Genomic DNA, 57,154 nt, shown 5'->3' with positions numbered 1-57,154 from the left:
GGTGTCGCGCAATGCCTGTTCGATAAATCGGAAACGTCTTTCGAACTTGCCATTGGCGCCACGCAGTGCGGTTTCCGGATCGACCTTCAGATGCCGGGCCAGATTGACCACGGAAAACAGCAGGTCGCCGATCTCGTCGGCCACCGCTTGCGGGTCATTCTCGGACATGGCTTCGAGCACTTCATCGAGCTCTTCGCGCACCTTGTCCAGCACCGGCAACGCGTCCGGCCAGTCGAAACCGACCTGCCCGGCGCGCTTCTGCAACTTGGCTGAGCGGGACAATGCCGGCAACGCGGCGGGCACATCGTCGAGCAATGACAGTTGCTGCGGCGCGGGGGATTTCTCGGCGCGTTCTTCGGCCTTGATCTCCTCCCAGCGCTGCTTGACCTGTTCTTCGCTCAGGCGCGGCACGTCCAGTGGCGCATACAGATCACCGGTGGGAAACACGTGCGGATGACGACGGATCAGTTTGCGGGTGATGCTGTCGACCACACCGGCAAACTCGAACCGCCCTTCTTCCCGCGCCAGCTGGCTGTAATACACCACCTGAAACAGCAGATCGCCCAACTCGCCCTGCAAGTGATCGAAGTCGCCGCGCTCGATGGCGTCGGCGACTTCGTAGGCTTCCTCGAGGGTGTGCGGGACGATGGTCGCGTAAGTCTGCTTGATGTCCCACGGGCAACCGAACTGCGGGTCGCGCAGACGGTTCATCAGGTGCAACAGGTCTTCAAGGCTGTAGATCGATTTCATGGAGTCCGGTTACGCCGCGTCTCGATGATGTTCGGCAACTGGGAAATCCGCCCCAGCAACCGCCCCAGTGCGTCCAGCCCCGGAATCTCGATGGTCAGGGACATCAGCGCTGTGTTGTCCTCCTTGTTCGAGCGGGTGTTGACCGCCAGCACGTTGATCCGCTCGTTGAGCAGCACCTGCGAGACGTCACGCAGCAGACCGGAACGGTCGTAGGCGCGAATGACAATGTCCACCGGATAGGTGAGCACCGGCACCGGGCCCCAGCTGACCTGAATGATCCGCTCCGGCTCGCGCCCGGACAGTTGCAGCACCGAGGCGCAGTCCTGACGGTGAATGCTCACGCCGCGGCCCTGGGTGATGTAACCGACGATCGCATCGCCCGGCAACGGCTGGCAGCAGCCGGCCATCTGGGTCATCAGGTTGCCGACGCCCTGGATCTGAATGTCGCCGCGTTTGCCCGGCTTGTAGCCGGTGGCCTTGCGTGGAATCAGTTCCAGCTGTTCGTTGCCGCGTTCCGGCTCGACCAGTTGTTGCGCCAGGTTGACCAGTTGCGCCAGACGCAGGTCGCCGGCCCCGAGGGCGGCGAACATGTCTTCGGCGGTTTTCATGTTGGCCTTGTCGGCCAGCTTGTCGAAATCCACCGCCGGCAGACCGAGGCGATTGAGTTCGCGCTCGATCAGGGTCTTGCCGGCTGCGACGTTCTGATCGCGAGCCTGCAACTTGAACCAGTGAACGATCTTCGCCCGCGCCCGGGACGTGGTGACGTAACCGAGGTTCGAGTTCAGCCAGTCGCGGCTCGGCGTACCGTGCTTGCTGGTGATGATCTCGACCTGCTCGCCGGTCTGCAGGCTGTAGTTGAGCGGGACGATCCGCCCGTTGATCTTGGCGCCGCGGCAGTTGTGACCGATTTCAGTGTGCACGCGGTAAGCGAAGTCCAGCGGCGTCGCGCCCTTCGGCAAATCGATGGCGTGGCCGTCCGGGGTGAAGATGTAGACCCGGTCCGGTTCGATATCGACCCGCAACTGTTCGGCCAGACCACCGATGTCGCCCAGCTCTTCGTGCCACTCGAGCACCTGACGCAGCCAGGAGATTTTCTCTTCGTAGTGGTTCGAGCCGGACTTGACGTCGGTGCCCTTGTAGCGCCAGTGCGCGCAGACGCCGAGCTCGGCCTCTTCGTGCATCGAATGGGTACGGATCTGGACTTCCAGCACCTTGCCTTCCGGACCGATCACCGCGGTGTGCAGCGAGCGGTAGCCGTTCTCTTTCGGGTTGGCGATGTAGTCGTCGAACTCTTTCGGAATGTGCCGCCACAGGGTGTGGACGATGCCGAGCGCGGTGTAGCAGTCGCGCATTTCCGGCACCAGCACGCGCACCGCACGCACGTCGTAGATCTGGCTGAACTCCAGACCCTTGCGCTGCATTTTGCGCCAGATCGAATAGATGTGCTTGGCCCGGCCGCTGATGTCGGCGTCGACGCCGGTGGCCTGCAATTCGTCCTTGAGCTGCGTCATCACATCGGCGATGAAACGCTCGCGGTCGAGCCGCCGCTCATGCAGCAACTTGGCGATCTGTTTGTATTGGTCGGGTTCCAGGTAACGGAAGGACAAGTCCTCCAGTTCCCATTTGATATGACCGATGCCGAGTCGGTGGGCGAGCGGCGCATAGATGTCGAAGACTTCCCGGGCGACCCGGTTGCGCTTTTCGTCGTCGGCGGTTTTCACCGCGCGGATCGCACAGGTGCGTTCGGCAAGTTTGATCAGTGCGACGCGTACGTCGTCGACCATCGCCACCAGCATCTTGCGCAGGTTTTCCACCTGGCCCTGAGTGCCCATCACCATCGATTGGCGAGGACTGAGGCTGGCGCTGATCGCGGCCATGCGTTGCACGCCGTCAATCAGTTTGGCGACCACCGGACCGAAGCGCTGGCTGACCGCTGCCAGTTCGATCTGGCCTTCGCGCACGCCACGGTAAAGCACCGCCGCGACCAGCGAATCCTGATCCAGCTTGAGGTCGGCAAGAATCTCCGCGATTTCGAGGCCGGTGCTGAAACTGCCGCTGCCCTCGGTCCAGAGATTCTTCGCTGCGTTGGACTGTTGCTCGGCCTGTCGAGCGAACTCACAGGCCTCTTTCAAGGCTTCGCGATCCAGTGCCAGATCGACACTGACCGCATGATCGAGCCAAGCCTCGAGATTGATACTGCCGTCGGTGTTGATCGGCTGGTGTGCTCTCACCTGTACCATCTTGCTTTACCTTCCCTACGACGCAGATTCAATGCGTCAAATCACTGACCTGTATTGCCCGTTCGCACTCGCGGGGCTAAGACGAGCGCTGCACGGGCGGACCAGTCGGATCAGACGAGCCATCCTAGCTCGCTTCAAATAACGCCATGGCCTCGACATGTGCCGTCTGAGGAAACATATCGAGAATCCCGGCACGTTTTAACCGGTAGCCCTGCTTGATCAATTCGACCGTATCGCGCGCCAGAGTTGCAGGGTTGCACGACACATAAACCAACCGCTCGGCACCCAGGGTCGCGAGCTTGCGCACCACCTCGAAAGCACCGTCACGCGGTGGGTCCAAGAGTACCGCAGAAAAGCCGTTTCCGATCCACTCGGCATCGGTCAAAGGCTGGGATAAATCGGCCTGAAAAAACTTTGTGTTATGCAAATTGTTGCTAGCGGCATTCGCCGCGGCGCGATCGACCATGGTCTGCACGCCTTCGACCGCTACTACTTCGCGCACAGCTTTGGCCAGCGGCAAGGCAAAGTTGCCGAGACCGCAGAACAGGTCGAGCACGCGCTCATCGGCGGTCGGTTTCAACCACTCCAGTGCCTGGGCAACCATGGCTTCGTTGACCCCGGCATTGACCTGGATGAAATCTCCCGGCCGCCAGGCCAGTTCCAGATCCCACGGCTCCAGGCGATAGCCCAGCGACTGCGTGACATCGACCGGTTGCGGCCCGTCTTCGCCGTGCAGCCACAACTGCGCCTGATGGAATGCGCAGAAATCCTTGAGGATCGTCAGGTCAGCCTCGGACAGCGGCGCCATGTGACGCAGCAGAACGGCCAGGGACGAACCACTGAACAATTCCACATGACCCAGCGCCTGAGGTTTGCTCAGGCGACGGAGCATCTCCGGCAAACGGGTCATGATCGGTTGCAAGGGCTGTACCAGCACCGGGCATTCGCTGATCGCCACGATGTCCTGGCTGCCGGCGGCGCGGAAACCGACTTCGAGCGTTTTGGCCTTGCTGTCCCAGCGCACGGCGACCCGGGCGCGGCGTCGGTAGCCGAATTCCGGACCGGTCAACGGTGCAGCCCATTCTTCAGGCTCGACACCGGCGACCCGCGAAAGCTGTTCGGCGAGCATGCGCTGTTTCAGGGCAAGCTGTTCGCCGTGGGGCAAATGCTGAACGCTGCAACCGCCGCAGCGACCGGTGTGCTGACAAGCGGCCGGACGACGCAATTCGCTGGCCGTGAATACACGTTCGGTACGCGCCTCGACCACTTTGCCGTGGGCGCCCAGTACCCGCGCCTCGACCTCTTCACCCGCCAGGGCGCCGAGGACAAACCAGGTTTTACCTTCAAAAAACGCGATGCCGCGACCGTCATTGGCCAGGCGCTCGATCTTCAAGCGCTGCTTTTTGCCGGTCGGGATTTGCGGGGCCTTGCTGCCGCCGGTGGGCTGGAAGCGCAGGCCTCTCTCGTGCTTGGCCATCAGTTGGGCGCGTCGAAAATGCCGGTCGACAGGTATCGGTCGCCACGGTCACAGATGATCGCGACGATCACCGCGTTTTCAACTTCTTTGGACAGGCGCAGCATCGCTGCCACCGCACCGCCCGAGGACACGCCGCAGAAGATGCCTTCTTCGCGGGCCAGACGACGGGTGACGTCTTCGGCTTCGCTTTGCGCCATGTCGACAATGCGATCGACACGATCAGCCTGATAGATCTTCGGCAGGTATTCCTGCGGCCAGCGGCGAATGCCGGGAATGGCCGAGCCTTCCATCGGTTGCAGACCGATGATCTGCACGCTGTCGCTTTGCTCTTTGAGGTAGCGCGACACGCCCATGATGGTCCCGGTGGTCCCCATGGAACTGACGAAATGAGTAATGGTGCCCTGGGTCTGACGCCAGATTTCTGGGCCGGTGGTGGTGTAGTGCGCTTCGGGGTTGTCGCCGTTGGCGAACTGATCCAGCACCTTGCCACGACCTTCGGCTTCCATCCGCTGGGCGAGATCGCGAGCGCCTTCCATGCCCTCTTCCTGGCTGACCAGAATCAGCTCCGCACCATAAGCGGTCATCGCCGCCTTGCGTTCAGCGCTGGAGTTGTCCGGCATGATCAGGATCATCTTGTAACCCTTGATCGCGGCAGCCATTGCCAACGCGATCCCGGTGTTGCCCGAGGTCGCTTCGATCAGCGTATCGCCGGCGTGGATCTGCCCGCGCAACTCGGCACGGGTGATCATCGACAGCGCCGGACGATCCTTCACCGAACCCGCAGGGTTGTTCCCTTCGAGCTTGAGCAATAGGGTGTTGCTGGTGACACCGGGCAGGCGCTGCAAACGCACCAGCGGCGTGTTGCCGACGCAATCGGCGATGGTTGGGTACTGCAAGGTCATGGCGTTTTTCGCAATCCGGACAGCGGGGGCGCCTATCATACCGGCAAACCTGCGCGGCCCATATCACGCAAAGTGTGGTGCTTATGGTTTCTTGGAATAAGCAGTAAAAGTCTCACCAGTGGTGAGACTTTTGTGCCGCTCACACAATCTGCGGGCGACACACATCCACGATGGGAGCCGACTTGCCAGCAAAGGCGTCGGAATGGGCGGCGCTATCATCCGCCACCAACCGTAAATTCAATCGCAACCCTGACTCGCCGTTCTCAGCCCAAAGGCTCCCGCCCTGCCGCTGCACCGCATTCCTCGCAATGCTCAGCCCCAGACCAAATCCACCGTCCCCCGGCCGCGAGCCGTCGAGTCGGGTGAACGGCGAGAAGATCCGCTCCAGATCCGCCTCGGCCACACCGCCACCCTCGTCCTCCAGCCATAGATGCCAGTAATCCCCGTCACGCCGGCCATCCAGCCGCACGATGCCGCCCGCTGGCGAATGCCGGATCGCGTTGCGCAGGATGTTTTCCAGCGCCTGGGCCAGGGTATTGAGATTGCCGCGCACCCAGCACGATGCATCCACCGCACATTGCAACTGGCCCACCGGACAGCAACTTTCGTAACAGGCGTTTTCCGTGAGCATTTCCCACAACGCCTGGATCTGGATCGCCTCGTCCGGCAGCGGTGCGCGTTCGGTTTCGAGCCAGGCCAGTTGCAGGGTGTCTTCGACCAACCGCTGCATGCCATCGACTTCGCGGCCAATGCGTTCGCGCAACGGCAACAAACCCTGCTCGCTTTCGCTGGCCACCCGCAGGCGACTCAGGGGGGTGCGCAGTTCGTGGGACAGGTCGCGCAACAATTGCTGTTGCAGGGCGACGGTCGATTGCAGGCGTTCGGACATCGAGTCGAAAGCCCGGGCCAGTTCGCCGAGTTCGTCCGGGCGCTGGGTAATGCCGCTCGACAGGCGCACATTCAATTGATCGGCACGCCACGCGTTGGCCTGCTCGCGCAGGTTGTTCAGCGGCACCACCAGCAAGCGATACAGGCCCACGCACAGCAACAGGGTGAACAGGCCGGGAATCACGCCGTTGGTGATCACCCGCCAGAACACTCGGTATTTGCCCGGCAGGAATCGCTCAGGCAACTCGATGACCAGGCTGCCGGCGGAGGGTTCTGCGGGAAAGGGAACACGCAGCCACGGCCGGCCTTTCTTGTGAATCGGCCAGTCGAGCCCCCGCAGAAAGGTCAGGTGCTGGATTTCCTTTTCGTTCAATGGATCACGGCTCAGCGACTGCAAGTTGCCGTCGATCACACCGACCCAACCAGCTTCGCGCAATTCCATGCTCTGTAACCAGCGGTCGACGCCGTCACGCTGATCGCGCCGCCAAGCCGCTTCGGCTTCGGCGGCATAACGCGTGAGCGTGCCGCGAGCCTCGTCGGAGAGGAACTGATTGCGCTCCTCCATATAACGGCCCCAGGACCAGCTCAGCCAGATCATCAACAGACAGAACGCCACCAGCAGACAGGCCAGTTTCCAGAACAGCGAATGCCGACCCGGAAGTTCAGACACCCTCATCGACGGCGCTCAGAACGTAGCCCTTGCCCCACACCGTGCGCACTTCCCGCTCGGTGTAGCCGATCGATTTGAGTTTGCGGCGGATCTGGCTGATGTGCATGTCGAGGCTGCGGTCGTGGGCCGCGTAACCGCGCTGAAGTACATGCTGATAAAGGAAGGCCTTGCTCAATACCTCGTCGTCATTGCGATTGAGGGTTTCCAGCAAGCGGTATTCGCTGCGGGTCAGGCCGGCCGGTTGATTGCAGTAAGACACTTCGCACTGCTCGTCGTCGAAGTGCAGACCGCCCGCCGCCACCGGCTCAACGCTGACGGCCGGGCGCCGATCGAGAGCGACCCGACGCAAGATCGCTTCGATCCGCACGTGCAGCTCCGCCATGCTGAACGGCTTGGGCAGATAGTCGTCAGCCCCCAGGCGAAAACCGCTGATGCGATCGGCCTCGGCCCCCAGCGCCGACATCAGCAACACTGGCGTGGAATGACTCTGGCGCAGTTGCGTCAGCACATTCAGACCATCGAGGCCCGGCAACAGAATGTCCATCAACACCACATCGAATGGCTGGCGCCGGGCGATGCTCAGGCCCTCGCTGCCGTTCTGGCACCAGGTGACCTGGAAGCCGCTGCGCCCCAATTGCTCGTGAACATAGGCACCGAGCACGGGATCGTCCTCGATGGAAAGAATGCGTGGCTGGCCAACAGAGACAGGAGTCATGACTATCTGCAAATAATTCTCAGTTGGGCGATTATTCAAGATTGCCCGCCGCCCGGCAACCCAAGGTTGACCTGTCGGACAAATGACCGGTGCCGAAACGACGGATCGCGACATGATTTTTCCCGGGAATGCCCGCAAGCAAATCGCTACACTGCGCCCATGCCGCGTGCCGGAAGCACGCAAGAGTCAATGATCAGCGGGATGCAGGAGATAGGCGTGCTCAAGAAACTGGGAATCAAAGGTCGCGTGTTGTTGCTGACCCTGTTGCCGACCAGCCTGATGGCACTGGTGCTGGGCGGCTATTTCACCTGGACGCAGCAGTCCGACCTGCAGGCCCAATTGATGCAGCGCGGCGAAATGATCGCCGAGCAACTCGCGCCGTTGGTGGCACCGGCCATGGGTCACGGCGATTCCGATCTGCTCGAGCGCATCGCCACCCAGTCCCTCGAACAGCCGGACGTGCGCGCGGTGACCTTCCTCGCACCCGACCGCTCACCACTGGCCCACGCCGGCCCGACCATGCTCAACCAGGCCCCCAGCGGCGACAGCACACAACTGCTGCGGCGCAGCGGCAATGACGCCACCCGTTATCTGCTGCCGGTGTTCGGCAAGCATCGCAACCTCGCTGGCGAACTGATCCCTGAAGAATCTGACCGCCTGCTGGGCTGGGTCGAACTGGAACTCTCGCACAACGGCATGTTGCTGCGCGGTTACCGAAGCCTGTTCGCCAGTCTGCTGCTGATTGCGGCGGGACTGGCCGGCGCCGCACTGCTGGCCCTGCGCATGGGCCGCACGATCAATCGCCCGATCAGCCAGATAAAACAGGCGGTCGCGCAACTCAAGGACGGTCATCTGGAAACCCGCCTGCCGCCCCTCGGCAGTCAGGAACTGGATGAACTGGCGTCCGGCATCAACCGCATGGCCGGCACCCTGCAAAATGCCCGGGAAGAATTGCAGCACAGCGTCGATCAGGCCACCGAAGACGTGCGCCAGAACCTGGAGACCATCGAGATCCAGAACATCGAGCTGGACCTGGCCCGCAAGGAAGCGCTGGAAGCGAGCCGGATCAAGTCCGAGTTCCTCGCCAACATGAGCCACGAAATCCGCACACCGCTCAACGGCATTCTCGGTTTCACTCACCTGTTGCAGAAAAGCGAGCTGACCCCGCGCCAGCTCGACTATCTGGGCACCATCGAAAAGTCCGCCGACAGCCTGCTGGGGATCATCAACGAAATTCTCGACTTCTCGAAAATCGAGGCCGGCAAACTGGTGCTCGATCATATTCCGTTCAACCTGCGCGATCTGTTGCAGGACACCCTGACCATCCTCGCCCCCGCGGCCCACGCCAAGCAGCTGGAACTGGTGAGTCTGGTCTATCGCGACACGCCGCTGTCGCTGGTTGGCGATCCGCTGCGGCTCAAGCAGATCCTTACCAACCTTGTGAGCAACGCGATCAAGTTCACCCGCGAAGGCACCATCGTCGCCCGCGCGATGCTCGAAGAAGAACACGAAGACAGCGTGCAACTGCGCATCAGCATTCAGGACACCGGCATCGGCCTGTCGAACCAGGACGTGCGCGCCTTGTTCCAGGCCTTCAGCCAGGCTGACAACTCGCTGTCGCGTCAGCCCGGCGGCACCGGTCTGGGGCTGGTGATTTCCAAGCGTCTGATCGAACAGATGGGCGGCGAGATCGGCGTCGACAGCACCCCGGGCGAAGGCTCGGAGTTCTGGATCAGCCTGAGCCTGCCCAAGACCCGCGACGATGCCGAAGACCTGCCCGCCGCACCGCTGCTCGGCCGCCGGGTAGCGGTACTGGAAAACCACGAACTGGCGCGTCAGGCGTTGCAGCATCAACTGGAAGACTGCGGGCTCGACGTCACGCCGTTCAATACCCTGGAAAGCCTGACCAATGGCGTCACTGGCGCCCACCAGACCGATCAGGCCATCGACCTCGCCGTGCTCGGCATCACCAGCAACGACATGCCGCCGGAACGACTCAACCAGCACATCTGGGACCTCGAACACCTCGGCTGCCGGGTACTGGTGTTGTGCCCGACCACCGAACTGACGCTGTTCCATCTGTCGGTACCCAACCCGCACAGCCAGCTCCAGTCCAAACCGGCCTGCACGCGCAAACTGCGCCGGGCACTGTCGGACATGGTCAACCCGCGCCAGACGCGCAGCGAACCCGGCGAACCGCTGTCGAGCCGTGCACCGAAAGTGCTGTGTGTCGACGACAACCCGGCCAACCTGTTGCTGGTGCAGACCCTGCTCGAAGACATGGGCGCCAAGGTGCTGGCCGTCGAAAGCGGCTACGCGGCGGTCAAGGCCGTGCAGAGCGAAACCTTCGATCTGGTCTTGATGGACGTGCAGATGCCGGGCATGGACGGGCGCCAGAGCACGGAGACGATCCGTCAGTGGGAAAGCGAGCGCCATTGCACACCGCTGCCGATCGTCGCCCTCACCGCCCACGCCATGGCCAACGAAAAACGCGCACTGCTGCAAAGCGGCATGGACGACTACCTGACCAAACCGATCAGCGAACGGCAACTGGCCCAAGTGGTGCTGAAGTGGACAGGACTGGCACTGCGCAATCAGGCACCGGACCGCAACAGCGAAAGCCTGGCGGGCCATCAGGACCTGCCGGTACTCGACCAGGAAGAAGGCCTGCGCCTGGCCGCCGGCAAGGCGGATCTGGCGGCGGACATGCTGGCCATGTTACTGGCGTCCCTTGAGGCCGACCGCGAAGCGATCCGCAGCGCCCGCGACAGCCACGACCAGACTGGCCTGATCGAGCGGGTGCATCGCCTGCACGGCGCCACCCGCTACTGCGGCGTTCCGCAATTGCGCGCGGCCTGCCAGCGCAGCGAAACCCTGCTCAAACAGGAAGACCCCAAGGCTTCCAGCGCCCTGGATGAACTGGAGCGGGCGATCAATCGTCTGGCGGCGCAGGCGAAGATCAGCGCCTGATCCACGGCAATGCCGATCAACGCCGACGCGGCTAAAGTGGTCGCGGGTGATTCGCGCCCGCGTCGATGCTTCAGGAGGATTGCATGCGCACGATCGTTTTCAGCAGCCAGACCTACGACCGCGACAGTTTTCTCGCCGCCGACTGCCCGGCCGGCATCGAGCTGCACTTTCAACCGGCCCGACTGAGTCTCGACACGGCACCGCTGGCCGACCGGCATGAAGTGGTCTGTGCCTTCATCAACGATGACCTCAGCGCGCCCGTGCTGGAACGTCTGGCGGCCGGCGGAACCCGGCTGATCGCCCTGCGCTCGGCGGGTTACAACCATGTCGACCTGAGCGCCGCCAAACGCCTGGGACTGGTCGTCACGCGCGTACCGGCCTACTCGCCCCACGCGGTGGCCGAGCATGCGGTGGCGCTGATTCTTGCGCTCAATCGCCGACTGCACCGAGCCTACAACCGCACCCGCGAAGGCGATTTCAGCCTGCACGGCCTGACCGGTTTCGATCTGGTGGGCAAGACCGTCGGCATTGTCGGCACCGGTCAGATCGGCGCGACGTTCGCGAAAATCATGCACGGTTTCGGCTGCGAGTTGCTGGCCTTCGACCCGTATCCAAACCCGGCCGTCGAAGCCCTGGGTGCGCGCTACCTGAGCCTGCCGCAACTGCTCGAACAATCGCAGATCATCAGCCTGCACTGCCCGCTCAACGAGCAGAGCAAACACCTGATCAACCGTGATTCGCTGGCGCACATGCAGCCGGGCGCGATGTTGATCAACACCGGTCGCGGTGGTCTGGTAGACACCCCGGCGCTGATCGACGCCCTGAAGGACGGTCAACTGGGTTATCTGGGGCTGGACGTTTATGAGGAGGAAGCGCAGCTGTTTTTCGAAGACCGCTCCGACCTGCCATTACAGGACGATGTGCTGGCGCGGCTGCTGACTTTTCCCAACGTGATCATTACTGCACATCAGGCGTTCCTGACCCGCGAGGCGCTGGCCGCGATTGCCGCCACCACCCTGCACAACATCGCGACCTGGGCGGCAGGAACGCCGCAGAACCAGGTCGAGGGCTGACAATCGATCGTCAGGCCGGAGGCGTAGCCGGGGAAATCGCCACCCAGAAAATCAGCAGCGCCAGCCAGCCGAAGCCAATCAGTCGCTGCTTGAGGGAATGGCCCCGGCGCAGCAGGAACCAGACAAAGATGATCGGCATCAGGAACGCCATGACCTTCAGCCAGCCCTCCACCGGGCGAGAGCCATCGGCATTCAACTGAAGTTCGACCGCTTGTTCGGCCTGTTGCCGGCGCCGGCGTCCAGCGGCGGCGGGCATTACTTTCGGCCCCGGGGCTGGAGTGGAAGCGGATTCTGCGACGAAAGCGTCGGCAACCGCCTTGTTCCGGGGCAGACTGCCAAAGGAAATCGTTGATGTCGCGGTGGCCGGTCGGGTCGCCTGCAGCGGTGCATGTTTCCCCGTCATCGGAGCCCCGCAATGAATGCAGGTCTTCGCTTCGGGGCTGATGCTCCGCTTGCATTCATAACATTCGATCAGCGCCATGTTCCGTTCCTTAGAGATGAAGGCGGCAGTTTGCCACGACTGTAGTGTCGATTTGAACCGGATCGAAGGTCGCAAGCGCGCGTTATTCTGCAATCAAGCCCGTGCTAGCATGTCGCGCATATTTGGAGGACCCATGGTCGAACACGATTTCCGCTACACCCTGATGAACCCGCAACACACCCTCACCGAATGCCGCGCCCTCGTACCGGGCCGTTATCAGGTTACCGGCAACGGTGGCTCGATCCGTATCGGCGACGTGCTGGTCGTGACCCTCAAAGGCAGCAAGGACTTGTCCATGCGCCTGACCGTCGACACCGTCCGCCACCTGATCAACCCGCCGGGTCAATGGACCGCGATGACCACCGGCCCGGTGTTCGGCGAACTGGCGATCCACACCTGGCAGGTCAACTGCGACAGCTGCGCCAAGGAACTGAGCTTCGAATTCGCGGTGGACGCCAAGCTCGGCAAACCGGCAGAAAAACCGGCCGCCACGGCGCGTATCGCCGAACTGGGCTGGAAAGCCGTCGATGACAAGCACCTGTGCCCGAAATGCCAGGAGCCGGTGTGATGAAACACCTGGCCCTGACCGCCGCTGTCGGCGCCGGCCTGATGGGTTGCGCCGCGGAGCCTGTGCAACTGCAACAGAACCGCAGCTACATTCTGGAGTGGATCGGCGAACGGCCACTGATGGACTACAGCCACCTGACCGTGACCCTGGGCGATGATGGCCGGGCGTATGGCAATGGCGGCTGTAACCATTGGTTCGCGCCTTACACCCTGGAAGGCGACAAGCTCAGCTTCGGCAAGATCGGCAAGACCCGCAAACTGTGTGCCCCGGCGCTGATGGAGCAGGAGCAACGCTTCCTCCAGGCGCTGGAGCACGTGGAGCGCTGGGATATCTCGCCAATCGAGCAGATGCGTTTCTGGCCTGCCGAGGGCAAGCCATTACGCTGGTGGCTGGAAGAAGGCTGAGCCTTCCAATCGTTCCCACGCACAGCGTGGGAACGATCCTCAGTTGGCCGCCTTCAACGCCTCAAGCTTCGCCATCACCCCCGCCGCCGTCTGCTCGCCCATCAACTGTTCCCGCACCTTGCCCTTGTTGTCGATGATGTAGGTCACCGGCAAGGCTTCGCTGCGCGGCAGTTCGAACAAGTCCGCCGGATCCTGCGCCAGCACGGTGAACTTGATGCCGAGTTTCTCGCTGGCACCTTTCAGTTCTTCGCCCTGCACGTTGTCGAAGTTGACCCCGAACACACCGATCTTCTTGCTCTTGAGCTCGTCCGCCAGATGATTGAGTTCCGGGATTTCCGTGCGGCACGGACCGCACCATTCGGCCCAGTAGTTGAGCACGACCCATTGTTTGTCCAGACGTTCGGACGCCACCTTCTGCCCGTTCTGGTCAATGCCGTAGTCGTTACCGCAGCCCCCCAGCATCAACGCCCCGATGATCGTCAATGCCGCTGCCAGTCGCCGTGTCATGTCATGTTCCTTGTCAAAAATTGAATGCGCCTGCGACCCATCGCCTCCCAAGGTTCTGGATTGCGCGCTGCACAGTTAGAATAGCCGCCACTCTACGCAAGAAGCGACCCGCCCATGACCGATCTGACGCTTTATCACAACCCGCGCTGCTCGAAATCCCGCGGTGCGCTCGAACTGCTCGAAGCCCGTGGCCTGACACCGAACGTGGTGCGCTACCTGGAAACGCCGCTGGACGCCGCGCAGATCAAGGCCCTGCTCGGCAAGCTGGGGATCAGCGCACGGCAACTGCTGCGCACCGGCGAAGACGAATACAAGACCCTGAACCTGGCCGATGCCAGTCTCACCGAGAAACAATTGATCGAGGCCATCGCGGCGCATCCCAAGTTGATGGAGCGCCCGATTCTCGAAGCCGGCGACAAAGCCGTGATCGGCCGTCCACCGGAGCAGATCCTGGAGCTGTTGCCGTGAGTGCGCCGTACATTCTGGTTCTGTATTACAGCCGCAGCGGCTCGACCAACGAGATGGCCCGGCAGATTGCCCGTGGCGTTGAACAGGCGGGCCTCGAAGCGCGCCTGCGCACCGTGCCGGCGATCTCCACCGAGTGCGAAGCCGTGTCGCCGGACATTCCTGATGAAGGCGCGCTGTACGCCACGCTGGATGACCTGAAGAACTGTGCCGGCCTGGCCCTTGGCAGCCCGACCCGTTTCGGCAACATGGCCGCGCCGCTCAAGTACTTCCTCGACGGCACCAGCAACCTGTGGCTGACCGGCGCGCTGGTCGGCAAACCGGCTGGCGTGTTCACCTCCACCGCCAGCCTGCACGGCGGTCAGGAAACCACGCTGCTGTCGATGATGCTGCCGCTGCTGCACCACGGCATGCTGATCACCGGTCTGCCCTACAGCGAGTCGGCGCTGCTGGAAACCCAGGGCGGCGGCACGCCTTACGGTGCCAGCCATCACGCCGGGGCCGATGGCAAAAGCGGTCTCGATCAGCACGAAGTGGCGCTGTGCCGCGCACTGGGCGCACGCCTGGCCAAAACGGCTTTGAAGCTGGGGAACTGAGATGGCGAAAAAGCCGAAAATCCTGCCCGCCGTCGAATGGCTGGAGCCACGGGTAAGGGCAATGCGGGTCGTCAGTCTGCTGTGTTTCTTTGGATTGGCCGGACTGCTCGCCGCTTATTACCTGCTGTTCGCCGACTTGCATGGTGCGCGGCCGTGGGTGATTCTGCTGATCGAGCTGATCCCGTGGATCGTGCTCGCACCGGGCATGATCATGGGCAGCGCCCGCGGGCATTCGTGGATGTGCTTCGTGGTGAACCTGTATTTCATCAAGGGCGCACTGGCGGCGTATGACCCGAGCCGGCAGCTGTTCGGCGTGCTGGAGATGATCGCCAGTCTGGCGGTGTTCTGCTCGGCGCTGCTGTATGTGCGCTGGCGGTATCAGCTGAACCGCAAACTGGCCGGCGAAGGCGAAGTCTCCGTCGCCTGACAGCTGTCCCGAGATCGTTCCCACGTTTAGCGTGGGAACGATCACTCGGTCTCAATGATTGACGGTATACGCCAGCATCATCGATATCTGGCTCATCGGTCGCCCGCCGCTTTCTTCATGCCACTGGTTGAACGCGCTCTGCACCGTCGCCAGATCCCGCAGACTGCTCGGCACCTTGTCGACGATCTTCTGTGCATTCAACGCCGCGACCACGTCGTAGCTCGGCACGAACGTGTCCTTGCCAACCATCCGCAGAAAGCGTGGCGCCGACAGCCCGCCCAATTGATGGCCGTGCTTTTTCAGGTAGGTCCACAGGCCAACGATATCGGTCACCGGCCAGTCGGCGAGCAACGCGCCGAAACTGCCCTTCTCTTTCTCGACGTCCAGAATGAACTGCGCATTGCGCGGCACACTTTTGAGTTTGCCCAGGTGGCGGATGATCCGCGCATCCTGCATCAGCCGCTCAAGGTGTTCGGCGCTCATCAGCACGACTTTTTCCGGGTCGAACTTGAAGAATACTTCCTCGAAGGCCGGCCACTTGGCGTCCACCAGACTGTGCTTGAGCCCGGCGCGAAATACCCGCAGGGCCATGGTCGAGAGATAACGGTCGTCGCTGATCTGGCGCAGTTGCGCCGGGGTCTTGGGAACGGGCAGATGGGCTTCCAGTTCAGCCGCCGAACCGAAGCGGTTCAGACAGTATTCGTGCAGCCACTTGTAATCGCGCATGCCCTCTCCTAGAAAACGAATTGAAAACGGCGCCCGCGAGCGCCGTTTTTTTCAAGCGATCGGATCGCTTACAGGTTCACCACGTTGACGAAACGCGAAGCGGCGGTTTCATCAATCTTCAGGCTGGTGAAGTCGAACAGATTACGGTCAGCCAGCTGCGACGGGATCACGTTCTGCAGGCTGCGGAAGATGCTTTCGGTACGACCCGGGGTCTTGCGTTCCCAGTCCTGAAGCATTTCCTTGACCACCTGACGTTGCAGGTTTTCCTGGGAACCACAGAGGTTGCACGGAATGATCGGGAATTGCTTGAAGTCCGAGTAGGCCTGGATGTCTTTCTCGTTGCAGTAGGCCAGCGGACGGATCACCACGTTGCGCCCGTCGTCGGCACGCAGCTTCGGCGGCATCGCCTTGAGGGAACCGTTGAAGAACATGTTGAGGAAGAACGTCTCGACGATGTCGTCGCGGTGATGACCGAGGGCCATTTTGGTCGCGCCGATTTCGTCGGCGAAGGTGTACAGCGTGCCGCGACGCAGGCGCGAGCACAGCGAACAGGTGGTCTTGCCTTCAGGAATCAGCTCCTTGACCACCGAGTACGTGTCTTTCTCGACGATGTGGTACTCGATGCCCAGCTCTTTCAGATAAGCCGGCAGCACGTGCTCGGGAAAGCCCGGCTGCTTCTGGTCCATGTTCACGGCGACGATCTCGAACTTGATCGGTGCAACCTTCTGCAGGTGCATCAGCACGTCGAGCATGGTGTAGCTGTCCTTGCCTCCGGACAGGCAGACCATGACCTTGTCGCCGTCTTCGATCATGTTGAAGTCGGCGACCGCTTCGCCGGCCAGGCGGCGCAGGCGCTTTTGCAGTTTGTTCTGGTTGACCGTAAGAGTGCCCATGACGCGAAATCCGTGAGGTGTGACGAAAGGCCGGCATTTTACGCAAAAACACCGGGGTTGTGGCCACAGGTTGTCGCCCCTTCGATTGCCCGTTTGCACAGACCCCGACGCGATTACCCCGCCGGTTTACAGCGCGATTTGCTCTAAGACCCTATCACCTGTGCGGTTAAGACCTTTCTATACTGCGACATAAGGTCGCACACAATCTAAAGACCTGTATTTGCTCGGCCACATTGGCCCGTAGGCGCTCCGCTGGGGGGCGATGGCAATAACGAGAGGAGTGACTGGCATGATCCATCACGTAGTGGGACTTTTTACCCACCCCGATCAGGAATGGAAGGAAATCCGTGGCGACCAAGAGGAAAGCATCAGCCACATGTACCTGACGCACACGCTGATTCTGGCGGCGATCCCCGCTATTTCGGCTTTTATCGGCACGACTCAGGTCGGCTGGGTGATCGGTAACCGCGCGCCGGTGATGCTCACCGTCGAAAGCGCGATCTGGATGACCGTCATGTCGTACCTGGCGATGCTCGGCGGGGTCGCGGTCATGGGGGCCTTCGTGCACTGGATGGCCCGCACCTATGACGCCAATCCGAGCCTGGCCCGTTGCGTCGCGTTTGCCACCTACACCGCAACACCGTTGTTCGTCGGCGGGCTGGCGGCGTTGTATCCGCATATGTGGCTGGGGATGATCGTCGGCACGGCGGCCATCTGCTACACGGTGTACCTGCTGTATGTGGGTCTGCCGACCTTCATGAACATTCCGTCTGACGAGGGATTCCTGTTTTCCAGCTCGGTGCTGGCGGTGGGTCTGGTGGTGCTGGTCGCCATCATGGCGTTTACCGTGATTGTCTGGGGACTGGGCGTGGGGCCCGTCTACACCAACTGACGACCGATCCAACCCGAGAAGAACAAGATCCGCCAACACAGGCCGCCGCAAGGCGGCCTTCTCGTGCCGGTTGAAAAAGAGCGACGACCATTCGGCAGTTCGGCGATTCGCAACGCCCCGGGGTTGCGGCATACTCGACGCCTCTGGAGATCCATCAAGCATGCCCGAGCAACTCAATACCCGCGTCGAAGACTGTTTCCAACTCGCTGAATCCTTTTTCAAACGTCCTTTCAAACGCCCCGTGGTGAGCCTCAAGCTGCGCGGGCAAAAAGCCGGGGTCGCGCATCTGCACGAGAACCTGCTGCGCTTCAACCCGCAGCTGTATCGGGAGAACGCCGAACACTTCCTCAAGCAGACCGTGGCCCACGAAGTCGCGCACCTGATCGCCCATCAACTGTTCGGTGACCGCATCCAGCCCCACGGCGAGGAGTGGCAACTGATCATGCGCGGCGTCTACGAATTGCCGCCGGACCGCTGCCATACCTACGCCGTCAAACGCCGCAGCGTGACCCGCTACATTTACAAATGCCCGTGCGCCGACAGTGATTTTCCGTTTTCAGCCCAGCGCCATAGCCTGGTCAGGCAAGGTCGGCGCTATTTGTGCCGTCGCTGTCGCAACACCCTGGTATTCAGTGGCGAGATGCGGGTCGAGTAAGTCCCCACCTCGTTCCCACGCTCTGCGTGGGAATGTATCCCGTGACGCTCTGCGTCACAGTGGACGCGGAGCGTCCATGGCGGCATTCCCACGCAGAGCGTGGGAACGATCTGCTAACTGGGAGCTGCGAGCTACGCGACGACTTTCGCGGCACGTAATTCGGCAATTCGCTCCGGGCTCAAGCCCAACTCCCCCAACACCTGATCCGTATGCTGCCCCAGCGCCGCCCCGACATGTCGCGGCGCCGGCAATGCCTCGGAGAACTTCAGCGGACAAGCGATCTGCGACTGCGAAGAGCCATCCCCACGGGGCACCTGTGTCACCAGTTCCCGCGCCTGCAACTGTGGATGCTGCACCGCCTCGCCCAGATTCAACACCGGCTCGACACAGGCATCGATCCCGGCGAACAGCTCGCGCAGTTCAGCAAAGTCATGCTTCTCGAACTCGACCTTCAACGCCTCCTTGAGCGCCCGCTGCTGCTCAGGCTTGGGTGACAAACCCTGGGCCGCCAGTTCCGGCTGGCCCAACGCTGCGCACAATTGCTGCATGAAGGCCGGCTCCAGACTGCCCACCGACATCCAGCGCCCGTCGCGGGAGCGGTAGTAATCGTAAAAACTGCCGCCATTGAGCATCTGATCCTCCCAGCCCGGTTCTTCACCGCAGGCCAGATACCCGGCGCCAGCCATGGCGTTCAGGCTGAACGCACAGTCAGTCATGCTCACATCCAGGTGCGTGCCCTGCCCGGTCTGTTGGCGGGAAATCACCGCCGCCAGCAAACCGATCACCCCGTGCAGCGAGCCACCCGCGATATCCGCCACCTGCATGCCCAACGGCAACGGCCCACTGTCGGCGCGCCCGGTGTAGCTGGAGAGCCCGGCCAGTGCCAGATAGTTGATGTCGTGTCCGGCGCGATCCTTGTACGGGCCGGTCTGGCCGTAACCGGTGATCGACACGTAAATCAGCTTCGGATTGATCGCCTTCAGTGCCTCGTAACCCAGCCCCAGCCGCTCCATCACACCGGGGCGGAACTGTTCCAGCACGATGTCGTAGTCCGCCAGCAACTGCTTGACCAGCTCCAGCGCCTCGGGCTGTTTGAGATCCAGCGCCAGGCTGCGCTTGTTGCGGTTCAGGTAGGCGTGGCTGGCCGAGATTCCGTGATCGTGGGGCGGCAAAACCCGCAACAGGTCGAGGCGAGTCGGCGATTCGATGCGCAACACCTCGGCGCCCATGTCCGCCAGCAGCAGCGAGGCGAACGGTCCCGGCAGCAGGGTCGAGAAATCCAGAATCTTCAGTGAGGCCAACGGTGCAGACATGGGCGATCTCCATCAACGATGCTTGCAGCCTAGGCAGCCGTCGGCGATGGGGCAATTACCGGATGCATCAGTTGCACTGACCGTTGCGCTCAAATCGCCCGCTCAAATCACAGACATGAAAAAACCCGCCGAAGCGGGTTTTTCCAATCAAGCGATGCTTACTTCACATTGCTCGGGGTTGGGCCTTCGGCCACACCCAGGTCGTCTTCGTGACGCTGGTCAACGATACCGCGACCGCCCGAGGCCAGCTCGGTTTGCAGCACGTCGGTGTCCAGTTCCTTGACCCACTTGGCCACAACGATGGTGGCAACGGCGTTGCCGACCAGGTTGGTCAGGGCGCGGGCTTCGGACATGAAGCGGTCAATACCCAGGATCAGCGCCAGACCGGCTACCGGCAGGTGACCTACCGCCGACAGGGTGGCGGCCAGCACGATGAAGCCCGAACCGGTCACACCGGCTGCGCCTTTGGAGGACAGCAGCAGCACCACCAGCAGAGTGATCTGGTGAGTGATGTCCATGTGGGTGTCGGTCGCCTGGGCGATGAACACGGCCGCCATGGTCAGGTAGATCGCGGTACCGTCGAGGTTGAACGAGTAACCGGTCGGGATCACCAGACCCACTACCGATTTCTTCGCGCCCAGACGCTCCATCTTGATCAGCATGCGTGGCAGTACCGATTCCGACGAGGAAGTGCCGAGTACGATCAGCAGTTCTTCGCGGATGTAGCGGATCATCTTCAGCACGCTGAAGCCGTGCATGCGGGCGATACCGCCGAGCACGATCAGGATGAACGCCAGGCACGTGATGTAGAAGCAGATCATCAGTTGACCCAGCTGCACCAGCGAGCCGACACCGTAGGCACCGATGGTGAACGCCATCGCACCGAAGGCACCGATTGGCGCGAGCTTCATGATCATGTTGATGATGTTGAACATCACGTGGGCGAAGCGATCGATGAAGTCCAGGATCGGCTTGCCGTAGGCACCCAGGCGATGCAGGGCGAAACCGAAGATCACCGAGAACATCAGCACTTGCAGGATGTCACCGGTGGCGAACGCGCCGACGATGGTGGTCGGGATCACGTTGAGCAGGAAGCCGACGACGCTCTGGTCAGCGCCCTGTGCCACGTAGGTGGCGACTTTCGAGGCGTCGAGGGTGGCGACATCGATGTGCATGCCGTTGCCCGGCTGCACGATGTTGACCACGACCAGACCGACCAGCAGTGCGATGGTCGAAACGATTTCGAAGTACAGGAGTGCATAGCCACCGGTCTTGCCGACCGATTTCATGCTCTGCATGCCGGCGATGCCGCTGACCACGGTGCAGAAGATGATTGGCGCGATGATCATTTTGATCAGTTTGATGAACCCGTCACCCAGCGGCTTTACGGCCACGCCGAACTGCGGGTAGTAGTGGCCGAGCGCAATACCGATACAGATTGCGACGATCACCTGGAAATACAGGGATTTGTACAGTGGCTGACGAGTCGTCATTGCAAAGTTCCTCAAGAGTCCCGCGTAGCAACATCCATCTGTTGAACGCGACACTTGAATTGCGAACCCTCCTGCACTGGAGGGATTTGTTGTGTCGAACGACGCTTTTCCGGACCGGCTCGGCGCACGCTTCTGTCGCTCTTATCGCAAACCTCGTGCCACTTTGGTGCAATTCGCTGCAAGCCTTTTGATATCAGGGGATGCAGGTTTTTCTGTGTCACCATTCGGTTACCCAAGTATGGCGGATTTCCGCCAACGCACCGGGTCTCGTCCTACAATTTGGCGGAAATCCGCCTTGTTGCCGATCAAGGCCGCCGGCTACCATCGGTCGCCAGAGGAAGGATTTGTCGCTTATGCGCGAACGCACCATCGCCAGTCATTTCGCCCGTGCCGCCCTCGGTGGCGCACGCCGTCGCGGGTTCGATTATTCGGGCCTGCTGCTGCAACTGGGTATCAGTCCCGAACTGCTTGACGAGCCGCGTGCGCGGATCGCCCCGGAACAATTCACCCAACTGATCCAGAACCTGTGGCTGGCCCTGGACGACGAATGCCTGGGCTTCGGCAACGCGCAGAGCAAACCCGGCAGCTTCGCCATGATGTGCCACGCCATCATTCATTGCCGCAGCCTGGAAAAGGCTCTGCAACGCGGCTTATTGTTTTATAGCCTATTCCCCGACGCTCCGCGCCTGACCCTGACCCATGAAGACGAATGGGTACGCCTGAGCCTCGACGATGCGCAATGGTGGGATCCGGATCACTTTCTCAGCGAGAGCCTGCTGGTGATCTGGCATCGCCTCGGCAGCTGGCTGATCGGCCAGCGGATTCGCCTGGAACAGGCCACTTTCAGCTACCCGAAACCGGCGCACGGGGCCGAATACGATCTGCTGTTCTCCTGCCCGCTGGAGTTTTCCGCACCCCAGAGCAGCCTGGTATTTCACAATCGCTATCTGCACATGCCGCTGTTGCAGGACGAACGCACGCTCAAGCATTTTCTTGAACGCTCCCCCGCCGACCTGCTGTCACGCCCGGATGACGGCAACAGCCTCAGCAGTCGATTGCGTCGCCTGCTCAGCCATGACAGCGCGCGCTGGCCGGACCTGGAAGCCGTGGCCGCGCACCTGCACATCAGCCCGCAAACCCTGCGCCGGCATTTGCGTGAGGAAGGCACCAGTTTTCAGGAATTGAAGGATCAGTTGCGACGGGACATCGCGATTTATCACCTGGGGCGGGCAGATCTGTCGTTGCAACAGATCGCCGAACAGCTCGGGTTTTCCGAACCGTCGGCGTTTCATCGGGCGTTCAAGAAATGGACGGGGCTGACGCCGGGGGCTTATCGGGCGCAGGAGCATTGAGGCCAAAGATCAAAAGCCCCTCACCCTAGCCCTCTCCCAGAGGGAGAGGGGACTGATTGGGGAATATTCAGTAGGTTGGCAGAGTTGAAAGTACTGTTTTGAATCCATATTCGACAGAGATTTTTCAGGTCGATCATTTTCTAGAGACACTTCGATCAGTTCCCTCTCCCTCTGGGAGAGGGCTAGGGTGAGGGCCGATAGTCGTCACACCGCCGGAAAATGAATCCTGAACGCCGCCCCTCCCATCGGTGAATCGCCCAGCGTCAGTTTCGCGCTGTAGCTCTCGATGATGTCCTTGACCACCGCCAGACCGATCCCCTGCCCCGGGTGCTGGCGATCCAGACGCTCACCGCGCTCAAGGATCCGCGCGCGCTGATGCTGCGGAACACCCGGGCCGTCGTCTTCGATGCACAACTCGATCCCGGCCAGGCTTTCGCGCACGCTGATGCGTACTTCGCCGAGGCACAGGCGATAGGCGTTTTCCAGCAGGTTGCCCATCATTTCCAGCAAGGCGCCCTGCTCGATCGGCACGTAGCAGTGTTCCGGCAGGTCGAACGCCACGCGTACGCGTTTGTCGCGGTAGACCTTGTCCAGCGTGTCGCACAGGCTTTTGAGCACCGGCCGCAGGCGCACCTGATGGCGTACCAGACCGCTTTTGCGCAGGCTGGCGCGCTGCAACTGGTAGCTGATCTGCTGGCTCATGCGTTCGATCTGGGTTTGCAGTACCCAGGCCTGATCGCGATCTTCAGGGCGCTGGGCCATGTCTTCGCTGACGCCTTGCAAGACCGCGAGCGGCGTTTTCAGGCTGTGGGCCAGATCGTCGAGGGAGTCGCGATAACGGCTGCGCTGCTGGCGCTCACTGTGCAGCAAGCGGTTGAGCGAGCCGGTCAGGCGCAGCAGTTCACGGGGGTGCTGTTCGCTGAGGCTTTCGAGGGTGCCGCCTTCGATTTCGTCCAGTTCCTGACTGAGACGACGCAAGGCTTTCAAGCCCCAGGTCAGACCGATCCACAGCAGCGAGAGCAGCACCAGCAACGCGGCGCCGAAACCGAGGTAGAGGTTTTCCCGCAGGCCTTCGAGGGTAGTTTCGTATTCGCGCACCGGTTGCAGCGCGACGATGCTGAACGCCGCGTTCTTGCCACCGAGCAGTTTGACTTCGACGTCGTAAACGAAGAATTCCTGGCCGCTGGCCTCGCGAATCCGCGCGAACTCGTTGCCCATCCCGTCGTAGCGCGGTTTGTAGTTGATCTGTTCTTCCTGGGTCGCTTTCGAACGCCAGACCAGATGACCTTCGCGGTCGTAGATGTAACCCAGCAGACGGAAATCGGCGAGGTTGAAACGCTCGTCCGGCAACTGCATCGGCATCACCAGCCGGCCGTTTTCAATCCGCGCGGCAGAAATCAGTGTGGTGACGTCCGAGGCCAGGCGCTGCTCGATCGAATCCTGCAGCGCCAGGCTGAACGCACCTTGCATCGCCGGGAGCAAGGCGAGCATGAACAACACCGCCAACGTGGTGGCGGCCAACATCAAGCGAACGCGAAGCGAACGGATCAAGTGCAGCGCTCATTGAACAGGTAGCCGAGGCCGCGCACCGTGTCGATCGGCTTGAACCCGGCCGGGCCTTCCAGCTTGCGGCGCAGGCGCCCGACCAGCACTTCGATCACGTTCGGATCACGCTCGTCGTCGTCCGGGTACAACTGCTCCATCAGGCGATCCTTGGGCACCACTTGCTGGTGGTGGCGCATCAGGTATTCGAGGATCCGGTATTCGTAGGCGGTCAGCGCCAGCGGCTGTTCATCGAGGGTCGCCTGCTTGCGATTGAGGTCGAGCAGCAGCGGCCCGGCGACAATGGAAGACTGGGTGAAACCGCTGGAACGGCGTAGCAGCGCATTGAGTCGCGCTTCGAGCTCTTCGAACTGGAACGGTTTGACCAGGTAATCGTCGGCGCCGGCGGCCAGGCCTTCGACCTTGTCCTGCCAGTTGCCACGGGCGGTGAGGATCAGGATCGGGAAGCTCTTGCCGTCCGAGCGCAACTGGCGGATCAGGTCGAGCCCGCCCATGCCCGGCAGGCCGAGGTCGATCACCGCCAGGTCAAAGTTGAATTGCCCGGTCTGGTACAGCGCCTCTTCGGCATTGGCCACGGACTCGACCACATGACCGCTTTCCGTCAGGCGGGTTTGCAGGTGATGGCGCAACAGCGCTTCATCTTCGACGACCAACAGTTTCATGACGCTCTCCCGGGCAAATCAGAATCTCCAACAGCATACCTGCGACAACGGTGTACTGCCGCTTTTGAGGGTCCTGTTCATTTCTCCCCTCGGACATGATTCAAGCTTACTGAACCGGGCCTGTACCTGCCCTGAACACACCCTGAACCCGAGCACAATCAAATGAACTAGGCTGTTTTGACCTTTTATTGTCAGGAGACCCGATCATGCGCCTGTTCCTTGCCCTCACCCTGCTCGCTTTCAGCAGCCTCAGCGCGGCAGCCATCAAGACCGAGGAAATCCCTTACCAGAGCGCCGACGGCACGAAACTGATCGGCTACTACGCTTTCGACGATGCCATAAAAGGCCCGCGCCCGGGCGTTGTAGTGGTGCATGAATGGTGGGGCCTGAACGACTATGCCAAGCGCCGCGCCCGGGATCTCGCCGGGCTTGGCTACAGCGCGCTGGCCATCGACATGTACGGTGAAGGCAAGAACACCGAGCACCCGAAAGATGCCATGGCATTCATGCAAGCGGCCACCCAGAATGCCGATGCGGCCAGCAAACGCTTCCAGGCCGGCCTTGATCTGCTGAAGAAACAACCGCAGACCGACACCGGCAAACTGGCCGCCATCGGTTATTGCTTCGGCGGCGGCGTGGTGTTGAATGCCGCTCGCCAAGGCGTACCGCTGGCGGGTGTCGTGAGTTTCCACGGCGCACTGGCCACCAACACCCCGGCGACACCTGGAAGTGTCAAAGCCAAAGTCCTCGTCGAGCACGGCGCGCTGGACAGCACGGTCACCGCCGACAACGTCACGGCGTTCAAATCTGAAATGGACAAGGCCGGCGCCGACTACAAATTCGTCAGCCTAGACGGCGCCAAGCATGGCTTCACCAACCCCGACGCGGATCGCTTGAGCCATGGCGATCACGGTGGCCCGGATATCGGCTACAACAAGGCAGCGGATGAAAAGTCCTGGGCGGACATGCAGGCATTCTTCAAGAAAATCTTTGGCTGAGCCGGAGTATGCTGATCGCTCCCACGTTCTGCGCGAGAGCGATCTGCACCAGCGCACTATTCAGCCTGAAGGCAACCCGGCAAAATGCCCGCCATGAATTCCAGCCCCCTCCTCCCCGCCTGCTGCACCCCGCTCGATGCCCACTGGCCGCTACCGACCGTGCTGCCGGACACCGTGCTGCTGAGCACTCACTTCAACCCGGCGCAACTGCTCGGCGATGACTTCCGCCGCAGCGCCATCGAACCGCCGCCGAGCATCCAGCGCTCGGTGGCCAAGCGTCAGGCGGAGTTTCTGGCCGGGCGGATTTGCGCCCGGGCCGCGCTGCAACAACTGGAAGGTAAAAGCAGCGTCCCGGCCATTGGCGAGGATCGCGCACCCGTGTGGCCGGCACATATTTGCGGCTCGATCACCCACAGCACCGGCCGGGCCGCAGCGATTGTCGCCAACAAGCAACACTGGCGCGGACTGGGCATGGACCTGGAAAACCTGCTCAACGCCGAAAGGGCCGAGCGGCTGGCCGGGGAGATTCTGACGCCAGCGGAGTTGCAGCGCATGGCTGCCGGCGCCCGCGATCAACTGGCGTTGTGGGTGACGCTGACGTTTTCGGTGAAGGAAAGCCTGTTCAAGGCGCTGTACCCGATCGTCCAGAAGCGTTTCTATTTCGAGCACGCCGAGATGCTCGACTGGACCGAACAAGGTCATGTGCGGCTGCGCCTGCTGACGGACCTCTCCAGCGAATGGCGCAACGGGACCGAACTGGACGCACAGTTCGGGGTGCACGACGGGCAGTTATTGAGCCTGGTCAGCATCCAGGCTTGAGCGGCTTCAGCGCCGCTCCTGATTCCGCGGCCAGCTCAGGCTGAAACACGCCCCGCCAAGGCTCTTGCTCTTCCCGATCAACGCCCGGCCGTCATGCCAGTGGATGATCCGTCGCACGATAGATAAGCCCAACCCGTGCCCACCGGATGCCCGGGTACGGCTGTCGTCCAGCCGCAGGAATGGCGTGAAGATTTTCTCCCAGGCACTTTCCGGCACACCGGGGCCGTCGTCCTCGACGTCCACCCGGCAACGCATCTGCCCGACCTGATAACTGACCGTGACCCTTGAGCGCGCATGACGCATGGCGTTGCCCACCAGATTCTGCAAGGCGCGATGCAAGTAACGCGGCTCGGCCTCGACCCAGGCATCGTCGCAATCGGCGGCCGACAAGCACAAGCCACGTTGCACCGTGACGTCGGCGCGTAATGGCGCCAGTTCTTCGATCACCTGATTGACCAGTGCATCGAGGTCGATGCGCTGGAACGTCAGCGCCGGCGAGCCCTGCTCAAGCCTCGCATAAGTGAGCATTTCGTCCACCAGCTTGTCGAGGTCCTCGATGTCGTGGTCCATGCCTTCGCGGTACTTTTCCAGCGCTTGCGGGGTGGTGGCCGAACCGATCATTTCCAGACCGAAGCGCAGGCGCGCCACTGGTGTGCGCAACTCATGGGACACCGCACGCACCAGTTCACGCTGGATCGCCAGCAATTGCTGCAGGTGCTCGGCCATGCCGTTGAACGCCGCCGCCAGTTTCCCCACCGAGTCGGCACCGCGCGCCGGCACGCGGGTTTCCAGACTGCCCTTGGCGATACGGGTGGCGGCGGCTTCGAGGCCACGCAAACGCCGCTCGAGCTGGCGCACCAGTAAATAGACGATAAGACCGATCAGGGTCAGACCCAATGCGGCAATCAGCACCAGCCATTGCGGCGGGTACGGATTCATCTGATAGAGCGGGCCGATTTCCAGCACCCACGGCGTACCGACCATCCCGGCGAACACCCGGATCGAGTCCCCGCCCTTGCCCAGCGCCATCACCGTATCGCCCTCCGACACGCGACGACTCTGGTCTTCATCCATGTCGGCTTCGTTCACGGTGACCAGCCGCAGGTCGAAACCGAAGCCCTTCTCTTCCTTCAATTGCGCCAGTCGTTTGGGCTGCTCGCCCACCGGCACCCGCACCAGTTCATCGGCCAGCAGATAAATGGTCGCCCGGGCCAGTTGTTCACTGATCTGCTGCACCTCGCCCACCAGCACAAGCTGCTCCTTGTCGCTGACCAGTCGATAGACCTTTGCCGCGTGCGGCCCGGTTTGCTCGACCAGTGCCTGCCCGCGTTGCACGCGGGTGCGCTGGGTGAGATCGAGATCGGTCTGGGCGAAGGTTTTCAGTGCCAGCGGAATCCCCAACAGCCGTTCCCACACCAGCAAGGCGCGGTGGCGCTCGGTCTCGTTCATCGGTTGCAGGTTGTCGGCCATCAGCGAAAACGTGCCGTGGGCCAGGCGCTCTCGGTACTGCTCGCTGCGCACCTGATTGAGCAGGTGCAGCGCCAGAACGCCGAGCACCGCCACCAGAATCAGCGCCGCGCACATGCCGCCGTAGATGCGCAGGAAGATCGAGTTCACAGCGGCAGTTCTACGCAAGCTTCAGGCACGAACAGATAGCCTTTGCTGCGCACGGTCTTGATCAGGCGCGGGTGATCGGGGTCGTCGCCGATTTTCGGGCGGATGCGCGAGATGCGCACATCGATCGAGCGGTCCTGGCCGTCGTAGCCGATGCCGCGCAGTGCGGTGAAGATTTCTTCCCGCGACAGAATCCTTCCGGCGTTGGACACCAGCAGCCACAGCAGATCGAATTCGGCGCTGGTCAGTTCGATGCCGCTGTCGCTCAGCCAGGCTTCGCGCAAGGCGTTGTCCACCACCAACGGGCCGAATTGCAGACGGCGTGGCTTGCCCGACGCCGGCTCCGGTGCGTCACTGCGTCGCAACAACGCCTGGATGCGCGCCAGCAACAGCCGTGGGCGAACCGGTTTGCACACGTAGTCATCGGCGCCGATGTCGAGGCCGAGGATCTGGTCGGCATCGTCGGTGCGCGCGGTCAGCATCAGGATCGGCCCGTCGTACTGGTCGCGCACCTTGCGGCAGATGCTCAGGCCGTCTTCACCGGGGAGCATCAGGTCGAGGATCACCAGGTCCGGTTGCTCCTTGATGATTCGCGCCGCCGCCAGGGCTCCGTTGCCCTCGATCTCCACGCGCAATCCATTGGCTTGCAGGTATTCGCGGGTCAGTTCGGCCAGACGCTGGTCGTCCTCGACTATCAATACCTGCCAGGCTTCTTGCTCCACGGATGACCTCTGCTTGCCGATGTTGCGAATAAAGGAAGGATCCTCCCGTCTTTTTGTCATCTTTAAGGAGGATAAGAATGCGTGTACACGGGCCGATTGTATAAACGGCGTACAGCGAGAACACAAGTCGGTAAATGCGTTCGGACAAGGCCGTTTTTTGTGATAGGGTTCGCGCCCTTAAAAATCCGCTGAAGCGTTTTTCCCGAAGAGAAAACAGTGACAAACGGTCTAACTCAGCAGGTTCGCGGCCTACAAAGGAATTCCCTGTTTCGCACACAATTTACGCACAGGGTTATCCACAGGCTGTCCGTTGCAATCGCCCCCCAAAACGCATTATCTTGTAGCCCGCGCTCAAAAAAACCCTACATATAGGGTTTGACGCTAAAAACCAAACACAAACCGGACAGTGAATTCAAGGCTTTTTATTGCCATTGTCGGGTTGAACCAAACGTATTTTCAGAAGCCCAAACCGCGCCTGCGGATGGCTACCGTTTTTCAGCCGATCACGGCGTAAACGGTACGGGTGTTGCAGTTCAAAACTGCTCCCCGAAAGGAATGCGGTTTCACGCGTATCGCGCGAACCGAAGACTTCGGCATGGAAGCGGCGCCCACAAGGCCCACTTCCTGAACTGTCCCGAAGTCGTTACCCGGCGCTGGCCGGTCGTAGTGCTTCAGGACGGAACGGTGGGCACCGTGATGGTGCCCAAACAAACATAGAGAACGTGGAGACACCCATGCAAACCGACACAACTCGCGAGAACCCGCAGGGCACCTTGCCGCAGGCCGCCGATTCGAATTCGGATCTGGCTGCCACCGCGCCTGGTCAACTGCGTGTGATCAAGCGTAATGGCACTGTCGTTCCTTACACCGATGACAAGATCACCGTCGCTATCACCAAAGCGTTTCTCGCAGTTGAGGGCGGCACCGCTGCCGCTTCGTCGCGAATCCACGACACCGTTGCCCGCCTGACCGAACAGGTCACCGCGACCTTCAAGCGTCGCATGCCTTCGGGCGGCACCATCCACATCGAAGAAATCCAGGACCAGGTCGAACTGGCCCTGATGCGTGCCGGCGAGCAGAAAGTGGCTCGCGACTACGTGATCTACCGTGACGGCCGTTCGAAAGAACGCGCTGCCCACGCTCCGGCCGAAGCCGCAGTCAACGCTCACCCGTCGATCCGCATCACCCGCGCCGACGGCAGCCTCGCGCCGCTGGACATGGGTCGCCTGAACACCATCGTCACCGAAGCCTGCGAAGGTCTGGCTGAAGTCGACGGCGACCTGATCCAGCGCGAAACCCTGAAGAACCTGTACGACGGCGTTGCCCTGAACGACGTCAACACCGCGCTGGTAATGACCGCCCGTACCCTGGTCGAGCGCGAGCCGAACTACTCGTTCGTGACCGCCCGCCTGCTGATGGACACCCTGCGTGCCGAAGGCCTGGGCTTCCTGGGCGTCGCCGAGAGCGCGACTCACCACGAAATGGCCGACCTGTACGCCAAGGCGCTGCCGGCCTACGTCGCCAAAGGTATCGAGTTCGAACTGCTGAACCCTGTGCTGGCCTCCTTCGACCTGGAAAAACTGGGCAAGGCGATCAACCACGAGCGCGACCAGCAATTCACCTACCTGGGCCTGCAGACCCTGTACGACCGTTACTTCATCCACAAGGATGGCGTGCGTTTCGAACTGCCACAGATCTTCTTCATGCGCGTGGCCATGGGCCTGGCGATCGAAGAGAAGCAGAAAGAAGACCGTGCGATCGAGTTCTACAACCTGCTGTCCTCGTTCGACTACATGGCTTCGACCCCGACCCTGTTCAACGCCGGTACCCTGCGTCCACAGCTGTCGAGCTGCTACCTGACCACCGTGCCGGATGACCTGTCGGGCATCTACCACGCGATCCACGACAACGCCATGTTGTCGAAATTCGCCGGTGGCCTGGGCAACGACTGGACCCCGGTTCGTGCACTGGGTTCGTACATCAAGGGCACCAACGGCAAGTCCCAAGGCGTGGTTCCGTTCCTGAAAGTCGTGAACGACACCGCCGTAGCCGTTAACCAGGGTGGCAAGCGCAAAGGCGCTGTCTGTGCCTACCTGGAAACCTGGCACATGGACATCGAAGAGTTCATCGAGCTGCGCAAGAACACCGGTGATGACCGTCGTCGTACCCACGACATGAACACCGCCAACTGGATCCCTGACCTGTTCATGAAGCGCGTCTTCGATGACGGCAAGTGGACCCTGTTCTCGCCATCCGAAGTACCAGACCTGCACGACCTGACCGGCAAGGCCTTCGAAGAGCGCTACGAGTACTACGAAGCCCTGACCGAGTACCCAGGCAAGGTCAAGCTGTTCAAGACCATCCAGGCCAAAGACCTGTGGCGCAAGATGCTGTCCATGCTGTTCGAAACCGGCCACCCATGGCTGACTTTCAAGGACCCGTGCAACCTGCGCAGCCCGCAGCAGCACGTCGGCGTGGTTCACAGCTCGAACCTGTGCACCGAGATCACCCTGAACACCAACAAGGACGAGATCGCGGTCTGCAACCTGGGCTCGATCAACCTGCCGAACCACATCGTCGACGGCAAGCTGGACACCGCCAAGCTCAAGCGCACCATCGACGTAGCCGTTCGCATGCTCGACAACGTGATCGACATCAACTACTACTCGGTACCGCAGGCGAAGAACTCCAACTTCCGCCACCGTCCGGTCGGACTGGGCATCATGGGCTTCCAGGACGCGCTGTACCTGCAGCACATCCCTTACGGTTCCGACGCTGCCGTCGAGTTCGCCGACAAGTCGATGGAAGCGGTCAGCTACTACGCGATCCAGGCGTCCTGCGACCTGGCTGACGAGCGCGGCTCGTACGAGACGTTCCAGGGTTCGCTGTGGTCCAAAGGCGTACTGCCGCTGGATTCGCAACAGATCCTGATCGAAGCACGTGGCCAGAAGTACATCGACGTCGACCTGACCGAGTCCCTGGACTGGGCACCGGTTCGCGCCCGTGTACAGAAAGGCATCCGTAACTCGAACATCATGGCCATCGCACCGACCGCGACCATCGCCAACATCACCGGCGTATCGCAGTCGATCGAACCGACCTACCAGAACCTGTATGTGAAATCGAACCTGTCGGGCGAATTCACCGTGATCAACCCGTACCTGGTTCGCGACCTGAAGGCTCGCGGTCTGTGGGACTCGGTCATGATCAACGACCTGAAGTACTACGACGGTTCGGTTCAGCAGATCGAGCGCATCCCGCAAGAACTCAAAGAGCTCTACGCGACCGCGTTCGAAGTGGACACCAAGTGGATCGTTGACGCCGCCAGCCGTCGTCAGAAGTGGATCGACCAGGCCCAGTCGCTGAACCTGTACATCGCCGGCGCATCGGGCAAGAAACTCGACGTGACCTACCGCATGGCCTGGTACCGTGGTCTGAAAACCACCTACTACCTCCGTGCCCTGGCTGCGACCAGCACCGAGAAGTCGACCATCAACACCGGCAAGCTGAACGCTGTTTCCAGCGGCGGCAACCACGGTGACGATTCGGTCCTGGCAGCGCCTGCCGGCCCTGCTCCAGTACCGAAGGCTTGCGCCATCGACGAGCCGGATTGCGAAGCTTGCCAATAAGCTGAGCTGAATCGGGCGTTGCGAGACGCCTGATTCCTCCAGACAAAAGAAACCCCCGACAGACTTCTGGTTTGTCGGGGGTTTTCTTTTGTCTGCCAAACACCAAGGCTCTAACGAACAGGTTTCAGCAGATACAAAAAAGGCCCCTTCACAGAAGGAGCCTCCCTATCGGTGCTTACCGACGGCAGCCGCCGTTGTTGAAAGGACCGGCAACACGAACCCAGCCACTGGCTTGCGGAACGTTGCTGCACATAGTACGGCCGGTCGAAGCCGACTCATAAAGCCACCAGGAAGCCGGAGCAGCTTGAACAACGACTGCACCCAACAGCAAACTTGCGGCCAAAGTCAGACCAAAACCAATACGCAGCGACATAACGATCTCCATTTCAAATAAACGTCTCAAACGGCCGTCAGCGCAATAACTTCATAGTTCATCATCTTGCCGACACAACCAGAGACAGCAGTAAGAGTGTTGCAACCGAACACCCATCCTTTCATCAAGACCCTGACGAAAGAGCGCGCACCTTACATTGCGAAACAACTAAAAACAATAAAGAAAATTCCCACAACCGAAATTATTTATTAATTAAATAAACTCAAAAAAAATCAACAAACACGCAAAAACCTACAACCTTAATTGCATATAAACCATTGACCCAAATCAAAAAAAATACGCTAACTAAAACCAGACACGCGACACAATCTTCCTTAATTAAAAACAACGCTCCAACAAGTTAACGTTTGTCTGCGCAATAAATTAACGCGCGAAGCCTCCGCCCAGCGCCAGGTACAGTCCCATTTGCGCCTGCAGTCGGTCGAAGCGATTCTGCGCCAGCGAAATTTGCGCGGCACGACGGCTCTCTTGCAGATCCAGCCACTCCTTGATACCCGTTTGCCCGCTGCGATAACGAATTTCGGCCAACCCTTCGGCTTTCATTGCGGCGACCAGAGCCTGCTCTCGCCGTCCCCCCTGATCAGCAAACTGCACTTGCGCCGACAGCGCATCTTCAACTTCCGCCAGCGCGATATAAAGGCTCTGGCGAAAATCGATTATCGCCGCCTCATAGTCCACCGCCGATATACCCACTGTGTACTTGCGAACATTCCATTGCACAAACGGCAGACTGATACCAACGCCCAATAGACCGACAGGGTTATTGAGCACCTGGCTTAACTCCCGACTACCACCCGTCGCCAGACCGCCAGTCAGTGTGAACGAAGGATAGAAACTGGCACGCGTTGCGTCATAGTTCGACAGCGCCTGGCGTAATCGCCATTCAGCCGCCTGCAGATCCGGGCGTCGATCAACCAGATCAGCCGGCAAGCCTGCCGGCACACTCGCCAATGCCGTCGAAGGTAATTGCACAAGTTCTGCAAACCGATGCTCGGGTGCCTGATCGAAGACAATGGCCAGTGCGTTGCGCGCCACTTCAAGTTGCTGCAGATAGTCGCTCAATACAGCACGCTGCGTGGCCAACACCTGCTCGGCTTGCGCCTCTTCAAGTCCGGTCGCCGCACCCGCCAGACGTTGAGACTGCACCAGTTGTAACGTCTGCTCGGCGTACCGGATACTTTCCCGCGCAGACCGGGCCAGTTCGTTGAACAGGCCGATCTGCCAATAAAGGCGCGCTGTCGTACCCACCAGACTCAGCGCACTGGCACGCCGGTCAAAATCGGTCGCCAACAGCGCCCACTGCGCGGCATCGCGCGTACTCGCCAGCCGCCCCCACAAATCGACCTCGTAACGCACCGACGAGCTCGTGGAAAATCGACGCTGGCCTGAATTGTCTCGATGTAGATTCCTGCTCCAGTCCGCCCCCGCCCCCACGTCCAGATCGGGCGTGATATTGGTCCCGGTGAGTCCTGCCTGAAGCGCTGCCCGACGCACTCTGAGCGCAGCCACTGCAAGATCGTTATTGCGCGCCAGAGCGTCGTCAACCAAGGCGTTCAGACATGGATCATCAAACGTTTCCCACCATCGCTCCCGCACACTCAATGAGCGCTCACGGGATGCGTCACCAAACCAGAAGGCCGGCGTCTTCACTTCCGGTTGACGGTATTCGCTGTGCAGCAGGGCGCTGCAACCACCCAACAACAAAGGCAACTGCAATGCCCAGATCCACTTGCGCTTCATGTACTTCATTCTCGGGACAACGCCTGAATGGGATCAAGCCGGGCGGCATTGCGCGCCGGGATATAACCGAACAACACGCCGACCAGCAGCGAACACAAACACGCTGAAATCATGGCCAGAGCCGTGAACTCCATAACGATTGCCTGCACGAAGTAGCCGAACACCTGGCTGATCAACAACGAAAGCAGGACGCCCAACAAGCCCCCTAGCAGACAGACCAGCACAGCCTCGATCAAAAACTGCTGCAGAATGTCCGCGCGCCGCGCGCCGACGGCCATGCGGATGCCAATCTCCCGGGTACGCTCGGTGACCGATACCAGCATGATATTCATCACCCCGATACCACCGACCAAGAGCGAAATGAACGCCACGGCAGAGATCAGCAGCGTCAGGGTGTCCGTGGTTTTCTGTACGATTTTCAGGATGCTGTCGCTGGAACTGAGGAAAAAATCCGCGCGCCCATGACGTGCCACCAACAATGTTTGCAGTGCTTGTTCTGCCGCGGGACTGGCAACCTGCTCCTTGAGCCGAACCTTGATCGAATTGAAATGGCTCTGCCCCAACAAGCGCCCCATTACCGTCGTATAAGGCAAATAGACTTGCAGACTCGGCCCTGAAAAACCGTCATCGCGACTTTCCATGACCCCCACCACCGTACAAGGCAGGCCACCAACCAGGATGACTTTGCCCAGCGGTTGCTCCCAGTCCTTGAACAGCCGTTGTCGAGTGTTGTGGTCAATGATCAGTGTCTGAGCGCGGCGCATCACATCGCCTGCATTGAACATCGCGCCCTGGGTCACGCGGATGCCCATCACCTGAAAGTAATCCTGGCTGACACCATTGACCGTGGCACTGACATGCAGATTGCGGTAACGAATCGTCCGGCTGCCATTGACCATCGCAGAAACACTGTCTACCCAGGACTGCGCCTGGATGATCCGCAAGTCCACGGGCTGCAATGTCCGGATTGAAGCTGCCTGCTCATCCCCCCAATCCTTGCCGGGATAAACATCGATGGTATGGGTGCCCATCGCACTGATATCACGCAGCACCCGGGTCTGTGCGCCCTGCCCCAGCGCTACCACCGAAACCACCGAGGCAATACCGATGACGATCCCGAGCATGGTCAGCAATGTGCGCATGCGATGGCTGCGCAGAGAGATCCAGGCCATCTTGAAGGCCTCGCTGAAGCGGCGCCAACGCACCGCCGTCGCGTCACGCTCCTGAGTTTGCGGGATGTCGCCTGGCTCGGTGACCGGCGCCGCAAGCACCTTGCGGTCGGCATTCAAACGATCACCGACGATTTCGCCATCATGTATCTCGATGATGCGGTCTGCGTACTGCGCCACCTGCGAGTCATGGGTCACGATAATGATCGTGTGACCGCTGCGATGCAGTTCACGCAGGATCGCCATCACCTCCTCGCCACTGCGCGAGTCCAGCGAGCCGGTGGGCTCGTCGGCCAGAACAACCGCACCGCCATTGATCAGCGCACGAGCAATGCTGACCCGTTGCTGCTGCCCACCGGAGAGTTGCGCTGGCCGATGCAGCATGCGCTGACCCAGACCGAGACGTTGCAGCAGCCCCCTGGCCTTTTGCCGATGCTCGGTAAACGGCTGATCGGCGTAAATGGCCGGCACCTGCACGTTGGCCTCCGCACTCAGATGCGACAGCAAATGAAAGCGCTGAAAAATGAATCCGAAATGCTCACGACGCAGCGTCGCCAGCTCATCGCTACTCATTTCGGCCATGTCAGCACCGTTGATGCTGTAGCGGCCAGCAGAGGGACGATCCAGGCATCCGAGGATATTCATCAGACTGGATTTTCCAGAGCCCGACGGCCCGACGATCGCTACCATTTCACCGGCGGCGATGGTCAGGTTCACGTCGCGCAGCACATGAGTCCGTGCCTCACCCTCGGCGAACCAACGCTGCACGCCTTCAAGAGCCAACAACGGCGTGACCGGCAGCTCGTCTTTCACGGGATCTGGCGTCCAGCCATGAAGATTACTGGCGCTGCTCATCGAGGCTCCGGCTCTTCGCCGAGAACGACTTCGTCATTTTCCTTGAGCCCGTCCAGCACCTGAACGCTCAGGTCATTTCGCAACCCGGTTGTCACCAGCACCGTCTGCGGCTGACCATCCACCAGTCGGCGAACTTCGTAGCGACCGTCAGCGGCACGCTTGCCCAGCGCAGCCACCGAGACCGTTGTGGCTTTGGGCACCGAGTCGAGCAGAACGCTGACCTGCGCCGTCATCGAGGTGCGCAACGAACGATCGTCATTGGGTACGTCAAATAGCGCGTTGTAGTACACCGCTGCATCGGCGCCGCCGGCAGTCGAGCCACCGCCACCCTGCATTTGATCCTGCCGGGCAATGGACTCGGGCGCAGGCTCTACCGCCCGTATATGGCTGGTAAAACGCCGGTCCGGATCACCCAGAATATTGAAGGACACGGCCTGGCCCGCCTTGACCCGAACCACGTCAGCTTCCGAAATTCGCGCTTCGACCGTCATCCGGTCCAGACGGGCAAGTATCAGCAATGTCGGGACACTCTGTGCGGAAACGACGGTCTGGCCCTGTCTGGTCACCACGGCAATGACCTCGCCGTCCATCGGCGCACTGATCCGCGTATATCCGAGGTTGACTTCGGCGATCCTGATTTCTATCTCCGCCTGGGAAATCTGCGCAGCCAGGGATGCCAGCTCGGCGCGCGAACTTTGCAGCTGCGCCTCGGCAATTTCCAGATCGGCCCGCGATCCGGCTTCACTGGCAACCAGGCTTTGCTTGCGACGAAAATCAAGTTCGTACTGGCGGATCATCGCCTGTCGGGCTTTGTATTGCGCGCGGACACTGAGCAACGCAGCCCGGGATTTGAGCAATTCATTCTGTGGCAGCAACGGGTCGATTTCAGCCAACAGCTGACCCTGGCGAACCGTATCACCCAACCCGGCTTTCAGACTCTGGAGTTGCCCATTGACCTGCGCGCCGACGCTGACTTGCTGGAAGGGCTTGACCGTACCACTGGCCAATACGGTCTCTTCAAGATCTTCAACGGTGACGGTCGCTGTCAGGAATTTCTTTGGAGGGGTGCCCCAGCCTTGGCCCCATACAAACCAGACCAACAAGGCAACAACGGGCAGCGTCCCGAACACGATTCGGGAGCGAGAGAAAAAAACCATGAAGTAGTCGTTACATCCCTGTCAGTGGTTGGGCGAACCGCTCATTGGCGCCCGGGTATAGCGTGAGCAGGCGTGTGAATACACGCGCGCAAATGCGAATGCAGCGGACGAGTGGCCCCGGCGCGCGCATTAAACAAGAAAGCCCCTCAAAGAGGGGCTTTCCGTTACAGCTTTTTACAAAGCATCGATATCAGGTCATCTGAATGATGGTCTGCATGATGGTGCTCTGGGTGGAGATGGTCTTGGCGTTCGCCTGATAGTTGCTCTGGCCCTTGATCAGGTCTACCAGTTCGTTGGTCAGGTTAACGTTGGACTCTTCCAGCGAGTTGGACTGGATGGAGCCCAGAGTGCCGGTTTCCGGAGCGTCATAACCCGGAATGCCCGACGCGAAGGTTTCCTTCCAGCTGGTGCCGCCGATCGCTTGCAGGCCTTGTTCGTTGGTGAAGCTGGCCAGCGCAACCTGGCCGATGGCCTTGTTCTGGTTGTTGCTGAAGTTTGCGAACAGGGTACCGGTGCCGTCGATGGTCAGGTTAGTGATCTGGCCAGTGGCATAGCCGTCCTGAGTCGGGATCGAGCGCGCGGTGTCGGCGTTGTACTGAGTGGTACTGGCCATCGAAATGGTGATGCCGGCCGGGTTTGCTGCTGCACCGTTAGGCTTGAAGGTGCCGTTGACGACATTGCCTGGTACCCAACCGGTGATCTTCAGGTCACTGCTGATCACCGGACCAGGCAGAGTGCTGACCTGAGTCAGCTTGCCAGCAGAGTCGAAGGTCATGGTCGAAGGCACCGGGGCGGTGGTTTTCGGATCACTGCCGGTAGCGTCCGGGTTGCGACCGTCGACCAGGGTGTAGACCTTCCAGGTGTTGGCACCGGTTTTCACCACGTACTGATCCATCGGGTGCATGTTGCCCTGGCTGTCATAGATCGGGGTGCTGAACGACTTGGTGTAGGTCGCCAGGTTGGTCGGGTCGAATTTGCCGGCTGGAACCGTGTCGTCGATCACCGGAGCGGTCGAGTTCAGGTTGATAGTCGAAGTCACCAGCGAAGTGGACTTCGGTGCCAGGTTCGAGGTGTCGATCTTCAGGTCGGTCAGTACGCCGTTGATGACCTTGCCGTTGGCATCCACACCATAACCTTGCAGGCGCGAGGTGTAGTCGGTGTTGGTGATGAAACCCTTGTCGTCGACCTTGAACGTACCGGCACGGGTATAGGAAATCGAGCCGTTGTTGCTCATGGTGAAGAAACCGGAGCCGTTGATGCCCATGTCCAGCACGTTACCGGTGTTGTTGATGTCACCCTGGGTGAACTGCTGGGAAACGTTGGCCAGGCGCACGCCGTTGCCGATGACCTTGCTGCCGCTACCCAGGCGAGTCGCCGAGTAGACGTCTTCGAATTCTGCGCGAGACGATTTGAAACCGGCGGTCGCGACGTTGGCGATGTTGTTGCCGGTCACGTCCAGTTGCTTGTTGGCTGCATAGAGACCGCTAAGGCCGATATTGAAAGACATATTCCACTCCTTTGTGCCGGTTAGTCGGCTCTATATACCAATGGTTTGTACTTTGGACAGGGCAACGGTGCCCTTGCCGGACAGGTTGAGCATCAGCTCGCCGCCGGTCTGGCTGATCGTCACGCTGGTGACGGTGGCCGGCAGGTAGGTCGCCATATCGGTCGCGGTGCCGTTGATCGATGCGTTGGCCTTGACGGTATAGGTACCGGTCTTGACCAGGTTGCCGTCCTTGTCCTTGCCGTCCCAGGTGAAGCTCGCGGCGCCTGCGGCGCGACTGCCCAGATCGAGGGTGCGAACAATCGTGCCGCTGCTGTCGGTGATGCTGACGGTGCCGCCGGCAATCGACGACGGAACGGTGACCGAACCGGTCATGCCTTTGCTCGGATCGTCGAGCTGGACCGAGTTGGTCTGCACGATCACGTTGCGACCGACCAGCGAAGAAGCCTGCAGGGCTTGCGACGAGTTGTAATTGCCGGCCAGCGAACTCACGGTGCTGTTGAGGGTAGTAATACCCTCGAGGCTGCTGAACTGCGCCAACTGGGCAACGAATGCGCTGTTGTCCTGCGGGTCGAGCGGGTTCTGGTTTTTCAGCTGGGTTACCAGCAATTGCAGGAACGCGTCCTTGCCCAGGGCCTGGCCGCCGGTGGAACTGTTAGTGGCCGAAGCAATGCCATCGGTTGTCGAACTGGTCTTTTTCGACGAGTTCGCCAGGATGTCCTTCATGCTCAGGCTGCTGGTGGTATCGGAAACACTCATGGCAGTCGCCCCTTATTACTGACCGAGGGTCAGTACCTTCTGCATCATGGTTTTGGCCGTGTTCATCATTTCGGCGTTGGTCTGGAACGAACGGCTCGCGGAAATCATGTCAGCCATTTCTTCCACCACGTTGACGTTCGGGTAGTAGACGTAGCCCTTGGCGTCGGCGGCCGGATGGTTCGGCTCGTAGCGCGCTTCGAGGTTGCTCTGGTCTTCGACCACGCCCATGACCTGCACGCCCTGGCCGGCCGCGTCCTGGTTCTGGAACAGCGAGTTGCTGCCGCCGCTCTGGCCGCCCTGGAACATGGTGGCGAACACCGGGTGACGGGCGCGATAGGTCTGGTCGATGCTCGACGAGACGGTTTCGGCGTTGGCGATGTTCGAAGCCACGGTGTTCAAACGCGTGGTCTGTGCGCTCATGCCGCTGCCGGCAATGTTGAAAACGCTGGACAGGGACATGGATTACTCTCCGCGCAGGGCTGACACCAGCCCTTTGAATTTGCTGTTGAGCAGCGTGAAGCTGGCCTGGAAGCCGACGGCGTTTTCCGCGTAGTTCGACTGTTCCAGTTGGGCATCAACGGTGTTCTGGTCGATCGACGGCTGCATCGGCGTGCGATACATCAGCGACTCGTCGCCATTGCCCAGGCCTTCAGCTTCGATGTGACGGCTGTTGGTCATGTTCAGGGCGATAGTGCCGTTGGCGTTCTTCTGGCTCTGTGCCTCGAGCACTTTGGAGAACTCCAGATCCCGAGCCTTGTAGTTCGGGGTGTCGGCGTTGGCGATGTTGTTGGCCAGGACTTCGGCACGCTGGGCGCGGAAGCCCAGGGCTTTTTCGTGAATTCCGAGCGCTTTATCGAAGCTGATGCTCATGTCGGGAACCTTCAGGTGACCGGGTTTTTCGTAACTGGGTTATAGCAAGCGTCGTGCCAGTTTTAAAAAGCCCCGGATTCCGGGGCTTTGCAGGTGATCGGCAATGCGGCAATGCCAGAAAAGCGGCAACGGGTTTCCGCCGGATGCCGCTTTTCTGCCGCTTGCCGTCACTGCAAAAACGGTCAGGCATAAAAAAACGGGAGCCCCTGAGGACTCCCGTTTTTTGTGTTGCCGGTGCCAATCACTTCGCCTGGTAAATGATCCCCGGGCTGCACTGGACCATCTGGTAATGGTCCGGCAAACCGTTCAGCGCTTCGGAAGCGCCGAGGAACAGATAACCGCCCGGCTTCAGCGTGCTGTGGATACGCAACAGGATGTCTTTCTTCACCTCGGCGGAGAAGTAGATCAGCACGTTGCGGCAGAACACGATGTCGAACTTGCCAAGGCTTGCGTAGCTGTCGAGCAAGTTGAACGAGCGGAACTCCACCCGGTTCTTGATCGGCGCCTTGATCACCCAGCGCCCCGGCCCTTTCGGGTCGAAGTAGCGCTGCAGACGATCGGCGGACAAGCCGCGACCGATCGCCAGGCTGTCGTACTCGCCGGTCTTGCAGTTGGTCAGCATGCTGCCGGACAGATCCGTGGCAACGATCTGTACGCCCATTTTCAACTGACCGATGTTGGTCCGTTCGAACTCGTCGATCGACATCGACAGCGAATAGGGTTCCTGACCCGACGAGCACGCCGCCGACCAGATCCGCAGACGCTGGTTGGGAGCAGCCTTGATCGCTTCGGGCAGCACCTTGTTCTTCAAGACTTCAAACGGATAGGTGTCGCGAAACCACAGGGTTTCGTTGGTCGTCATGGCATCGACCACCTGCTCGCGCAAACCGCTGCGCGGCTGGGTCTGGATGCGCTGTACCAGCTCACCCAGGGACTTGATGCCTTGCTGCTCCATCAGTTTGTTGAGACGGCTCGAGACCAGGTACTGCTTGTTTTCACCGAGCAAAATGCCACAGGCTTTTTCCAGGAAGACCCGGAACTGTTCGAAATCCAAATTACCCGTAGACAAATGATGCCGCCTCTTAAATCGTGTTGACCGCCAGGGACGAAAAGTCCCTAGCTGATATCTGCTGCTTTGATCCGGTCGACTACCCGGGATGCCAGGTCATCAGGACGGAATTTGGCCAGGAAGTCATCGGCACCGACCTTCTTGACCATCGCCTGGTTGAACACACCCGACAACGAAGTATGCAGGATGATATGAAGCTTTTGCATGCGAGGGTCGCTGCGGATTTCGGCCGTCAGGGTGTACCCGTCCATCTCCGGCATTTCGATGTCGGAGATCATCATCAGGAACTCTTCTTCCGGCTTCTTGCCCTCATCGACCAGCTTGCGCAGGTAATCCAGCGCCTGCTTGCCGTCGTTCAGCGCCACCACTTCAACGCCAACCGTCTGCAGGCAACGCGTCACCTGCTTGCGCGCCACCGACGAGTCATCGACCGTCAGCACCCGCAGAGACAGCGCCTTGCTCTGGGTCTCGACATCCACCACGCCGACCGAAATCGCTTCCGGTGTCGGTGCGACTTCCGCCAGCACCTTCTCGACGTCGATGATTTCGACTAACTGATTGTCCACCCGAGTCACAGCGGTCAGGTAATGATCACGACCGGTCCCCTTGGGTGGCGGATGGATCTCTTCCCAGTTCATGTTGACGATACGTTCCACCGAGCGCACCAGGAAACCCTGGGTCTTGGTGTTGTATTCCGTGATGATCACGAACGGACTGTTCTTGTCTTTCAACGCCCCGGAGCCGGTTGCCATTGCCAGATCAAGGATCGGAATGGTCGCCCCCCGGATATTCGCCACCCCGCACACGACAGGACTGGACTTGGGCATCAGCGTCAGTTGCGGGCACTGCAGCACTTCCCGAACCTTGAACACGTTGATCCCGTAGAGTTGCTGGCCGTCGAGACGGAACAACAACAGCTCCAGGCGATTCTGCCCCACCAGTTGCGTGCGCTGGTTCACCGAATCCATTACACCAGCCATGCCCAGACTCCTACACCAACGCCAAGTGTTGTTGCGACGCACATTCATTGCTAAACGGCACGGCGCTTGCTTTTTAACTCTTATGAACATTCAAACGACATTTTTCCGACGCCTGACATCCCCCCTTCGCAGAGGACTTTGCGCGATGTCTGCCGCTTGCCTGTTTTTCGCGGGCAGCCCTGCCATTGCTGATGCGGTTACCTTGCCTGACATGCTTATCGGCGTCACTCAGGGCTTTCTTGAATTCACCGTAGAAGACTATCTGGCTACCAGTCAAACGGAAGGGCGTTATGAAATCGAGGTCAAGCAGCTCGATCCGCGCATGCACATGCCTATGTGCGACAAGGAATTGACAGCGTCGCTGGAGAGCCCGGCACGTCCTTTGGGACGCGTAACCGTCAAGGTTCGCTGCGAAGGCGCCTCCCCCTGGACCGTGTTCGTACCCGCTCAAGTCCGCCTGTTTCGCCCGGTCGTGACCACCACTCGCCCGCTCAAGCGCGCCGGCATCATCGAGCCTCAGGACGTGACCCTGCGCGAGCATGATGTGAGCCTGATCAACCAGGGCTTCCTGACGTCGGTGGATGAGGCGATCGGGCAAAAATTAACCCGACCAACGGTCGCCGACCAAGTAATTACCCTGGTGCATCTGGAACAGGCGGAAGTCGTTCGCAAAGGCGATCAAGTGGTGATTACCGCCCGCAGCGGCACGCTCTCCGTGCGCATGCCGGGCGAGGCCCTGTCCAACGGTGGCCTGAAAGAACAGATTCGAGTGAAAAACCTCAATTCCCAACGGGTCATCAAGGCGCAGGTCATGGCGCCGGGCCAGGTGGAAGTGGCAATGTGAGCAACGATTGGAGCAATGACAGAAAAGCCTCGTGAGGGATCGCGCAGAAAACTGGCGCCAACCTGAGCTGTTCCCTAAACTGTGCCGCAGCAGGATCTGTGCGGCGCATGCAGGCTCATTGGTAAAAGAGCCTAAAGTTTTCCAGGGGATGGCCGAGAACATGGCAAGCGTCCAAATTCCCAGAGGTTTTTAACATGGTCATCGATTTCAGCCGTTTGAACAGCTCCTCGTCACTTACGGGCAGTACACGTACCAGCACGCCTAAGGAAACCGCCGAAACCGGTACTTCCGCGACGCTGAATACCCCGGCCGAACAGGCCAGTACCGCAAAAAGCGGGGAATCGGTACACCTCAGCAATGAGGCTCAACAGTTGCAGAAGGTCACTGACAAGCTGCGCGATCAGCCTGCCGTCGACAAAGCCCGCGTGGCCGAGTTGAAAGCAGCGATTGCCGATGGCAGCTATAAAGTCGACAGCAACCGTGTAGCCAGCAAACTGCTCAACTTCGAAGCCCAGCGCTAGGCCTCGGTCAGCGCCAGGCTTTTGGACGCTTAAAACCCAAGGCCAGCCATGCACGACACTACTTTATTGCAACTGATCACCGACGACTTTGCTCCAGCTCAACAATTGCTGGAGTTACTGCAATCCGAGTCCCTCGCCTTGCACGGTCGCGACATGCCGCTGCTGGAAGAAATTCTGGCGCGCAAACAGGCATTGATCATTCTGCTTGAGCAGCATGGCCGCAAACGCAGCGAAATCCTCGCCAGCCTCAATCTGTCGCTCGACCGTCAAGGCCTGGAACAACTGGCCAGCCAGTCGAGCATCGGCGAGCAGTTGCTGACCCAGAGCGACGTTCTGACCGATCTGATCGCCCAGTGCCAGGCGACCAATGCCAAAAATGGCCAGTCGATCGTGATTCAGCAGGCCGCCACGGCCAATCAGCTGAAAATCCTCACCGGCGGCGAGCCACCCGCGCTCTATGACGCCAGTGGCACCTTCTCCAAACTGCAGAAACCCCGCGCGCTCAGTCAGGCGTGATGCGTTCTTCTATGCTTGCGCCCTATCAACGCGCGAAACATGCTGGCAAAATACTGGCCAGCCGTAGTCAAATTTTGTCTGGAGATTGATTTAACGTGTCCAACGTCCTCAGCGCGGATGATTCTCCGCAGCCACCAAAGGTGCTCACCACGCCTCTGGAAATCTCCAGCAACCTGCGCCAGCTGCAAGAGAGCCACGATCCGCTGATCATCACCTTTCACGAACGCAGCCAGCGCTTCCAGAGCTACCTGATCAAGGTTGACCGGGATACCGCCACGATTGCCCTGGATGAAATGATCCCGCGCGATGGCGAACGCTTCCTGCTGGCGGGCGAGCCGTTCAAGGTCGAAGGTTTCCATGAAGGCGTACGCATTGCCTGGGAATGCAACGGCACGCTGGATATCAAGGAATCCGACGGTGACCGCTTTTACATTGGCGAGATGCCCACCGAAGTGGTCTATCACCAGCGCCGCAACGCCTTTCGCGCGGCACTGAAGCTGACCGATCTGGTCAGCGTCGAACTGGGTGGCGAAAAGCTCAAGTCGCCGATCGGTGGCAAGTTGCTGGATATTTCCGCCACCGGCTGCAAGCTGCGTTTTGAAGGTGATATCACCGACCGCCTGCAACTGGGCCAGGTCTACGATCGCCTGATCGCCCCGCCGCTGTTCGGCAATCAGCCAACATCGGTCGAGCTGCGCTACCTGCACTTCGAAGAAAAACTCAACATCACCTTCGCCGGCCTGCGCTTTCACAACATCAGCGGCCCGGCGGCGCGTAACGTCGAGCGTTTCGTCTATCAGCTGCAACGCGAAGCACGGCGTTTCGACAAAGACGATCTCTGATTCGTACGCACCATGAAAAACGGGCAGTCCCTTGCGGTGACTGCCCGTTTTTTATGCCTGGTGTTTTTTCAGAATCAAGGCCTGGCGCCGCTGATGTCCGGCGCAGGATTGTCGTTGCCGGCCTCAGGCTCCACAGGTGACTCAGATTCAGGTGCCGGTTCAGGCGCGGCGTTATTCTGCATCTGCTCCTGCACCACTTGCTCATCGACCCGCGGATCGAGCGCGGCCACCAGCGGCGAACTGGACATGCTGTCCGGCATCGCCACGTGATGCAGCGGTGCGTCGTCGACCTGGTGCAGATTGGTCACGGCTTTCGGCCGGATGCGCCACACCAGCACCAGCGCGAAGAAGCTGAAGAACGCATACAGGCTCTGGCTACCGAACATTTTCATCAACACACCGGCCAACAACGGCCCGATGCTGGCGCCGACCCCGTAGGTCACCAATAGCATCGCCGTCAGCGAGACCCGCCGATCCCCTTCGACATGGTCGTTGGAGAACGCCACGGCCAGCGGGTACAGGCAGAACTGCACCAGCGAGCACAGGAAACCGACGCCGAACAAGACCTCCAGAGGCACCTGCGGCAGGATCGCCAGCGGCAACGCGGCGACAGCCAGAAACCCGGCAAAGCAACGGATCAGCAAGGCCCGGTCATAGCGGTCCGAGAGCCAGCCCAACGGCCACTGCACCAGCAGCCCGGCGAAAATGCAGGTACCCATAAACAGACCGACCTGCTCGGTGGACAACCCCTGCTGCGAGGCATAGAGCGGCGCCAGACCGTAGAACGAACCGATGATCAAACCGGCACCGAGTACCGTACTCAACGACTGCGGTACGCGCTTGATAAAGAAGCGAGGCTCCATCGGTGCCGGATGCAACGGCGCCGGGTGAATCCGTCGGGTCAATGCCACCGGCACCAGACACAGGGCAAAACACAGGGCGACCAGCATCAGCAGTTCCAGGCCCAGCCCCGGGTGCATGACCAGAATCAGCTGACCGAGTACCAGCCCCAGGTACGAGGCGATCATGTAGCCACTGAACACCACGCCGCGCTGGTTGGCGTCAGCCTGTTCGTTCAGCCAGCTCTCGATCACCATGTACTGGCACATCATGCCGAGGCCGACGATGGTCCGCAGCACCAGCCAGGCCGGCAACCAGTCCACCAGACCATGACCGAGCACCGCCGCGCCGACGATCCCGGCACACGCCGAGTAAGCGCGGATATGCCCGACCCGGGCAATCAACCGGTGACCGATCTTGCCGCCCAGCACCAGACCGAAATAGTTGGCCGCCATCAACGCACCGACCCACAGTCCGTCGACATGGTCGGCCGCCAGGCGCAAGGCGAGATAAGTAGAAAGAAGGCCCGAGCCGATCAACATCATCAGCGAGGCGAAATACAACGCTCGAAAGGATTTCCAGATTTGGCGCATCGGCGTTCCGAGCGGCTCCTTGCGGTGAGTATCGGGCTATCAAACGATAGCCCGATGGCGACAGTTCGTCAGGCCTGGGCAGCTAGAACACGCCGTTCCCAGGGAGTGATTTCATCAAAGAAACTGGTCAACTCCATGGTTTTCGAAGCGATGTAGCCTTCGATGAACTCCTTGCCGAACAGTTCCTTGGCCAACTGGCTGCGTTTCAGACGCTCAAGTGCAGCGTGCATCGTGCACGGCAGCGAAAGATTGTCCGGCACTTCGAATTCACCCTGGATCGGCGCGCTCGGCTCCAGCTCATGTTCGATACCGTGCAGACCGGCCGCCAGGCTCGCGGCAATCGCCAGGTAAGGGTTGGCATCGGCGCCCGGCAAACGGTTCTCGACCCGACGGGCGACCGGCGAACTGGCCGGAATCCGCAGGCCCGCAGCACGGTTGTCGTGGGACCAGCAAGCATTGTTCGGCGACGCAAACGGGTGGCACAGGCGCTGGTAGGAATTGACGTTCGGCGCAAACAGCGCAGTGAAGTCAGCCATGCCCGCCTGCTGCCCGCCGATGAAGTGGCGAAACATCGCGGTCGGCTGACCGTTCTCATCGCTGAACACATTCTTGCCGCTACCGATCTCGACGATGCTCTGGTGAATGTGCATCGAACTGCCCGGCGTGTGCGCCAGCGGCTTGGCCATGCAGACCACGGTCAGGCCATGCTTGAGCGCGACTTCCTTGAGCAGGTGTTTAAACAGGAAGGTCTGGTCGGCCAGCAACAGCGGATCACCGTGCAGCAGGTTGATCTCGAACTGGCTGACGCCCATTTCGTGCATGAAGGTATCGCGCGGCAGGCCCAGGGCCGCCATGCATTTGTAGACTTCACTGAAGAACGGTCGCAGACCGTTGTTGGAGCTGACGCTGAAGGCCGAGTGACCGTCCTCACGACGACCGTCGAGACCGACTGGCGGCTGGAACGGTTGGGTCGGGTCAGTGTTCGGAGCGAACACAAAGAATTCGAGTTCAGTCGCCACTACCGGCGCCAGGCCGAGAGCTGCGTAGCGAGCAATGACTTTCTTGAGCTGGCCACGGGTCGACAGGTTGGAGCTTTCGCCGGTCAGTTCGTCGGCATCACAGATGGCCAGCGCGCGCGGCTCCTGGCTCCACGGTAGAGGATGGATTTGCGCAGGGTCGGCCACCAGCGCCAGGTCGCCATCATCGCTGCCGTAGAACCGCGCAGCGGGATAGCCCCCCATGATGCATTGCAGCAGCACCCCCCGGGCCATCTGCAAACGCCGCCCTTCGAGGAAACCCTCGGCGGTCATTACCTTGCCTCGTGGTACGCCGTTCAAATCCGGCGTGACACATTCAATCTCATCAATGCCCGTCAATCGCTGCGCGAGTGAACGCTGGCCATCGGTTGTCATGACGCAATCCTTGTTATTGTGCGAGCCGCGAACGGCGACCCGGACAAAATAGGCTTCAGCTGTTCGGAATATCAAGCAGCGGCCAACAAAAAGACTTCGAGTCGATGAATCCGTGATTCAGGGCAGGTAAATACTGAACACACCGCCACCCAGTGGCCCGCCATTGCGGATCTCGGTCCGGCCGCCGACACCGTTGCGCTGATGCAGCGCCGCGATGCGCCCGGCGAAGTACAGACCGAGGCCGGTACTGCCGCTGCTGTGATTGATGCCCTGCACATAATCGGCCTGGCGCTCGAGCATCTCGACCGGGTAACCGGGGCCATCGTCATTGATGCTCAGAACCAGCTGCCCGGCTTCGTCGCTGACGGTGATCAGCAGCGATTCACGGGCGTAACGGATCGCGTTGTTGATGCAGTTGCCGAGCACCGAGGCGATCAGTTCCCGGTCGAAGAAACCCAGGGGGCTGAGCGGGTCGACTTCATAAGTGGCAATGATCCCGCGACTGGCGAAAACCTCCTGATGTGCCGCCAGTTGCGCCTCGATGAAATCGTCCAGCTCGTGATAGGCCGGCTGCAACGGCATCTGGTTGACGCCGAGCTTGTACAGCCCGAGCAGCTGTACCAGCATGCCGTTGAGGTGGGCGAATTCGAAGTCGATCACGCCCTGCTCCGGCACCTTGCGCTGGGCCTCGGGCAGACGCGCCAGCCATTGACTGTGAGCCTGCATCAGCATGGCCAGAGAGTTCTTCATGTCGTGCACGGTGGAGGCAATCACCGTGGAAAAATCCAGTGCCTGCTCGTCTTGGTTCATTCGCCAAACGCCTTGCTTTTCAGCTTCTGATAACGCGGATAACGCGCGTCGGTGTCGGGCATCATGCCCACCAGTTTCAGGCAGGTCCGACATTCTTCCAGCTCCGCCGACGGCACACTGGTGTCGGTGCCGTGCAGCAGCGACTGCGCCATGTTCAGCGCAATACTGATGTTCTTCGGTTGCATCTTCAGCGCCTTGCGGAATACCTCGCGGGCCTCCACCAGGTTGCCGGTCTTGTACACGCGCACGCCCTGACGGTTGAGGTCGGCGGCGGCATTGCTGGAGCTGAGAATAGTCGGGTCGTCGGTGAGCTTGGCGATGTCTTTCATCACCGTCGGGTCATCGCCGTAGATTTCCGCGCAGCTCTTGAGCATCGACGTGCCCGCCTCGGCCTGGCCGAGCATCTGCAATTGCTTGGCGACCAGCAGCGCGGCTTCGGGGCTCATGAACTGCTCCATGCCGTCGAGACGCATCAGCGCTTGCTCGGTGAGTTTCTCGGCGGTCTCGGCGTCGTTGAGCAGCAGACTGGTGGCCTTCATCAGACGCGCACGAATCTGCAGGCCGGGGTCGGTCGGGTTTTCCTTGGCCACGGCACTGAGGGTGGTGTTGATCTCCAGTCGCGTGCGGGTATCGAGGCCTTTCTCGCTGCCCTTGCTGATCAGCGCATGGGCCAGGCCCAGATTGCTCTCCGGGTCCTTGAAGCGCGACTGCGCGCCTTGGGACACGGCCTGACGGTAGGCCCGCGACGCCGTGTCGAAATCCTCGTTGGCCATCGCCAGTTTGCCGAGCAGTGCCTGGCGACGTACCGCCAGCGGCGACAGACGGATCGCCTCTTCCAGCACCTGTTGCGCGCCCTTGGTATCGCCTTCAGCCACCAGGACATCCGCCATGCCGTCGTACAGCGCCGGCATCATCGGGAATACCTTCAGGGCTTTTTCATACACGCCTTTGGCCTGGGCAATCTGACCGCGCTTGAACAGCAACTTGCCCAGACCGGCAAATGCCCATGGCAGCGGTCGGTCGGCGATGATGCTGTCATACAGCCGCTCAAGTGCTTCGTTCTGATTCATGTCGCGCAAGGCATCGGCGCGGTAACGCAGGCACAGCGGCGAATAGCGGATGTCCTGTTTGCACAGGGCGATACAGGCGTTGAGCACTTCGACCGGTTTGCCACGGTCGAGGGCCTGCAGAATCGGCTTGAGCAGGGTCTTGCGCTGCTCCAGACGCTCCAGGCGCTGGGCCAGGCCGATGCGGTTGAACGGCTTGGTCAGGTACGCATCCGGCTCGTGCTCCAGGGCACTGAGCACCATCGCCTGACTGGTCTCGGCGGTGACCATCACAAACACCGCTTCGTGACTGATCAGCTTGTCCACCATCAGGTCTTCCAGCACCTGCTGACCGTTTTTCTTGCCGTCACCGAGGTGGAAGTCCTGGAGGATGAAGTGATAGGACTTCTGCGCGCACATTTTCAGCGCCTGCTCACCGGTGTCGGCGGTGTCCACGTCCTTGACGCCCAGCTCGCGCAACATCGAGCGTACGGAACTGCGGAAATCCGAGAAATCATCGACGATCAGAAAACTCTTTTGGTGATACGACAGCATCGAGGATTTCCAGGCAATTGAAGAGGATGGACCGAGGGCAAATTTCAGGCGCGCAGATGATAGCTGCCGGCCAAATGCTATCAAGCGATTTCGTGCGACTCTGAAGTCACCGAATGGGTTATCGGCCGGATCAACGGTTCTCTTGAAGCGGGGCTTCAAGATTCGTTGTACAGCGATTACCCTGCGCGCCTGCTCCCACCCTCCTACTTCAAGGTTTTCATCGTGTACATCAAAGGACGCTACATCGTGTCGGCCTGTGCGCTGCTGTTTTTCCAGCAGGCACAGGCGAGCGGAATGGACTGCACAAAGGCTGTGAGTGTTGTGGAAACCACCATTTGTGCGAACAAGCCTCTGTATGAGCTGGATGCGCAGATGGCCTCGATTTATGGGCGGTTAATCAGGGCTATTGCGCCGGGACAGGCCGGGATCAAGACTGCCCAGCGCGAGTGGCTGAAGACAAGGGAAGCGTGCGGCGAAGATCTGGATTGCCTGAATCGGAGCTATTCACATCGCATAGAAGGATTGCATGCGCAGTGGATCGACGCCGTCGCCTATCAACCTGACGACACCGATAAACAGGTCATGCAAGATCTGCAACAACGCATTCGCGCCGCGACCAAGGTCAAACCGGAGTTTGCCTTGGAACGGACGCTGGGTTCTCTCACGATCAGCAAGGGTCAAACCTCATTCGATGGCGATCCAAATGATGACCCGTCCGAGGATCACACACTGTTTCCCAAAACCATTCCCAAGGGTGTCACACAGGATGAATGGAAGGCGCTGACCGCATCAGGACTCGAAGCAGATGCAGAGCAAGGTCGGGCCAGTTACACACTTGTGGATCTGGACGGTGACGGTCAACGCGACTTACTCATTGCAACCTACACCGGCGGCACCGGCCTGTTCACGTTCTATGAAACCTTTCGCCGTGATGGAGAGCGGTTTACTCGCCGATTGACGCCTTATGATCCTGAATCAGGCGCTGGCAGCTCGTTGTTTTCCGTTAGTGAACGCGGAGCCGAACAATGGGCAAGCTGGATCAAGTCTCACGGGAGAACCTATCTCGCCTTCCGCGATGGCTCATACGGTGTTGATGAGCTGTACTTGATCAATCCCCTGAAGATCAATCGTCAGATACCAACAATTACGGTTCGGTACGACTACCAACTCACCGTGCCCCGCAACCAAAACCGCGAGAACGACAATACCGCCTACAAGCTTCAACCAGGTTTGCAAAAGACGCTCAGCCAAGCGTTGACCAAATCGAACGCTGGCAAACCACAGCAGCCGAGCGAGCATAAAGGCCCTCTCTGCCCCATTCCTGCATCGGGAGAAGGCGACGATACCTACTACAGCTATGGTGCCGGCTACTACGTAGACGAACCTGTGACCGATATGCCGGTGATCATCGGCAAAGAGTGCTACATCGCAAGATTGATCAATTGGTATGGGCGTTACGGCGATAAAGACGGGCTGTATGCAAAGTTGATGTTGCGCAAGCCGGGGTCGACGGATCCGGAGCAGAGTTACTCGGTCAGAGGACGTCGACATGTGACGCAGGTCAGTTCCGAGATCAGTACTCGCGGAGCCGAGCTTTTCTAGCAGTTGATTCTGCGCCGCCGAGAGCCACAAAAAAGCCCCGCCAGATCACTCTGCGCGGGGCTTTTGAATGTGTGGTGTCCCAGGGCAGGTTCGAACTGCCAACCTTCCCCTTAGGAGGGGGATGCTCTATCCAATTGAGCTACTGAGACACAGGACTGTCGGTGCGACAGACGGCGTGCATGTTAACGGCCAGGCCCTGATTTGTCATGTCGTCCGCAGGCTTTTTAAGTGTAGGCAGGCGCCCTGCAATGCAGTCGGACGTTTTATCGTGCAATTTGCACCCCTCCAAAAAGCCATCATTGCAGAATGCAATCCACGCCCTGCTAAAAACCCTGCTAAATGCTTGTTTTTAAAGGACTTGGCAGCGGTTAGACTAGTGGCACGACGACTGCTTCAGTCATTCTTATAAAAGAACAACTGGAGAACCGCCTCATGAACCGCGTCCTCTTGCTCGCCAACGCAATCGCCCTGATGGTTCTGGTGGGGTTTCAATTCGTTCCCCAGCACAGTGAGGCAGTAGCCCAGCGCATGCCGCATTACCTGCAAGTACAGAAGGCGCCACAATGGGCAGTGCTGAGCGATCAGCGCGGTGGAGTTGCGCAAGATGTCAGCGAGTCAGATCAGGCACAGACGACACCGATGTCCGAACGCCTGGTGTTTTGAATCATTTTCGGAGTACAGCATGTCCAAATCCGCCCTGGGGTTGTTGATCCTCGCTTTCTTGAGCGGTGTTTTGCATTTCTCGCTGTTCGAAGAGACGGAAATCTCTTTGCCCCTGATTGGCTGCGGCGTTTTCGCTGTGCTGTTTGCGCTGGCCCTGGTTGCCGGGCGCAAGATCAAGTTTGATCCGGTACTGCGTTGAGCTTGATTAGATCCAACAGGTGACCAACGGCATCGGCCAGGTCGCCCGAATTGTCGATCAGATGCACAGTCATGTCAGTTGAACGCCTTTCCTTGAACAGCGCATTGCGAGCGAGCCTGGCATCGATCTGTTCAAGCGTCTCCCGGCCACGCCTGAGCAAGCGCTCACGCAACACATCATCCCGAACCGTCAGCAACACTGGCACCAATGTCGGGTAGCCTTCCAGAGCTTGTCGAAGGTTCGCCCGAGAGCCGTTGACCAGCACATGCTTCCCGGCTTTCAACCATTGGTCCATTTCCACCGGAATTCCGTAAGAGAGGCCGTTGGCTTGCCACGCGAGAGAAAATTCCCCGGCGCGCTGACGCTGTTCGAACTCTTGCGGCGTCACACCGATCGCATCCTCGCCCACCGATTCAGCCGAACGCGTGATCACCCGCCGCATCACTTCGCAGTTCAACGCACGTAATGGCTCACGCGCAGCCTCGATCAGACTGTCCTTGCCGGAACCGGATGGCCCCATGAGATAAATCAGCCTGCCATCCATCCTGAAAACGCCCTCCGGCGGGCATTTGCCCCTAGTAAATCGGCCATTTGCCACTATCCTGTACAAGGTAAGGAACAAGGATTCTAGCCGCATAGCATGCACGGTCTGACGTCTTCGGGCATCTGTTCGTGCGCTTCAGGACGCGGTCAGCGATACGGGCCGACGCATTCTTTTCAAACCAGTCCGCATTTCTGATAATTGGTGCTGGCATTACGCCTTTACCCGGATCAATATTTGTCACAGAATTGACGCCAATGATCTGGCAATTTTGAGGCATGATGCGAGCCTCTTAACAATTCAGGTTGAACCATTTGGCGCGGATGCTTGTCCTACGACTCATCCTGCGGCCAATCCCGAGAACCGCTCCCCTGAACTAACCGGTTAAATATATGCGCCCATTGAAACAGGCAATTTATTCCAGCCGTACGGCTGACAAGTTCGTCGTACGTCTGCCAGACGGAATGCGTGAACGCATTGCCGAGGTGGCTCGCAATCATCATCGCAGCATGAACTCCGAGATCATTGCGCGCCTTGAGCAGAGTCTTATTCAGGAAGGTGCACTGGGCGAAGAGCTGAGCATGCGCCTCGACAGCCCGGAGCTTTCGCTGCACGAACGCGAGTTGTTGCAACGCTTCCGCCAACTCTCCCATCGCCAGCAGAACGCGCTGGTTTCTCTGATCGCCCACGACGCCGAAATGGCCGCAGACGCATCCTGAGTCAAACCGAACATCTCAAGCCAGCATGAATGCTGGCTTTTTTTTGCCCGCTATTCGGGTTTTTCAAGGACGAAAAAAAGCCCGCCAATCGGCGGGCTGTTTCGATACGGACAATCAGAGCAGGAATATCGTCGCCAATCCCAGGAAGATGAAGAAGCCACCACTGTCGGTCATGGCCGTGATCATCACGCTGGCCCCCATTGCCGGATCGCGCCCCATCTTCGCCAGGGTCATCGGGATCAACACCCCCATCAGCGCCGCCAGCAGCAGATTCAGCGTCATGGCAGCCGTCATCACGACGCCCAGCGACCAGCTGCCATACAGCAAGTAAGCCACCACGCCGATCACACCGCCCCAGACCAGGCCGTTGATCAACGCCACGGCGAGCTCCTTGCGCATCAGGCGCGAAGTGTTGCCGGTGCTGACCTGATCGAGTGCCATGGCGCGAACGATCATGGTGATCGTCTGGTTGCCGGAGTTTCCGCCAATGCCCGCCACAATCGGCATCAGGGCCGCCAATGCCACCAGCTTCTCGATCGAGCCCTCGAACAGACCGATCACCCGCGACGCGACGAATGCCGTGATCAGGTTGATCGCCAGCCACGCCCAACGGTTGCGCAGGGATTTCCAGACCGACGCGAAAATGTCTTCCTCTTCACGCAGACCCGCCATGTTGAGGACTTCGCTTTCACTCTCCTCACGAATCAGGTCGACCATTTCGTCGATGGTCAGACGGCCGATCAGCTTGCCGTTCTTGTCGACCACCGGGGCCGAGATCAAGTCGTAACGTTCGAACGCCTGAGCAGCGTCATAGGCGTCTTCGTCCGGGTGGAAACTCACCGGATCGCTGGCCATCACTTCGGAAACCTGTTTCTCCGGATCATTGACCAGCAAACGCTTGATCGGCAGCACGCCCTTGAGCACGCCGTCGTAATCGACCACGAACAGTTTGTCGGTATGGCCCGGCAGCTCTTTGAGGCGGCGCAGGTAACGCAGAACCACTTCGAGACTGACGTCCTCACGGATGGTCACCATCTCGAAGTCCATCAGCGCACCGACCTGCTCCTCGTCATAGGAAAGGGCCGAACGCACACGCTCGCGTTGTTGCTGATCCAGGGTCTCCATCAGCTCATGGACGACGTCTCGCGGCAGCTCGGAGGCCAGGTCAGCAAGTTCGTCGGCATCCATGTCCTTGGCGGCAGCCAGGAGCTCGTGATCGTCCATGTCGGCGATCAGCGTTTCACGGACGGAGTCGGATACTTCGAGAAGAATGTCGCCGTCGCGATCAGCCTTGACCAACTGCCAGAGCGTCAGACGATCGTCCAGCGGCAGGGCTTCAAGAATGTAGGCAACGTCGGCGGAGTGCAGATCATCGAGCTTGCGTTGCAGCTCGACGAGATTTTGCCGGTGGACCAGGTTCTCGACCCGGTCATGATGTGCGCCTTCCTGGCGGTGAGTCAGGTCTTCGACGACCCGTTGGCGCTGCAGCAGCTCAACGACCTGAGCCAGGCGATCCTGCAGGCTTTCCTGTGTTTTCTTTACTTCGATTTCGGACATAGGCGAACTCCACTCCCAGCAGCGGGGCACGCCGGAAGGATCAATCAGTCAATTCATGATTGGTAAAACGGGGTACTGAGTAACTACTGGGTAAGTCCATGGAGGTTTTCCATAAGCCCCGGCGGGGCTGACGGGCGCAATGATACACCGCCTGACGGTTTTAAACGTTAAAAATCTAGGCTGAAACAAGCGCTTGCGAGACAAACCTGAGCGCTGTCCTGACTCTTCAGACTGCGACGACTCATCCTGAAAAGAAAACACACCGGCGGTGAAAAAACTGCCGACTACGCTTGAGGAGGAACGTCATGGAGGACGCCGAATGCCATCGAAAACATCCCGACTCATGCTGACCACCCTGCTCTGCCTCCCACCCACAGGGAACGCAACGACACTTCATCGCTGCGAAGCCCCTGACGGCAGCCTCACCTTCACGACACTGAGCTGCGCGAACGATGAGCATCTTTCACTTCAGGAAGTACGCCCCTATTCGCCTGGCTCCACGGTGGCACTGATGCCCGAAGCCCGGCACGAAGAAATATCCGGTATGAATATCAGAAAACGCGAAATGGCCGTCGTAGGGCGCACTCAGGACAAATGCGGAGATCTGATCGACGCGCGACAGAAGCGCGAAGCAATCATCAATCAACGAATCATCGCCGGCATGAGCCAACAGGACGTTGAAAGCGCCCTGGGCAAACCCGACAAGGTCAGCATTCGCAATTCGGCAACGAGCTATCGTTACGACCTCAAGCGAGGTCGCAGTGCTCAAGTCGATTTTGATGAGAAAGGATGCGTGACGGGAAAAGCCAAATCCCGGACAGCAAAAAGCCCGCGTTAAACGCGGGCTTTTTGGTATATGGTGCACTCGACAGGATTCGAACCTGTGACCGCTCGGTTCGTAGCCGAGTACTCTATCCAGCTGAGCTACGAGTG

The 57,154-nt window shown here is 60.1% G+C and carries 54 protein-coding genes and 1 tRNA gene (1 of these 55 cut by a window edge); 22 read left to right on the top strand and 33 right to left on the bottom strand.

Going from position 1 to position 57,154, the window contains the following annotated elements; translation table 11 throughout:
• The 6 genes from mazG to AC07N4_RS23775 all read right to left on the bottom strand — a co-directional run.
• Positions 1–741, bottom strand: the 5' portion of a protein-coding gene (gene mazG / locus AC07N4_RS23800) for a nucleoside triphosphate pyrophosphohydrolase (protein WP_493066062.1). The gene continues 93 nt to the left of window position 1, outside the view; only the first 741 of its 834 coding nucleotides appear in the window; its start codon is at positions 739–741; its stop codon lies off the left edge, out of view.
• Positions 742–746: 5 nt separating this feature from the next.
• The gene (gene relA, locus AC07N4_RS23795; RefSeq protein WP_096818008.1) at positions 747–2,990 is read right to left on the bottom strand and encodes a GTP diphosphokinase; all 2,244 of its coding nucleotides are present in this window, start codon (positions 2,988–2,990) and stop codon (positions 747–749) included.
• Between the two features lie 124 nt (positions 2,991–3,114).
• A complete protein-coding gene (gene rlmD, locus AC07N4_RS23790; protein ID WP_493065945.1) occupies positions 3,115–4,467 on the bottom strand; it encodes a 23S rRNA (uracil(1939)-C(5))-methyltransferase RlmD in 1,353 nt (450 codons plus the stop codon).
• The gene (cysM, locus tag AC07N4_RS23785; protein ID WP_096818012.1) at positions 4,467–5,369 is read right to left on the bottom strand and encodes a cysteine synthase CysM; all 903 of its coding nucleotides are present in this window, start codon (positions 5,367–5,369) and stop codon (positions 4,467–4,469) included. Before cysM ends, rlmD begins: the two co-directional genes overlap by 1 nt.
• Positions 5,370–5,508: 139 nt before the next feature.
• A complete protein-coding gene (locus tag AC07N4_RS23780) occupies positions 5,509–6,933 on the bottom strand; it encodes a histidine kinase sensor domain-containing protein (RefSeq protein WP_493065946.1) in 1,425 nt (474 codons plus the stop codon).
• Positions 6,920–7,642, bottom strand: a complete 723-nt coding sequence (locus AC07N4_RS23775) for a response regulator transcription factor (RefSeq protein ID WP_493065947.1) — start codon at positions 7,640–7,642, stop codon at positions 6,920–6,922. Before AC07N4_RS23775 ends, AC07N4_RS23780 begins: the two co-directional genes overlap by 14 nt.
• Before the next feature lie 216 nt (positions 7,643–7,858).
• On the opposite strand from AC07N4_RS23775, the gene AC07N4_RS23770 reads away from it, so the two are divergent.
• Both AC07N4_RS23770 and AC07N4_RS23765 read left to right on the top strand, forming a co-directional pair.
• On the top strand, positions 7,859–10,612 hold the full coding sequence (locus tag AC07N4_RS23770; RefSeq protein ID WP_493065948.1) for a response regulator: 2,754 nt from the start codon (positions 7,859–7,861) through the stop codon (positions 10,610–10,612).
• Positions 10,613–10,695: 83 nt separating this feature from the next.
• Positions 10,696–11,685 (top strand): 2-hydroxyacid dehydrogenase, encoded by a 990-nt coding sequence (locus AC07N4_RS23765; protein ID WP_493065949.1) that lies wholly within the window; start codon positions 10,696–10,698, stop codon positions 11,683–11,685.
• 10 nt (positions 11,686–11,695) lie between these two features.
• On the opposite strand, the gene AC07N4_RS23760 is transcribed toward AC07N4_RS23765, so the two are convergent.
• Positions 11,696–12,166, bottom strand: a complete 471-nt coding sequence (locus AC07N4_RS23760; RefSeq protein WP_493065950.1) for a hypothetical protein — start codon at positions 12,164–12,166, stop codon at positions 11,696–11,698.
• Positions 12,167–12,299: 133 nt separating this feature from the next.
• Between AC07N4_RS23760 and AC07N4_RS23755 the strand changes: the two genes are divergently transcribed.
• Together AC07N4_RS23755 and AC07N4_RS23750 are read left to right on the top strand one after the other, a co-directional pair.
• Positions 12,300–12,734 (top strand): hypothetical protein, encoded by a 435-nt coding sequence (locus AC07N4_RS23755; protein WP_096818023.1) that lies wholly within the window; start codon positions 12,300–12,302, stop codon positions 12,732–12,734.
• A complete protein-coding gene (locus AC07N4_RS23750) occupies positions 12,734–13,138 on the top strand; it encodes an META domain-containing protein (protein ID WP_007957769.1) in 405 nt (134 codons plus the stop codon). The genes AC07N4_RS23755 and AC07N4_RS23750 overlap by 1 nt, the downstream gene beginning before the upstream one ends.
• A 39-nt stretch (positions 13,139–13,177) precedes the next feature.
• On the opposite strand, the gene AC07N4_RS23745 is transcribed toward AC07N4_RS23750, so the two are convergent.
• On the bottom strand, positions 13,178–13,645 hold the full coding sequence (locus tag AC07N4_RS23745) for a TlpA disulfide reductase family protein (RefSeq protein WP_096818026.1): 468 nt from the start codon (positions 13,643–13,645) through the stop codon (positions 13,178–13,180).
• A 114-nt stretch (positions 13,646–13,759) separates the two neighbouring features.
• On the opposite strand from AC07N4_RS23745, the gene arsC reads away from it, so the two are divergent.
• From arsC to AC07N4_RS23730, 3 genes are read left to right on the top strand one after another with little or no spacing between them, the layout of a single operon-like run.
• On the top strand, positions 13,760–14,113 hold the full coding sequence (gene arsC / locus AC07N4_RS23740) for an arsenate reductase (glutaredoxin) (RefSeq protein WP_011335489.1): 354 nt from the start codon (positions 13,760–13,762) through the stop codon (positions 14,111–14,113).
• Entirely contained in the window at positions 14,110–14,706 is a 597-nt protein-coding gene (gene wrbA, locus AC07N4_RS23735) for an NAD(P)H:quinone oxidoreductase (protein WP_096818028.1), read from the top strand. Before arsC ends, wrbA begins: the two co-directional genes overlap by 4 nt.
• A 1-nt stretch (position 14,707) precedes the next feature.
• The gene (locus AC07N4_RS23730; protein WP_102621006.1) at positions 14,708–15,133 is read left to right on the top strand and encodes a DUF2069 domain-containing protein; all 426 of its coding nucleotides are present in this window, start codon (positions 14,708–14,710) and stop codon (positions 15,131–15,133) included.
• Between the two features lie 51 nt (positions 15,134–15,184).
• Here the strand turns inward: AC07N4_RS23730 and AC07N4_RS23725 are convergent, their stop codons facing one another.
• The gene (locus tag AC07N4_RS23725) at positions 15,185–15,859 is read right to left on the bottom strand and encodes a DNA-3-methyladenine glycosylase I (RefSeq protein WP_096818031.1); all 675 of its coding nucleotides are present in this window, start codon (positions 15,857–15,859) and stop codon (positions 15,185–15,187) included.
• 68 nt (positions 15,860–15,927) lie between these two features.
• The gene (gene ttcA / locus AC07N4_RS23720; RefSeq protein ID WP_096818033.1) at positions 15,928–16,752 is read right to left on the bottom strand and encodes a tRNA 2-thiocytidine(32) synthetase TtcA; all 825 of its coding nucleotides are present in this window, start codon (positions 16,750–16,752) and stop codon (positions 15,928–15,930) included.
• A gap of 289 nt (positions 16,753–17,041) precedes the next feature.
• On the opposite strand from ttcA, the gene AC07N4_RS23715 reads away from it, so the two are divergent.
• Entirely contained in the window at positions 17,042–17,644 is a 603-nt protein-coding gene (locus AC07N4_RS23715) for a Yip1 family protein (protein ID WP_053122787.1), read from the top strand.
• Between the two features lie 160 nt (positions 17,645–17,804).
• Positions 17,805–18,299, top strand: coding sequence for a SprT family zinc-dependent metalloprotease (locus AC07N4_RS23710; protein ID WP_096818035.1), 495 nt, complete (start codon positions 17,805–17,807; stop codon positions 18,297–18,299).
• A gap of 131 nt (positions 18,300–18,430) precedes the next feature.
• Here the strand turns inward: AC07N4_RS23710 and AC07N4_RS23705 are convergent, their stop codons facing one another.
• The gene (locus tag AC07N4_RS23705; RefSeq protein WP_102621008.1) at positions 18,431–19,612 is read right to left on the bottom strand and encodes a CaiB/BaiF CoA transferase family protein; all 1,182 of its coding nucleotides are present in this window, start codon (positions 19,610–19,612) and stop codon (positions 18,431–18,433) included.
• 158 nt (positions 19,613–19,770) lie between these two features.
• Positions 19,771–21,105 carry a dicarboxylate/amino acid:cation symporter gene (locus tag AC07N4_RS23700; protein WP_096818039.1) on the bottom strand — a complete coding sequence of 445 codons (1,335 nt, stop codon included), beginning with the start codon at positions 21,103–21,105 and terminating at the stop codon, positions 19,771–19,773.
• Between the two features lie 353 nt (positions 21,106–21,458).
• On the opposite strand from AC07N4_RS23700, the gene AC07N4_RS23695 reads away from it, so the two are divergent.
• On the top strand, positions 21,459–22,457 hold the full coding sequence (locus AC07N4_RS23695) for an AraC family transcriptional regulator (RefSeq protein WP_273538609.1): 999 nt from the start codon (positions 21,459–21,461) through the stop codon (positions 22,455–22,457).
• 204 nt (positions 22,458–22,661) lie between these two features.
• On the opposite strand, the gene AC07N4_RS23690 is transcribed toward AC07N4_RS23695, so the two are convergent.
• A complete protein-coding gene (locus AC07N4_RS23690; RefSeq protein WP_493065951.1) occupies positions 22,662–24,008 on the bottom strand; it encodes an ATP-binding protein in 1,347 nt (448 codons plus the stop codon).
• Positions 24,005–24,682, bottom strand: a complete 678-nt coding sequence (locus AC07N4_RS23685) for a response regulator transcription factor (protein ID WP_096818046.1) — start codon at positions 24,680–24,682, stop codon at positions 24,005–24,007. The genes AC07N4_RS23690 and AC07N4_RS23685 overlap by 4 nt, the downstream gene beginning before the upstream one ends.
• A 206-nt stretch (positions 24,683–24,888) precedes the next feature.
• On the opposite strand from AC07N4_RS23685, the gene AC07N4_RS23680 reads away from it, so the two are divergent.
• Positions 24,889–25,680, top strand: a complete 792-nt coding sequence (locus tag AC07N4_RS23680) for a dienelactone hydrolase family protein (protein ID WP_493065952.1) — start codon at positions 24,889–24,891, stop codon at positions 25,678–25,680.
• 93 nt (positions 25,681–25,773) lie between these two features.
• Positions 25,774–26,499, top strand: coding sequence for a 4'-phosphopantetheinyl transferase family protein (locus AC07N4_RS23675; protein ID WP_192558742.1), 726 nt, complete (start codon positions 25,774–25,776; stop codon positions 26,497–26,499).
• Positions 26,500–26,505: 6 nt separating this feature from the next.
• On the opposite strand, the gene AC07N4_RS23670 is transcribed toward AC07N4_RS23675, so the two are convergent.
• Positions 26,506–28,116 carry an ATP-binding protein gene (locus AC07N4_RS23670; RefSeq protein ID WP_096818050.1) on the bottom strand — a complete coding sequence of 537 codons (1,611 nt, stop codon included), beginning with the start codon at positions 28,114–28,116 and terminating at the stop codon, positions 26,506–26,508.
• Positions 28,113–28,835, bottom strand: a complete 723-nt coding sequence (locus AC07N4_RS23665; RefSeq protein ID WP_096818051.1) for a response regulator — start codon at positions 28,833–28,835, stop codon at positions 28,113–28,115. Before AC07N4_RS23665 ends, AC07N4_RS23670 begins: the two co-directional genes overlap by 4 nt.
• Before the next feature lie 734 nt (positions 28,836–29,569).
• Here AC07N4_RS23665 and AC07N4_RS23660 point away from each other — a divergent pair.
• The gene (locus AC07N4_RS23660) at positions 29,570–32,464 is read left to right on the top strand and encodes a ribonucleoside-diphosphate reductase subunit alpha (protein WP_096818053.1); all 2,895 of its coding nucleotides are present in this window, start codon (positions 29,570–29,572) and stop codon (positions 32,462–32,464) included.
• Between the two features lie 175 nt (positions 32,465–32,639).
• On the opposite strand, the gene AC07N4_RS23655 is transcribed toward AC07N4_RS23660, so the two are convergent.
• The 10 genes from AC07N4_RS23655 to AC07N4_RS23610 form a co-directional block, all read right to left on the bottom strand.
• Positions 32,640–32,837, bottom strand: a complete 198-nt coding sequence (locus tag AC07N4_RS23655; protein WP_096818055.1) for a hypothetical protein — start codon at positions 32,835–32,837, stop codon at positions 32,640–32,642.
• Between the two features lie 384 nt (positions 32,838–33,221).
• Positions 33,222–34,598 carry an efflux transporter outer membrane subunit gene (locus AC07N4_RS23650; RefSeq protein ID WP_493065953.1) on the bottom strand — a complete coding sequence of 459 codons (1,377 nt, stop codon included), beginning with the start codon at positions 34,596–34,598 and terminating at the stop codon, positions 33,222–33,224.
• A gap of 5 nt (positions 34,599–34,603) precedes the next feature.
• On the bottom strand, positions 34,604–36,622 hold the full coding sequence (locus tag AC07N4_RS23645; RefSeq protein ID WP_493065954.1) for a MacB family efflux pump subunit: 2,019 nt from the start codon (positions 36,620–36,622) through the stop codon (positions 34,604–34,606).
• Entirely contained in the window at positions 36,619–37,779 is a 1,161-nt protein-coding gene (locus AC07N4_RS23640; protein WP_493065955.1) for an efflux RND transporter periplasmic adaptor subunit, read from the bottom strand. The genes AC07N4_RS23645 and AC07N4_RS23640 overlap by 4 nt, the downstream gene beginning before the upstream one ends.
• Positions 37,780–37,969: 190 nt before the next feature.
• Positions 37,970–39,286 carry a flagellar hook protein FlgE gene (gene flgE, locus AC07N4_RS23635; protein ID WP_096818063.1) on the bottom strand — a complete coding sequence of 439 codons (1,317 nt, stop codon included), beginning with the start codon at positions 39,284–39,286 and terminating at the stop codon, positions 37,970–37,972.
• A 30-nt stretch (positions 39,287–39,316) separates the two neighbouring features.
• Positions 39,317–40,042: a flagellar hook assembly protein FlgD gene (flgD, locus tag AC07N4_RS23630; protein WP_096818065.1), complete on the bottom strand. Its 726-nt coding sequence runs from the start codon at positions 40,040–40,042 to the stop codon at positions 39,317–39,319.
• 15 nt (positions 40,043–40,057) lie between these two features.
• The gene (gene flgC, locus AC07N4_RS23625; RefSeq protein ID WP_007960329.1) at positions 40,058–40,501 is read right to left on the bottom strand and encodes a flagellar basal body rod protein FlgC; all 444 of its coding nucleotides are present in this window, start codon (positions 40,499–40,501) and stop codon (positions 40,058–40,060) included.
• 3 nt (positions 40,502–40,504) lie between these two features.
• Positions 40,505–40,912, bottom strand: a complete 408-nt coding sequence (gene flgB, locus AC07N4_RS23620; protein ID WP_007960328.1) for a flagellar basal body rod protein FlgB — start codon at positions 40,910–40,912, stop codon at positions 40,505–40,507.
• A gap of 241 nt (positions 40,913–41,153) precedes the next feature.
• Positions 41,154–41,981, bottom strand: coding sequence for a protein-glutamate O-methyltransferase CheR (gene cheR / locus AC07N4_RS23615; RefSeq protein WP_007960327.1), 828 nt, complete (start codon positions 41,979–41,981; stop codon positions 41,154–41,156).
• Between the two features lie 47 nt (positions 41,982–42,028).
• A complete protein-coding gene (locus tag AC07N4_RS23610; protein ID WP_007960326.1) occupies positions 42,029–42,961 on the bottom strand; it encodes a chemotaxis protein CheV in 933 nt (310 codons plus the stop codon).
• Between the two features lie 82 nt (positions 42,962–43,043).
• On the opposite strand from AC07N4_RS23610, the gene flgA reads away from it, so the two are divergent.
• From flgA to AC07N4_RS23590, 4 genes are all read left to right on the top strand, one after another.
• Complete coding sequence (gene flgA / locus AC07N4_RS23605; protein ID WP_493065956.1) at positions 43,044–43,805, top strand: flagellar basal body P-ring formation chaperone FlgA; 762 nt, start codon at positions 43,044–43,046, stop codon at positions 43,803–43,805.
• A 194-nt stretch (positions 43,806–43,999) separates the two neighbouring features.
• Positions 44,000–44,326: a flagellar biosynthesis anti-sigma factor FlgM gene (flgM, locus tag AC07N4_RS23600; RefSeq protein WP_096818069.1), complete on the top strand. Its 327-nt coding sequence runs from the start codon at positions 44,000–44,002 to the stop codon at positions 44,324–44,326.
• A 48-nt stretch (positions 44,327–44,374) separates the two neighbouring features.
• The gene (locus AC07N4_RS23595; protein ID WP_096818071.1) at positions 44,375–44,842 is read left to right on the top strand and encodes a flagella synthesis protein FlgN; all 468 of its coding nucleotides are present in this window, start codon (positions 44,375–44,377) and stop codon (positions 44,840–44,842) included.
• A 95-nt stretch (positions 44,843–44,937) separates the two neighbouring features.
• Entirely contained in the window at positions 44,938–45,684 is a 747-nt protein-coding gene (locus AC07N4_RS23590) for a flagellar brake protein (protein WP_096818072.1), read from the top strand.
• 74 nt (positions 45,685–45,758) lie between these two features.
• On the opposite strand, the gene AC07N4_RS23585 is transcribed toward AC07N4_RS23590, so the two are convergent.
• From AC07N4_RS23585 to AC07N4_RS23570, 4 genes are all read right to left on the bottom strand, one after another.
• Positions 45,759–47,117 carry an MFS transporter gene (locus tag AC07N4_RS23585; protein WP_493065957.1) on the bottom strand — a complete coding sequence of 453 codons (1,359 nt, stop codon included), beginning with the start codon at positions 47,115–47,117 and terminating at the stop codon, positions 45,759–45,761.
• Between the two features lie 68 nt (positions 47,118–47,185).
• Positions 47,186–48,427, bottom strand: a complete 1,242-nt coding sequence (locus AC07N4_RS23580; protein WP_173861370.1) for a glutamine synthetase family protein — start codon at positions 48,425–48,427, stop codon at positions 47,186–47,188.
• A 219-nt stretch (positions 48,428–48,646) separates the two neighbouring features.
• On the bottom strand, positions 48,647–49,339 hold the full coding sequence (locus AC07N4_RS23575) for a sensor histidine kinase (RefSeq protein ID WP_096818078.1): 693 nt from the start codon (positions 49,337–49,339) through the stop codon (positions 48,647–48,649).
• A complete protein-coding gene (locus AC07N4_RS23570) occupies positions 49,336–50,940 on the bottom strand; it encodes a response regulator (RefSeq protein WP_493065958.1) in 1,605 nt (534 codons plus the stop codon). The genes AC07N4_RS23575 and AC07N4_RS23570 overlap by 4 nt, the downstream gene beginning before the upstream one ends.
• A 222-nt stretch (positions 50,941–51,162) precedes the next feature.
• Between AC07N4_RS23570 and AC07N4_RS23565 the strand changes: the two genes are divergently transcribed.
• A complete protein-coding gene (locus AC07N4_RS23565; RefSeq protein ID WP_493065959.1) occupies positions 51,163–52,542 on the top strand; it encodes a lysozyme inhibitor LprI family protein in 1,380 nt (459 codons plus the stop codon).
• Positions 52,543–52,614: 72 nt separating this feature from the next.
• Here the strand turns inward: AC07N4_RS23565 and AC07N4_RS23560 are convergent.
• Positions 52,615–52,691: transfer RNA gene (locus tag AC07N4_RS23560), tRNA-Arg, on the bottom strand.
• 283 nt (positions 52,692–52,974) lie between these two features.
• Here AC07N4_RS23560 and AC07N4_RS23555 point away from each other — a divergent pair.
• Together AC07N4_RS23555 and AC07N4_RS23550 are read left to right on the top strand one after the other, a co-directional pair.
• Positions 52,975–53,205, top strand: coding sequence for a hypothetical protein (locus AC07N4_RS23555; RefSeq protein ID WP_493065960.1), 231 nt, complete (start codon positions 52,975–52,977; stop codon positions 53,203–53,205).
• 19 nt (positions 53,206–53,224) lie between these two features.
• A complete protein-coding gene (locus AC07N4_RS23550) occupies positions 53,225–53,404 on the top strand; it encodes a PA3371 family protein (RefSeq protein ID WP_249482435.1) in 180 nt (59 codons plus the stop codon).
• On the opposite strand, the gene phnN is transcribed toward AC07N4_RS23550, so the two are convergent.
• Complete coding sequence (phnN, locus tag AC07N4_RS23545; protein ID WP_493065961.1) at positions 53,379–53,948, bottom strand: phosphonate metabolism protein/1,5-bisphosphokinase (PRPP-forming) PhnN; 570 nt, start codon at positions 53,946–53,948, stop codon at positions 53,379–53,381. The two genes, AC07N4_RS23550 and phnN, sit on opposite strands and share 26 nt — an antisense overlap.
• 389 nt (positions 53,949–54,337) lie before the next feature.
• Between phnN and AC07N4_RS23540 the strand changes: the two genes are divergently transcribed.
• Positions 54,338–54,664: an Arc family DNA-binding protein gene (locus AC07N4_RS23540; RefSeq protein WP_003178899.1), complete on the top strand. Its 327-nt coding sequence runs from the start codon at positions 54,338–54,340 to the stop codon at positions 54,662–54,664.
• A gap of 114 nt (positions 54,665–54,778) precedes the next feature.
• On the opposite strand, the gene mgtE is transcribed toward AC07N4_RS23540, so the two are convergent.
• Positions 54,779–56,221, bottom strand: a complete 1,443-nt coding sequence (gene mgtE / locus AC07N4_RS23535; protein ID WP_085730362.1) for a magnesium transporter — start codon at positions 56,219–56,221, stop codon at positions 54,779–54,781.
• A gap of 319 nt (positions 56,222–56,540) precedes the next feature.
• Here mgtE and AC07N4_RS23530 point away from each other — a divergent pair, with 319 nt between their 5' ends.
• Entirely contained in the window at positions 56,541–57,059 is a 519-nt protein-coding gene (locus AC07N4_RS23530; RefSeq protein WP_273538922.1) for a cell envelope protein SmpA, read from the top strand.
• The last annotated feature ends 95 nt before the right edge of the window (positions 57,060–57,154 follow it).

The sequence above is a fragment of the Pseudomonas sp. GW821-FHT09E04 genome (assembly GCF_059416185.1).
Note: the sequence above shows the minus strand (reverse complement) of the source record. Positions and strands in the feature narration are given on the sequence as shown.

Coding starts and splice junctions, on each gene's coding strand:
- relA (WP_096818008.1), bottom strand. CDS start 2,990: ATGGTACAGGTGAGAGCACACCAGCCGATCAACACCGACGGCAGTATC.
- rlmD (WP_493065945.1), bottom strand. CDS start 4,467: ATGGCCAAGCACGAGAGAGGCCTGCGCTTCCAGCCCACCGGCGGCAGC.
- cysM (WP_096818012.1), bottom strand. CDS start 5,369: ATGACCTTGCAGTACCCAACCATCGCCGATTGCGTCGGCAACACGCCG.
- AC07N4_RS23780 (WP_493065946.1), bottom strand. CDS start 6,933: ATGAGGGTGTCTGAACTTCCGGGTCGGCATTCGCTGTTCTGGAAACTG.
- AC07N4_RS23775 (WP_493065947.1), bottom strand. CDS start 7,642: ATGACTCCTGTCTCTGTTGGCCAGCCACGCATTCTTTCCATCGAGGAC.
- AC07N4_RS23765 (WP_493065949.1), top strand. CDS start 10,696: ATGCGCACGATCGTTTTCAGCAGCCAGACCTACGACCGCGACAGTTTT.
- AC07N4_RS23760 (WP_493065950.1), bottom strand. CDS start 12,166: ATGGCGCTGATCGAATGTTATGAATGCAAGCGGAGCATCAGCCCCGAA.
- AC07N4_RS23755 (WP_096818023.1), top strand. CDS start 12,300: ATGGTCGAACACGATTTCCGCTACACCCTGATGAACCCGCAACACACC.
- AC07N4_RS23750 (WP_007957769.1), top strand. CDS start 12,734: ATGAAACACCTGGCCCTGACCGCCGCTGTCGGCGCCGGCCTGATGGGT.
- AC07N4_RS23745 (WP_096818026.1), bottom strand. CDS start 13,645: ATGACACGGCGACTGGCAGCGGCATTGACGATCATCGGGGCGTTGATG.
- arsC (WP_011335489.1), top strand. CDS start 13,760: ATGACCGATCTGACGCTTTATCACAACCCGCGCTGCTCGAAATCCCGC.
- AC07N4_RS23730 (WP_102621006.1), top strand. CDS start 14,708: ATGGCGAAAAAGCCGAAAATCCTGCCCGCCGTCGAATGGCTGGAGCCA.
- AC07N4_RS23725 (WP_096818031.1), bottom strand. CDS start 15,859: ATGCGCGATTACAAGTGGCTGCACGAATACTGTCTGAACCGCTTCGGT.
- ttcA (WP_096818033.1), bottom strand. CDS start 16,752: ATGGGCACTCTTACGGTCAACCAGAACAAACTGCAAAAGCGCCTGCGC.
- AC07N4_RS23715 (WP_053122787.1), top strand. CDS start 17,042: ATGATCCATCACGTAGTGGGACTTTTTACCCACCCCGATCAGGAATGG.
- AC07N4_RS23710 (WP_096818035.1), top strand. CDS start 17,805: ATGCCCGAGCAACTCAATACCCGCGTCGAAGACTGTTTCCAACTCGCT.
- AC07N4_RS23705 (WP_102621008.1), bottom strand. CDS start 19,612: ATGTCTGCACCGTTGGCCTCACTGAAGATTCTGGATTTCTCGACCCTG.
- AC07N4_RS23700 (WP_096818039.1), bottom strand. CDS start 21,105: ATGACGACTCGTCAGCCACTGTACAAATCCCTGTATTTCCAGGTGATC.
- AC07N4_RS23695 (WP_273538609.1), top strand. CDS start 21,459: ATGCGCGAACGCACCATCGCCAGTCATTTCGCCCGTGCCGCCCTCGGT.
- AC07N4_RS23685 (WP_096818046.1), bottom strand. CDS start 24,682: ATGAAACTGTTGGTCGTCGAAGATGAAGCGCTGTTGCGCCATCACCTG.
- AC07N4_RS23680 (WP_493065952.1), top strand. CDS start 24,889: ATGCGCCTGTTCCTTGCCCTCACCCTGCTCGCTTTCAGCAGCCTCAGC.
- AC07N4_RS23675 (WP_192558742.1), top strand. CDS start 25,774: ATGAATTCCAGCCCCCTCCTCCCCGCCTGCTGCACCCCGCTCGATGCC.
- AC07N4_RS23660 (WP_096818053.1), top strand. CDS start 29,570: ATGCAAACCGACACAACTCGCGAGAACCCGCAGGGCACCTTGCCGCAG.
- AC07N4_RS23655 (WP_096818055.1), bottom strand. CDS start 32,837: ATGTCGCTGCGTATTGGTTTTGGTCTGACTTTGGCCGCAAGTTTGCTG.
- AC07N4_RS23650 (WP_493065953.1), bottom strand. CDS start 34,598: ATGAAGCGCAAGTGGATCTGGGCATTGCAGTTGCCTTTGTTGTTGGGT.
- AC07N4_RS23645 (WP_493065954.1), bottom strand. CDS start 36,622: ATGAGCAGCGCCAGTAATCTTCATGGCTGGACGCCAGATCCCGTGAAA.
- AC07N4_RS23640 (WP_493065955.1), bottom strand. CDS start 37,779: ATGGTTTTTTTCTCTCGCTCCCGAATCGTGTTCGGGACGCTGCCCGTT.
- flgE (WP_096818063.1), bottom strand. CDS start 39,286: ATGTCTTTCAATATCGGCCTTAGCGGTCTCTATGCAGCCAACAAGCAA.
- flgD (WP_096818065.1), bottom strand. CDS start 40,042: ATGAGTGTTTCCGATACCACCAGCAGCCTGAGCATGAAGGACATCCTG.
- flgC (WP_007960329.1), bottom strand. CDS start 40,501: ATGTCCCTGTCCAGCGTTTTCAACATTGCCGGCAGCGGCATGAGCGCA.
- flgB (WP_007960328.1), bottom strand. CDS start 40,912: ATGAGCATCAGCTTCGATAAAGCGCTCGGAATTCACGAAAAAGCCCTG.
- AC07N4_RS23610 (WP_007960326.1), bottom strand. CDS start 42,961: ATGGCTGGTGTAATGGATTCGGTGAACCAGCGCACGCAACTGGTGGGG.
- flgA (WP_493065956.1), top strand. CDS start 43,044: ATGAACATTCAAACGACATTTTTCCGACGCCTGACATCCCCCCTTCGC.
- flgM (WP_096818069.1), top strand. CDS start 44,000: ATGGTCATCGATTTCAGCCGTTTGAACAGCTCCTCGTCACTTACGGGC.
- AC07N4_RS23595 (WP_096818071.1), top strand. CDS start 44,375: ATGCACGACACTACTTTATTGCAACTGATCACCGACGACTTTGCTCCA.
- AC07N4_RS23585 (WP_493065957.1), bottom strand. CDS start 47,117: ATGCGCCAAATCTGGAAATCCTTTCGAGCGTTGTATTTCGCCTCGCTG.
- AC07N4_RS23580 (WP_173861370.1), bottom strand. CDS start 48,427: ATGACCGCCGAGGGTTTCCTCGAAGGGCGGCGTTTGCAGATGGCCCGG.
- AC07N4_RS23575 (WP_096818078.1), bottom strand. CDS start 49,339: ATGAACCAAGACGAGCAGGCACTGGATTTTTCCACGGTGATTGCCTCC.
- AC07N4_RS23570 (WP_493065958.1), bottom strand. CDS start 50,940: ATGCTGTCGTATCACCAAAAGAGTTTTCTGATCGTCGATGATTTCTCG.
- AC07N4_RS23555 (WP_493065960.1), top strand. CDS start 52,975: ATGAACCGCGTCCTCTTGCTCGCCAACGCAATCGCCCTGATGGTTCTG.
- AC07N4_RS23550 (WP_249482435.1), top strand. CDS start 53,225: ATGTCCAAATCCGCCCTGGGGTTGTTGATCCTCGCTTTCTTGAGCGGT.
- phnN (WP_493065961.1), bottom strand. CDS start 53,948: ATGGATGGCAGGCTGATTTATCTCATGGGGCCATCCGGTTCCGGCAAG.
- AC07N4_RS23540 (WP_003178899.1), top strand. CDS start 54,338: ATGCGCCCATTGAAACAGGCAATTTATTCCAGCCGTACGGCTGACAAG.
- mgtE (WP_085730362.1), bottom strand. CDS start 56,221: ATGTCCGAAATCGAAGTAAAGAAAACACAGGAAAGCCTGCAGGATCGC.
- AC07N4_RS23530 (WP_273538922.1), top strand. CDS start 56,541: ATGCCATCGAAAACATCCCGACTCATGCTGACCACCCTGCTCTGCCTC.